49 protein-coding genes and 1 pseudogene (2 of these 50 only partly in view) are annotated in these 56449 nt (G+C 71.9%); 30 read left to right on the forward strand and 20 right to left on the reverse strand.

Annotated features, from left to right (window positions below):
• Both ACZ6KY_RS20630 and ACZ6KY_RS20635 read right to left on the reverse strand, forming a co-directional pair.
• Positions 1 to 202 carry the beginning of a Gfo/Idh/MocA family protein gene (locus ACZ6KY_RS20630; RefSeq protein WP_469311723.1) on the reverse strand. It extends 812 nt beyond the left edge of the window, so 202 of the gene's 1014 nt are visible here — the first part of the coding sequence; it begins with the start codon at positions 200 to 202; its stop codon lies off the left edge, out of view.
• Between the two features lie 109 nt (positions 203 to 311).
• Positions 312 to 1142: a LysR family transcriptional regulator gene (locus ACZ6KY_RS20635; protein ID WP_469311865.1), complete on the reverse strand. Its 831-nt coding sequence runs from the start codon at positions 1140 to 1142 to the stop codon at positions 312 to 314.
• On the opposite strand from ACZ6KY_RS20635, the pseudogene ACZ6KY_RS20640 reads away from it, so the two are divergent.
• A pseudogene (locus tag ACZ6KY_RS20640) lies at positions 1062 to 1666 on the forward strand (zinc-binding dehydrogenase); the annotation flags it as partial. The gene ACZ6KY_RS20635 and the pseudogene ACZ6KY_RS20640 overlap by 81 nt on opposite strands.
• 46 nt (positions 1667 to 1712) lie before the next feature.
• Here ACZ6KY_RS20640 and ACZ6KY_RS20645 read toward each other — a convergent pair.
• Positions 1713 to 3281: an FMN-binding glutamate synthase family protein gene (locus ACZ6KY_RS20645; protein WP_469311724.1), complete on the reverse strand. Its 1569-nt coding sequence runs from the start codon at positions 3279 to 3281 to the stop codon at positions 1713 to 1715.
• Between the two features lie 279 nt (positions 3282 to 3560).
• The gene (locus ACZ6KY_RS20650; protein ID WP_469311725.1) at positions 3561 to 5138 is read right to left on the reverse strand and encodes an alpha/beta hydrolase; all 1578 of its coding nucleotides are present in this window, start codon (positions 5136 to 5138) and stop codon (positions 3561 to 3563) included.
• A 267-nt stretch (positions 5139 to 5405) separates the two neighbouring features.
• On the opposite strand from ACZ6KY_RS20650, the gene ACZ6KY_RS20655 reads away from it, so the two are divergent.
• Positions 5406 to 6128, forward strand: a complete 723-nt coding sequence (locus tag ACZ6KY_RS20655) for a chaplin (RefSeq protein ID WP_469311726.1) — start codon at positions 5406 to 5408, stop codon at positions 6126 to 6128.
• Positions 6129 to 6239: 111 nt separating this feature from the next.
• Here ACZ6KY_RS20655 and ACZ6KY_RS20660 read toward each other — a convergent pair whose 3' ends face one another.
• Positions 6240 to 7751, reverse strand: coding sequence for a glycoside hydrolase family 76 protein (locus tag ACZ6KY_RS20660; protein WP_469311727.1), 1512 nt, complete (start codon positions 7749 to 7751; stop codon positions 6240 to 6242).
• Positions 7752 to 8311: 560 nt separating this feature from the next.
• Here ACZ6KY_RS20660 and ACZ6KY_RS20665 point away from each other — a divergent pair.
• Positions 8312 to 9169, forward strand: a complete 858-nt coding sequence (locus ACZ6KY_RS20665) for a GNAT family N-acetyltransferase (RefSeq protein WP_469311728.1) — start codon at positions 8312 to 8314, stop codon at positions 9167 to 9169.
• A 39-nt stretch (positions 9170 to 9208) separates the two neighbouring features.
• Here the strand turns inward: ACZ6KY_RS20665 and ACZ6KY_RS20670 are convergent, their stop codons facing one another.
• Positions 9209 to 9958 (reverse strand): MBL fold metallo-hydrolase, encoded by a 750-nt coding sequence (locus tag ACZ6KY_RS20670; protein ID WP_469311729.1) that lies wholly within the window; start codon positions 9956 to 9958, stop codon positions 9209 to 9211.
• Positions 9959 to 10331: 373 nt separating this feature from the next.
• Here ACZ6KY_RS20670 and ACZ6KY_RS20675 point away from each other — a divergent pair, with 373 nt between their 5' ends.
• Complete coding sequence (locus ACZ6KY_RS20675; protein ID WP_469311730.1) at positions 10332 to 12338, forward strand: RICIN domain-containing protein; 2007 nt, start codon at positions 10332 to 10334, stop codon at positions 12336 to 12338.
• Positions 12339 to 12756: 418 nt separating this feature from the next.
• Positions 12757 to 14859, forward strand: coding sequence for an elongation factor G (gene fusA / locus ACZ6KY_RS20680; RefSeq protein ID WP_469311731.1), 2103 nt, complete (start codon positions 12757 to 12759; stop codon positions 14857 to 14859).
• Positions 14860 to 15324: 465 nt separating this feature from the next.
• Here fusA and ACZ6KY_RS20685 read toward each other — a convergent pair whose 3' ends face one another.
• Positions 15325 to 15759 (reverse strand): cupin domain-containing protein, encoded by a 435-nt coding sequence (locus ACZ6KY_RS20685; protein WP_469311732.1) that lies wholly within the window; start codon positions 15757 to 15759, stop codon positions 15325 to 15327.
• 443 nt (positions 15760 to 16202) lie between these two features.
• On the opposite strand from ACZ6KY_RS20685, the gene ACZ6KY_RS20690 reads away from it, so the two are divergent.
• From ACZ6KY_RS20690 to ACZ6KY_RS20725, 8 genes are all read left to right on the forward strand, one after another.
• Positions 16203 to 16853, forward strand: a complete 651-nt coding sequence (locus ACZ6KY_RS20690; protein ID WP_469311733.1) for a GntR family transcriptional regulator — start codon at positions 16203 to 16205, stop codon at positions 16851 to 16853.
• Positions 16854 to 16928: 75 nt separating this feature from the next.
• A complete protein-coding gene (locus ACZ6KY_RS20695) occupies positions 16929 to 17717 on the forward strand; it encodes a PIG-L deacetylase family protein (protein ID WP_469311734.1) in 789 nt (262 codons plus the stop codon).
• Positions 17714 to 18424 carry a 4-carboxy-4-hydroxy-2-oxoadipate aldolase/oxaloacetate decarboxylase gene (locus tag ACZ6KY_RS20700; RefSeq protein WP_469311735.1) on the forward strand — a complete coding sequence of 237 codons (711 nt, stop codon included), beginning with the start codon at positions 17714 to 17716 and terminating at the stop codon, positions 18422 to 18424. Before ACZ6KY_RS20695 ends, ACZ6KY_RS20700 begins: the two co-directional genes overlap by 4 nt.
• Complete coding sequence (locus ACZ6KY_RS20705) at positions 18421 to 19506, forward strand: 4-oxalomesaconate tautomerase (RefSeq protein WP_469311736.1); 1086 nt, start codon at positions 18421 to 18423, stop codon at positions 19504 to 19506. Before ACZ6KY_RS20700 ends, ACZ6KY_RS20705 begins: the two co-directional genes overlap by 4 nt.
• A 9-nt stretch (positions 19507 to 19515) precedes the next feature.
• Positions 19516 to 20466, forward strand: a complete 951-nt coding sequence (locus ACZ6KY_RS20710) for a catechol 2,3-dioxygenase (RefSeq protein ID WP_469311737.1) — start codon at positions 19516 to 19518, stop codon at positions 20464 to 20466.
• Between the two features lie 300 nt (positions 20467 to 20766).
• Positions 20767 to 21033, forward strand: a complete 267-nt coding sequence (locus ACZ6KY_RS20715; protein ID WP_469311738.1) for a hypothetical protein — start codon at positions 20767 to 20769, stop codon at positions 21031 to 21033.
• A gap of 243 nt (positions 21034 to 21276) precedes the next feature.
• Complete coding sequence (locus ACZ6KY_RS20720) at positions 21277 to 22053, forward strand: GNAT family N-acetyltransferase (RefSeq protein WP_469311739.1); 777 nt, start codon at positions 21277 to 21279, stop codon at positions 22051 to 22053.
• 73 nt (positions 22054 to 22126) lie between these two features.
• Complete coding sequence (locus ACZ6KY_RS20725) at positions 22127 to 23044, forward strand: NAD-dependent epimerase/dehydratase family protein (protein WP_469311740.1); 918 nt, start codon at positions 22127 to 22129, stop codon at positions 23042 to 23044.
• Positions 23045 to 23063: 19 nt separating this feature from the next.
• Here the strand turns inward: ACZ6KY_RS20725 and ACZ6KY_RS20730 are convergent, their stop codons facing one another.
• Together ACZ6KY_RS20730 and ACZ6KY_RS20735 are read right to left on the reverse strand one after the other, a co-directional pair.
• Complete coding sequence (locus tag ACZ6KY_RS20730) at positions 23064 to 23945, reverse strand: GNAT family N-acetyltransferase (protein WP_469311741.1); 882 nt, start codon at positions 23943 to 23945, stop codon at positions 23064 to 23066.
• Positions 23946 to 24271: 326 nt separating this feature from the next.
• Positions 24272 to 24535, reverse strand: coding sequence for a GlsB/YeaQ/YmgE family stress response membrane protein (locus ACZ6KY_RS20735; RefSeq protein WP_469311742.1), 264 nt, complete (start codon positions 24533 to 24535; stop codon positions 24272 to 24274).
• Positions 24536 to 24766: 231 nt separating this feature from the next.
• Here ACZ6KY_RS20735 and ACZ6KY_RS20740 point away from each other — a divergent pair, with 231 nt between their 5' ends.
• Entirely contained in the window at positions 24767 to 26218 is a 1452-nt protein-coding gene (locus ACZ6KY_RS20740; RefSeq protein ID WP_469311743.1) for a hydrolase, read from the forward strand.
• A gap of 128 nt (positions 26219 to 26346) precedes the next feature.
• Here the strand turns inward: ACZ6KY_RS20740 and ACZ6KY_RS20745 are convergent, their stop codons facing one another.
• Positions 26347 to 29073, reverse strand: coding sequence for a glycoside hydrolase family 2 protein (locus ACZ6KY_RS20745; RefSeq protein WP_469311744.1), 2727 nt, complete (start codon positions 29071 to 29073; stop codon positions 26347 to 26349).
• A gap of 202 nt (positions 29074 to 29275) precedes the next feature.
• Entirely contained in the window at positions 29276 to 30457 is a 1182-nt protein-coding gene (locus ACZ6KY_RS20750) for an ROK family transcriptional regulator (protein WP_469311745.1), read from the reverse strand.
• A 199-nt stretch (positions 30458 to 30656) separates the two neighbouring features.
• Here ACZ6KY_RS20750 and ACZ6KY_RS20755 point away from each other — a divergent pair, with 199 nt between their 5' ends.
• The gene (locus ACZ6KY_RS20755; protein ID WP_469311746.1) at positions 30657 to 32111 is read left to right on the forward strand and encodes an APC family permease; all 1455 of its coding nucleotides are present in this window, start codon (positions 30657 to 30659) and stop codon (positions 32109 to 32111) included.
• A gap of 116 nt (positions 32112 to 32227) precedes the next feature.
• Here ACZ6KY_RS20755 and ACZ6KY_RS20760 read toward each other — a convergent pair whose 3' ends face one another.
• Positions 32228 to 32794: a GNAT family N-acetyltransferase gene (locus ACZ6KY_RS20760; RefSeq protein ID WP_469311747.1), complete on the reverse strand. Its 567-nt coding sequence runs from the start codon at positions 32792 to 32794 to the stop codon at positions 32228 to 32230.
• Positions 32795 to 32965: 171 nt separating this feature from the next.
• Here ACZ6KY_RS20760 and ACZ6KY_RS20765 point away from each other — a divergent pair, with 171 nt between their 5' ends.
• Positions 32966 to 34501, forward strand: a complete 1536-nt coding sequence (locus ACZ6KY_RS20765; protein ID WP_469311748.1) for an AMP-binding protein — start codon at positions 32966 to 32968, stop codon at positions 34499 to 34501.
• Between the two features lie 49 nt (positions 34502 to 34550).
• Here the strand turns inward: ACZ6KY_RS20765 and ACZ6KY_RS20770 are convergent, their stop codons facing one another.
• Positions 34551 to 35153, reverse strand: coding sequence for a TetR/AcrR family transcriptional regulator (locus ACZ6KY_RS20770; RefSeq protein WP_469311749.1), 603 nt, complete (start codon positions 35151 to 35153; stop codon positions 34551 to 34553).
• Between the two features lie 118 nt (positions 35154 to 35271).
• Between ACZ6KY_RS20770 and ACZ6KY_RS20775 the strand changes: the two genes are divergently transcribed.
• The 5 genes from ACZ6KY_RS20775 (at position 35272) to ACZ6KY_RS20795 (ending at position 40396) form a co-directional block, all read left to right on the forward strand.
• Positions 35272 to 36108, forward strand: coding sequence for an MBL fold metallo-hydrolase (locus tag ACZ6KY_RS20775; RefSeq protein ID WP_469311750.1), 837 nt, complete (start codon positions 35272 to 35274; stop codon positions 36106 to 36108).
• Between the two features lie 175 nt (positions 36109 to 36283).
• A complete protein-coding gene (locus ACZ6KY_RS20780; RefSeq protein ID WP_469311751.1) occupies positions 36284 to 37600 on the forward strand; it encodes an NAD(P)/FAD-dependent oxidoreductase in 1317 nt (438 codons plus the stop codon).
• Complete coding sequence (locus ACZ6KY_RS20785; protein WP_469311752.1) at positions 37597 to 38328, forward strand: DUF1365 domain-containing protein; 732 nt, start codon at positions 37597 to 37599, stop codon at positions 38326 to 38328. Before ACZ6KY_RS20780 ends, ACZ6KY_RS20785 begins: the two co-directional genes overlap by 4 nt.
• Positions 38325 to 39593, forward strand: a complete 1269-nt coding sequence (locus tag ACZ6KY_RS20790; protein ID WP_469311753.1) for a class I SAM-dependent methyltransferase — start codon at positions 38325 to 38327, stop codon at positions 39591 to 39593. The genes ACZ6KY_RS20785 and ACZ6KY_RS20790 overlap by 4 nt, the downstream gene beginning before the upstream one ends.
• The gene (locus ACZ6KY_RS20795; protein WP_469311754.1) at positions 39590 to 40396 is read left to right on the forward strand and encodes a DUF1295 domain-containing protein; all 807 of its coding nucleotides are present in this window, start codon (positions 39590 to 39592) and stop codon (positions 40394 to 40396) included. Before ACZ6KY_RS20790 ends, ACZ6KY_RS20795 begins: the two co-directional genes overlap by 4 nt.
• A gap of 127 nt (positions 40397 to 40523) precedes the next feature.
• Here the strand turns inward: ACZ6KY_RS20795 and ACZ6KY_RS20800 are convergent, their stop codons facing one another.
• The 3 genes from ACZ6KY_RS20800 to ACZ6KY_RS20810 form a co-directional block, all read right to left on the reverse strand.
• A complete protein-coding gene (locus ACZ6KY_RS20800; protein ID WP_469311755.1) occupies positions 40524 to 41276 on the reverse strand; it encodes an anti-sigma factor in 753 nt (250 codons plus the stop codon).
• Positions 41273 to 41857: a sigma-70 family RNA polymerase sigma factor gene (locus tag ACZ6KY_RS20805; RefSeq protein WP_469311756.1), complete on the reverse strand. Its 585-nt coding sequence runs from the start codon at positions 41855 to 41857 to the stop codon at positions 41273 to 41275. Before ACZ6KY_RS20805 ends, ACZ6KY_RS20800 begins: the two co-directional genes overlap by 4 nt.
• 158 nt (positions 41858 to 42015) lie before the next feature.
• On the reverse strand, positions 42016 to 42645 hold the full coding sequence (locus ACZ6KY_RS20810) for a sigma-70 family RNA polymerase sigma factor (protein WP_469311757.1): 630 nt from the start codon (positions 42643 to 42645) through the stop codon (positions 42016 to 42018).
• Between the two features lie 151 nt (positions 42646 to 42796).
• Here ACZ6KY_RS20810 and ACZ6KY_RS20815 point away from each other — a divergent pair, with 151 nt between their 5' ends.
• A complete protein-coding gene (locus ACZ6KY_RS20815; protein WP_469311758.1) occupies positions 42797 to 43756 on the forward strand; it encodes a MerR family transcriptional regulator in 960 nt (319 codons plus the stop codon).
• A 125-nt stretch (positions 43757 to 43881) separates the two neighbouring features.
• Here ACZ6KY_RS20815 and ACZ6KY_RS20820 read toward each other — a convergent pair whose 3' ends face one another.
• The 3 genes from ACZ6KY_RS20820 to ACZ6KY_RS20830 form a co-directional block, all read right to left on the reverse strand.
• A complete protein-coding gene (locus ACZ6KY_RS20820) occupies positions 43882 to 44619 on the reverse strand; it encodes a DUF4142 domain-containing protein (RefSeq protein WP_469311759.1) in 738 nt (245 codons plus the stop codon).
• 294 nt (positions 44620 to 44913) lie between these two features.
• A complete protein-coding gene (locus tag ACZ6KY_RS20825; protein ID WP_469311760.1) occupies positions 44914 to 46287 on the reverse strand; it encodes a cryptochrome/photolyase family protein in 1374 nt (457 codons plus the stop codon).
• Positions 46288 to 46504: 217 nt separating this feature from the next.
• Positions 46505 to 48031 carry an SDR family oxidoreductase gene (locus ACZ6KY_RS20830; protein WP_469311761.1) on the reverse strand — a complete coding sequence of 509 codons (1527 nt, stop codon included), beginning with the start codon at positions 48029 to 48031 and terminating at the stop codon, positions 46505 to 46507.
• A gap of 173 nt (positions 48032 to 48204) precedes the next feature.
• Between ACZ6KY_RS20830 and ACZ6KY_RS20835 the strand changes: the two genes are divergently transcribed.
• The 6 genes from ACZ6KY_RS20835 to ACZ6KY_RS20860 all read left to right on the forward strand — a co-directional run bounded on the left by ACZ6KY_RS20835 (position 48205) and on the right by ACZ6KY_RS20860 (position 53881).
• Positions 48205 to 48726, forward strand: coding sequence for a MarR family winged helix-turn-helix transcriptional regulator (locus tag ACZ6KY_RS20835; RefSeq protein WP_469311762.1), 522 nt, complete (start codon positions 48205 to 48207; stop codon positions 48724 to 48726).
• 175 nt (positions 48727 to 48901) lie between these two features.
• Positions 48902 to 51073, forward strand: a complete 2172-nt coding sequence (locus ACZ6KY_RS20840; RefSeq protein ID WP_469311763.1) for an MMPL family transporter — start codon at positions 48902 to 48904, stop codon at positions 51071 to 51073.
• A gap of 186 nt (positions 51074 to 51259) precedes the next feature.
• The gene (locus tag ACZ6KY_RS20845) at positions 51260 to 51427 is read left to right on the forward strand and encodes a hypothetical protein (protein ID WP_261707043.1); all 168 of its coding nucleotides are present in this window, start codon (positions 51260 to 51262) and stop codon (positions 51425 to 51427) included.
• A 252-nt stretch (positions 51428 to 51679) separates the two neighbouring features.
• Positions 51680 to 51757 carry a putative leader peptide gene (locus tag ACZ6KY_RS20850; RefSeq protein WP_353962479.1) on the forward strand — a complete coding sequence of 26 codons (78 nt, stop codon included), beginning with the start codon at positions 51680 to 51682 and terminating at the stop codon, positions 51755 to 51757.
• Positions 51758 to 52075: 318 nt separating this feature from the next.
• A complete protein-coding gene (gene ssuE / locus ACZ6KY_RS20855; protein ID WP_469311764.1) occupies positions 52076 to 52630 on the forward strand; it encodes an NADPH-dependent FMN reductase in 555 nt (184 codons plus the stop codon).
• A gap of 108 nt (positions 52631 to 52738) precedes the next feature.
• Positions 52739 to 53881: an LLM class flavin-dependent oxidoreductase gene (locus ACZ6KY_RS20860; RefSeq protein ID WP_469311765.1), complete on the forward strand. Its 1143-nt coding sequence runs from the start codon at positions 52739 to 52741 to the stop codon at positions 53879 to 53881.
• A 172-nt stretch (positions 53882 to 54053) separates the two neighbouring features.
• Here ACZ6KY_RS20860 and ACZ6KY_RS20865 read toward each other — a convergent pair whose 3' ends face one another.
• Entirely contained in the window at positions 54054 to 55106 is a 1053-nt protein-coding gene (locus ACZ6KY_RS20865) for an acyl-CoA dehydrogenase family protein (RefSeq protein WP_469311766.1), read from the reverse strand.
• A gap of 103 nt (positions 55107 to 55209) precedes the next feature.
• Between ACZ6KY_RS20865 and ACZ6KY_RS20870 the strand changes: the two genes are divergently transcribed.
• Complete coding sequence (locus ACZ6KY_RS20870; RefSeq protein WP_469311767.1) at positions 55210 to 55563, forward strand: YciI family protein; 354 nt, start codon at positions 55210 to 55212, stop codon at positions 55561 to 55563.
• On the forward strand, positions 55563 to 56449 hold the 5' portion of the coding sequence (locus ACZ6KY_RS20875) for an RNA polymerase sigma factor (protein ID WP_469311768.1). Its footprint extends 313 nt past the window's final position; 887 of the gene's 1200 nt are visible here — the first part of the coding sequence; it begins with the start codon at positions 55563 to 55565; its stop codon lies off the right edge, out of view. The genes ACZ6KY_RS20870 and ACZ6KY_RS20875 overlap by 1 nt, the downstream gene beginning before the upstream one ends.

The raw sequence follows: 56449 nt of genomic DNA on the forward strand, positions 1-56449 counted from the left end.
CGCCGGGCGCGTCGAGCGCCGCCTCCGGCTCGGCGTGGACCGACACGCCGTCGACGCCCGCCACCGCCGCCTCGGCGCGAGCGGTGTCGGGATCCGCCACGGCGGCGACCCTCGCGCCGCTCACCACCCGGTCTATACGGCGTACATGGTCGGCTCCCATGTGTCCGGCACCCAGTACCGCCACACCCAACAGCTCACTCACGCGGTGCGCACCTCTCCGACGACTGTCCGGACGCTTCCGTCCCGGTGATCCGATTGTCGGCCGTGGAGATCAATGACGCAGCACCCCGGCCGCTTGCCTTTTCCCGGCTTCAACGGCGGGCCGCTCTGAGCTCGCGGATCAGGGCGCGGACCAAGACGCTGGAGGCCAGCTCCGGCGTGGTGACGTAGCCCACGGAACGGGTCGGGCGCGCGGGTCCGAGATCGGTGATCTCGACGCCGTCCGGTGCTTCGTTCAGCGGGAGCGCGGGCATGATCGCCATGCCGAGACCTCTGCTCACCAGCGAGAGCACCGCTCCGTCGTCCTCGGTCAGGACGGTCGCCTTCGGAATCCAGTCCTGCCCGGCCCACCACCGGCGGGTGCAGGAGCCGCAGTTCTCGTGCCAGTCCACCAGCGGCAGGGAGCGCGGTGCGGGGTGGCCGGCCGGGTGCACCAGCGAGTAGGGCTCCTCGATGAGTACGTCGCCGATGAGCCCGGCGGGCACGGGCGAGGTGGTGCCCATCGTCGCGATGCCCACGTCCGCGCGTCCCTCGGCGACCTCGCCTGCGGTGCCCGCGCCCAGCTCGCGGACGACACGCACCTCCGCTTCGATGCCGGGGTGACGGGCGGTGAGGCGCTCCAGGACGGGCGGCAGCAGGTAGAGGGCGGCGCTACGGAAGGCGGCGATGCGCAGCGGGCCGGCGACCGTGCCCCGCTCGGCGCCGCGGGCCTCCGCGGCCAGGGTGTCCAGGAGCCGCAGGACCCGGCGGGCGTGCGCGGCAGCGGCGGCACCGGCCGCGGTGGGTGTCGCACCCTTGCGGCCCCGCTCGAACAGGACCGCTCCGACCTTGCGTTCCGTCCCGCGCACCTGGGCGTCCTCGGCGGCACCGGCCTGACCGCCTACGTCGGTCTCACCCGCATCGCCGAACTCCGCGAGGGGCAGGACGTGTTCGTCTCGGCGGCGGCCGGCGGTGTGGGCACGGCCACCGGGCGGCGAAGGCCGCCTACCTGACCGAACACGTCGGCTACGACGAGGTCTTCGACTACCACTCGGGCCCGGCGGCCGAACTGCTCGCCAAGGCGGCGCCCGACGGGATCGACCTCTGCATGGACAATGTCGGCGGCGAGCACCTCGAAGCGGCGATCTCCTCGCTGCGCGAGTACGGACGGATCGTGCGGATCGGCACGATCGCCCAGTACAGCAGCACCGGCACGCCCCACGCCCTGCGCAACCTTCCCGACCTGGTCGAGAAGAGCCTGCGCATGGAGGGCTTCCTGGTCCGCGACTACCGTGACGTGCGGGAGGAGTTGTACGAGTTCGTCGTGCCGCACGTGCAGACTGGACGCGTCACGCTCGATGAGACCGTGATCGACGGTTTCGGCGGCATCGTGGACGGGTTCCTGGGGATGCCGCGGCGCGAGAACCAGGGCAAGATCATCGTGCGGGCGGCGGGGGTGGACGTCTGAGGGTGCGGGGCGTCAACAGAAGTCCGCCGCCGAGAAGTTCACCAGCTCAGAAGGAGTCCGGATCGGCGGCTGCCCAGTCCGCCGCCCAGGACGAGGGCGGTTCGGCGAGCAGCACCCCGGGCGCCAGCCACTCGTAGAGCTCCGCGTACGACCGTACGGCCGTGGGATCGACGCGCCGCAGCAGACGGTCGGGCGTGAGGTCGCCCGGATCCCGTACGCCCATCGCGGCCATGATCCGGCTCGCGCCGCGCACGGTGGCCCGCTGGTAGCGGTGTACGCGCTCGGACTTGTCGGCCACGTCCAGCGCGCGGACCCGGCGGGGATCCTGGGTCGCCACGCCCACCGGGCAGGTGTTGGTGTGGCAGCGCTGGGCCTGCAGACAGCCGAGGGCGAACATCATCGCTCGGGCCGCGTTGGTGTAGTCGGCGCCCTGGAGGAGGCGTTTGACGATGTCCGAGCCGGTGGCGACCTTGCCGCTCGCCCCGATCCGGACGCGGTCGCGCAGCCCGGTGCCGACCAGCGCGTTGTGCACCGTGATCAGGCCCTCGGTCAGGGGGGTGCCGATGCCGCCGCCGAACTCCGCGGGCGCCGCGCCGGTGCCGCCCTCCGAACCGTCGACCACGATGAAGTCGGGCGTCACGCCTTCGGCGAGCATCGCCTTGCAGACGGCCAGGAACTGCCGGCGCGAGCCCACGCAGAGCTTGAAGCCGGTCGGCTTGCCGCCCGCCAGCTCCCGCATCCGGGCGATGAACCGCACCAGCTCCCGCGGGGTCGAGAACACCCGGTGGTACGGCGGTGACACCACGGTCCGACCCTCCGGGACATCGCGCGCCCGCGCGATCTCGGCGCTCACCTTCGCCCCCGGCAGGACCCCGCCGACCCCGGGGTCCGCTCCCTGGGAGAGCTTCAGCGACAGGCACTTCACCTCGGGCAGCGCGGCCTTGTCCGCGAACTCCCGCGCCTCGAAGTCCCCTTCGGAGGTGCGGCAGCCGAAGTACCCCGTGCCGATCTCCCAGACCAGGTCGCCGCCGCCCCTCAAGTGGTAGTCCGACAGGCCGCCTTCGCCGGTGTCGTGCGCGAAACCCCCCAGCGCGGCACCCCTGTTGAGCGCCATGATCGCGTTCCCCGAGAGGGCCCCGAAGCTCATCGCGGAGACGTTGAGCAGAGCCATGTCGTACGGCTGGGTGCAGTCGGGGCCGCCGACGCGGACGACAGGCGGCTCGTCCGGCACCTCGACGGGACGCATCGACGGTTCCAGGAACTCGTGGCCCTCCGCGTACACGTCGTGCTCGGTGCCGAACGGCTCCTCGACCTCGACGCCCTTCGCCCGCTCGTACACGAGGGCGCGCACCCGGCGGTCGTAGGGCCGCCCGTCGTGGTTCCGCTCGACGACGTACTGCTGGAGCTTCGGGCGCAGCGCCTCCAGGAGGAAACGGAGATGGCCGGAGAGGGGATGGTTCCGCAGCACGGAGTGACGTCGCTGCCCCAGGTCCCATCCGCCGAGCACGGTCAGCGCCAGCAGGGGGGCCGCCGCGCACCACCACCACGCCGAGACGCCACGGACCAGGAACAGCGCCCCGGCCGCACCGAGGGCGACGAGCAGCAGTGGGAGCATCCGGCGCACACCATGAGTCAATCCCATGGGGACGAAAGCCGCCGATCGGGACGCCCGCGGATCGAGCGCGCCACGGAACGGTCCGCCCGGCGGCCTCCGGCGGGGCCACACCGTCGCGGTCGCCGGGAGGACGCCGGGGACGCGGTCGACGGCGGGCGATGCCTCGGCCGTTCGGGGTACCCCGGGCCCTGTGGGTCAGCCGGCCGGCCGCGTGGCCGGCGGTGCCACCCCGTTGTCCCGCCGCGGTCACCGGGTCCCGCGTGACGCGGTGACCGCCGGTCAGTACGTGTCCGTGTCCTCCGGGCCGCAGGAGCTTCCGCTGGCCGGCAGGGACCCGTACAGCAAGAAGTCGTCGACCTTCTGGTGCACGCACTTCGAGGACGCGTACCCGGTGTGCCCGTCGCCCTTGTTGTCGAGCACCACCGCGGAGGAGCCGAGGCGCCTGGCGGTCTCCAGGGTCCAGCGGTACGGGGTCGCCGGGTCCCCGCGGGTACCCACGAGCAGCATCTTCGACGTGGGTACGTCACGGACCTTGTCGCGTATGTAGTCGGTGCCCTTCGGGCGGCCGTAGCACATCAGCACCTGGGCGAGCCGGTACTGGCCGAAGACGGGCGACGCCTCCTGGTAGGCGGCACGCAGTCCGGCGATCTGCCGGGTGACCTGGTCGGCGCTGGGCCGGTCGGGGTCGTCGGCGCAGTTGATGGCCATCAGGGCGGCGGGGAGATTGTCGAGGGGGACGTCCTCGTCGTCGACGAGTCCGCCGTTCTGCTTCGGCCGCTGCCGGGCGGGCGGGGAGGTACCGGGCAGGGAGGCGCCGCCGTACAGCTGGGTGAGTCCGTGGGTGTCGCCGTCCTGGACCAGGAGGTTGAGGGCCTGTTCGAGGACGGGCCACATCGCCTTGCTGTAGAGCGCCTGGCCGATCGCCCCCACCAGGTCCTGTCCGGTGAACTCCTGGCCGAAGTCCGACGGCACCGGTTCCTCGTCGAGCGACTTGACGAGCTGGACCACCTGCTCGCCGGCGCCGCGCTCATCCTGTCCGAACGGGCAGGCCATGTTCTTCGCGCACCAGGTGATGAAGTCGTCGAGCGCGGTCTGCTGTCCCTCGGCGCCTATGAGGCCCTGCTCGGCCACCGGCTCGGTGAGGGTGTCGACACCGTCGAGCACCATCCGCCCCGTCTTCTTGGGGAACTGGGCCGCGTACACCGCGCCGAGCCGCGTTCCGTACGAGAAGCCGAGATAGTTGAGCTTCTTGTCGCCGAGCGCCTGGCGCATCACGTCCAGGTCGCGGGAGGCGTTGACCGTGCCGATGTGGGGGAGGACGGCACCGGAGTGCCGGGCGCAGGTGTCGGCGGCCTTCTTGACCGCCTTGAGCGCCGCCCGCACGTCGGTGCCGCCGACCGTCGGCCCGAAGATCGCGTCCACACCGTCGCCGCAGCTGACGGGTGAGGACCTGCCGACGCCGCGGGGGTCGAAGGTCACCACGTCGTAGCCGTTCGTCAGGCCCATGAAGTCCTTGCCGCCCGCGGCGAGCCCGGGAATCCCCGCACCGCCCGGACCGCCGAAGTTCAACAGCACCGAACCCCGTGAATGGCCCGTCGCCCGGTAGCGGGCCAGCGCCAGGTCGAGCGTGCCGTGGTCCGGCCGCGCGTAGTCCAGCGGGACGGTGACCTTGCCGCACTGCAGGTCCTCTGGCATGCCGTCGCCCTTGCAGGCCGCCCACGCGACCTTCTGGCCGTAGAAGCGGGACAGGTCCGGCTTGCCGTCGGCGGCCGCCGCCATCGGCAGCCCCGCCGCCAGCAGGGTCAGCGTCGCGGTGGCGGCTCCCGCGACCGCGAAGCGTTGGTGCATGGACAGCATGCCTGCCTCCAGGGTCGCCCTGCGGTGGACCGGCGATACCTCCCGGATCACGATAGGCGCGGCCTCGGGGACACGCCTCTGGGCGAGCGGAACCGGCCGCCGCGCCTTACCCTGCGCGCCGACGTCCTTCGTACGGGGTGCGGCGACAGTTCGAAATAGGTGACGCTCGATGGGGTGAAAGCCCGATAAGCCATAACTCGGATGGATCGCAGGCGTTCTTGGCACTGTGGGCGAGTGCCCGCGAGTTGTCAGGAAGGCAGTGAACGTATGAAACGGGTGACCCGAAATGGTCTGATCGCCGTGGCCGCCGCCTCGGGCGCGCTGGCCGTGGCCATGCCGGCCCACGCCGACTCCGCGGCGAACGGCACGGCGGCAGGCTCGCCCGGCCTGATCTCCGGCAACACCGTCCAGCTCCCCGTGCGTGTTCCCGTGAACCTGTGCGGGAACACGCTGAACGTGGCCGGGCTGTTCAATCCCGCCGCGGGCAACCGCTGCGCCGACGTGAGCGCCGGAGGCGGGGCCGCCGCGTCCGGCGGCGGGACGCACGGCGGAGCCGGTGCGCACGAAGGCGCCGGCACGGGCCGAAACGGCGGTGCGCACGCCGGTGGCGGCGCGGTCGCGCACGGTGGCGGAAAGGATTCACCGGGTGTCCTCTCGGGCAACGGCCTCCAGCTCCCGGTGGATCTCCCGGTCAACGTCAGCGGCAACTCCGTGACGGCGGTCGGCCTGGGCAACGCGTCCGTCGGGAACGAGTCCGCCAACATCTCGGACGGCAAGCCCCGGCAGCCGCACCACCCCGGGAACCCCGCCCCGAGGCCGTCCGCCCCGGACGCCAGGCCGCGGGGGCAGGTCCGGCCGCAGGGCGGGGCTGTGGCCTCCCTCGCCCACACCGGCGCGGACCAGGTGATGCCCGCCATGGCTGCGAGCGCGGCGTTCCTGTTGGGCGGCGCCGTCCTGTACCGCCGGTTCCGGCCCGCCATGGTCCGCTGACACGCGGCGATCACGCACCGGAGGCTCCATCGGACGGGTGACCGGTGGAGCCTCCTCCGCGTCCTCCCTCTATGCGCGCTTCCGCTGCCTCGCTTGCCTCGTCGGAGCGTGTCAGGGCGCGGCGTCGAGGAGGTCGAGTGCGCTCTGCTGCCGGGCCGCGTCGGTGAGGTCCAGGGGACCGGACCAGCGAAGACCGTACTGGTCGAGCGGGTCGCGGTCCCCGGCGTGGGCGGCGTCGGCCTGCCGCCCCAGATAGGCCGAGTACGGATGGCCGGGGAGCGCGGCGTTCAGCCGGCCGAGACCGCGTACATGGGCCCCCTTGAAGGACGGCCCGTCGGCCCCGCAGTCGCCGCTCTCGCACGGGTCCCGCAGGATCCCGCCCGCCGTGTTGAGCGACGGGGACGTGGTGGCCGCGTCGGCGATCTGCCGGGCCGTGTCGAGCGTCCCGCTGTCGCCGGTCGCGCGGTTCAGTTCGGTGAGCGCCCCCAGGAGCACACCCTGGTTGTACGACCACACGGTGCCGCCGTTGTTCCGGCAGGTCGACAGGTCGACACCGTCGTTCACCAGGTGCGAAGAGTTCACCATGCCCGTCGACCGGAACCAGGACCAGCCGGCCAGCGCCCGCGAGAGATAGGCGCTGTCACCGGGGGTCCGGTTGTGCAGGGCCGCGTTGAGCTGGATGTACAGCGAGTTGGCGATGGCGTTCTTGTACGTCCTGGCGGTGCTCCACCACACCCCGCCGCCGCAGGTCGTGTCCCAGTACGCCGCCATGTGATCGGCGTCCACGCGCGCGGTGCTCAGATAGCGGCTGTCGCCGGTCAGGTCGTACGCGGCCACCCAGGCGAGTCCCCACCAGCCGGTGTCGTCGAGGTAGTCGTTGCGGAACTGCCCTCCCTGCGCCCCGAGTTGAAGGTCGTAGGTGCGGGCGATCGCGTACTTGTAGCTGCCCATGCCGGTCACCCGGATGTTGTCGATCAGGGCCGTGAGCGCGTTCGCGGAGTTCCACCATCCGGTCGTGGCGAAGAGTCCGGTGGAGTTGTCGTAGAACATCATCTGGGCCGTCGCGGCGGCCGTACGCCGGTCGCCCGCGTTCCAGGTCGTACGCGCCCAGGGGGTGCACGCGATGTCGGTGCGGTCCCCGGCCTTGCCGCAGGCCCGCAGGGCGCCGACACCGAGGTTGCCCCAGTCGTCGACGTTGTACATCAGCGTGCGCCAGCCGCGCTGACCCGTCGGCACGGAGGTGTCCCCGAGCCGGCTGCCCGAACTCCAGGTGCGGCCACCGTCGAAGGAACGGTCGAGCCACACCTCGTCGCCGGGGCTGCCGTTGTCGAGCGACGCCCAGCCCATCGCGTCCGTGTCGTCGAAGTGCAGGGTGATGGCGCGGGAGAAGACAGTGGCGGACACCGGGGCGCGGTCCTGCGGCGCGAGGGCGGGGTCACGGGTGTCGCAGTACTTGTTGCATATGGACGCGGCGGCCGACGCGGTGGTGGCCGGGGCGACGGTGGCCGAGGCTCCGGAACTGGGTCCGGCTTCGGCGGCGGGTGCGGGGAGCGCCAGCGCTGCGGAGAGCGCCAGGAGAACGGGAACGGCTCGTCGCAGACTGTGGGACAACGTTGTCTTCACGGTCGACCTCTGTTCGGGAGAGGGTCGGTGGGGGACCGGAGGGGGTCCGTGGGGGACCGCAGGGGGTCGGCGGGAGACCAGAGGGGGTTCGGACCGGAGGGTGGTTCGGTGGGGACCGAGAGCGCTCCCGGAAGTTAGTCGCGTGACGGGTGCGCGTCAATAAGGGTGTGGGTGTCGCGTGCACCCCGTCCGGGCGCGCGCGGCCCGGCGCCGGCATCGCGTCGGCCGACCCGCGTGGCGCGATGGCGGAACGCGTCGGCCCGCCCGCATTCACGGTGGCGGCAAGGCGTGGGCCTGCCCGCACAGCGCGGCGCCGGTATGGCGTGGGCCCACCCGCGGCGCTCGGTGCCGGCACGGCGTGGGCCGCTTCGGGCGCGTGGGCCGAAGTGGCCGAATCCCGTCCCGCGGGCGGCGCCCGTCGCTGCGATCGGCACGGAGATCGGGAAGGATGCTGCGCGTGCGACCGGCCGGCGCACCCCGCGATCCGTGATCGGCCGGCGCACCCCGCGACCGGTCGGCGGCCGGCGCGGCTCCCGACCCGTATGCATTGGAGCGCCCCCATGACCTCTCCGGGACCCGACGGCCTCGTCGTCAGCCAGGCCACGCTCGACGAGTGGAAGCTGGTCGGCGGCTGGGCGGCGGACGAGGGATGGAATCCCGGGCTCTCCGACAGCGCGAGCTTCTTCACCCAGGATCCCGGGGGCTTCTTCCTCGGACGCGTCGACGGGGAGCCGGTCTCGGCCATCTCGGTGGTCAACTACGGCGCCGACTACGCCTTCCTGGGCTTCTACCTCGTACGCCCCGATCTGCGCGGGAACGGCTACGGTGTCGCCACCTGGGAGGCGGCCCTCGCCCACGCGGGTGACCGGACCGTCGGCCTCGACGGAGTGGTCGCGCAGCAGGACAACTACCGCAAGTCGGGTTTCGAACTCGCCTACCGCACCGTCCGGTTCACCGGTGTGGCCCCGGTGGGGGAGGAGCCGTCGGGAGTCCGGGCGGCCGAGCGGGCGGATCGCGCGGCCATCACGGCGTACGACAGCGCGTGCTACCCCGCCGACCGGCCGGAGTTCCTGGACTCGTGGCTGGCCGCCCCCGGGCACCGCACCTTCGTCCGGCACACCGGCGACGGGCACCTGAGCGGGTACGCCGTGATCCGTCCGGCGCGTGACTCCCTGCGGATCGGCCCGCTGTTCGCGGACACCGCCGACGACGCCCGCGCCCTGTTCGCCGCGCTGGCCGCCGACGCGGGCGGGAGGGCGCTCGCCATCGACGTGCCCGAGACGAACGCGGCGGCCCTCGCGCTAGTCGAGGAACTCGGCCTGGTTCCCTCCTTCGAGACGGCCCGGATGTACACCGGGCCGGTCAGGGCGTTCGCGGGGGCACGGGTCCACGGGGTCACTTCGCTCGAACTCGGGTAGCTCGGATGCCCGGTCGGTGGTCGCGGCGGCCGGACCCCGTCAGCCGGCCAGTTCCCGGGCGCGCTGAGCCGCCTCACGCACCGAAGCGCGGTGCACGGGTCCGTGTCCGGGAAGCAGTACGTCGGCGGCGAGGGCCTCGATGCGTTCGAGTGAGGCGAGGGCCCCGGCGCGCTCGGTGTCGAACATCCTGGGCAGCAGCTGCGGGCCCTGTATCCGTGAGGTGGGGTGGCCGCTCACCAGGGCGTCACCGGAGATCAGCACTCCGGCGTCCGGCAGGTGGTAGACGCAGTGGCCGGGTGTGTGGCCGGGCGTGTGCACCGGGACCGGCCGGCCGGGCAGATCGAGCGGGCCCTCGTGCGGGAAGGCCTCGGGCTTCGTCATCGTCACGTCCGCCGTGCCGCCGGAGCGGATGGCGTGCACCGCCCAGGGCAGCACACCGGGGCGCCACGCCTGTCGCATGATCTGCCCGATGCTCACCTGGTGGAGGAACTCGCGGCGCGCGTGCGGCACTTCGGTCTCGTGCAGCCGGACCGGGGTCCCGTAGGTGCTGTTCAGGAACTCGGCGGAGCCGAGGTGGTCACTGTGCGCGTGGGTGATGAGCACGGCGGTCACGGCCTCGGGCGCGTGGCCGAGGGTCTTCAGCGAGGCCAGGAGTTCCTCGCGGTCGCCGGGATACCCCGTGTCGATGAGGGTGACGGAGTCGCCCTCGGACAGCACCACCCAGTTCGTGTTGCTGCCGTGCACGAGATGGACTCCGGCGGCTGCCTCGACGATCGCTTCCTCGCTCATGACCATCCTGACGTTGGATATCTGCTGGTGCCCATGGGGCCCTGACAGGGCGAAAGGTATCGCGAGCGTGTGCCCGGCGTCGTACGGCCGCCACTCCCCGCCCGGTTCGCCCTCCCCGCCCTGTTCGTCCTCTTCGGCGTCGTCGGCGTCGTCGGCGTCGTCGGCGCCCGGGTCCCGGCGCGGTTGCTTCAGCGACGTGGTGAACGGGCCGTGCCTTCGCCCCGGACGCCCGTGCCGTCGGTGAAGGAGGCCTCGAAGGTGAACGGCCCTTTAAGGCAAGGGACTTGACGCGGCCCGGCCGAGGCGCTGCCATATGGCGAGCCGCGTTGACTTTTGTTCGACTCTGCGAACAAACCCTTCAAGGGAGAGCCGTATGCCCCCTCTTTCGAACATGCTGTGTCTGGTACGCCTTCTCAGACGCATGGGTGTCCAAGGAGCCGTCCTGCTCCTCGTCGTAGCCGCACTGACCGGACTCGGCCGTCCGGCCGCGCCGTTCGGGGCCGAACCGGCCGCGGTCGCCACCAGCCAGGCCGGAGTCACCCCGGCCCCGATGGGCTGGGCGTCCTGGAACAGCTTCGCCAGCGCCGTCGACTACGCCACCATCAAGGCCCAGGCGGACGCCCTCGTCTCCTCCGGCATGGCCGCCGCCGGATACAAGTACGTCAACATCGACGAGGGCTGGTGGCAGGGCGCCCGCGACAGCGGCGGCAACATCAGCGTCGACACCGCCCAGTGGCCCGGCGGCATGAAGGCCATCGCCGACTACATCCACGGCAAGGGTCTCAAGGCCGGCATCTACACCGACGCCGGGAAGAACGGCTGCGGTTACTACTACCCGACTCCCTCCACGAAGCCGGCCACCCCCGGCACCGGTCTTGAGGGGCACGACCAGCAGGACCTCCAGACCTTCCAGAACTGGGGCTTCGACTTCGTCAAGGTCGACTGGTGCGGCGGGGACGCCGAGGGCCTCGACCAGGAGACGACGTACAAGGCGATCCGCGACGCGAACACGGCCGCCACCGCGGTCACCGGACACGCGCTCGTCCTGTCGTTGTGCGAATGGGGTACGGGCAACCCGTGGAACTGGGCCGCCGGCACCGGTGACATGTGGCGCACCAGTACCGACATCGTCTACTGGCCCGACAACCCCTCGATGACGAGCGTCCTCGCGAACTTCGACAAGTCGCTGCACCCCGCCGCCCAGCACACCGGCTTCTACAACGACCCCGACATGATGACCGTCGGCATGACGGGCCTGAGCGCCGCCCAGAACCGCACCCACATGGGACTGTGGGCCATCTCCGGCGCACCGCTGCTCGCGGGCAACAACCTCGCCACCATGAGCTCGTCGACCGCGTCGATCCTCACCGACTCCGAGGCCGTCGCGATCGACCAGGATCCGCGCGGACTCCAGGGCGTCAAGGTCGCCGAGGACACGACGGGCCTTCAGGTCTACAGCAAGGCCCTCGCCGGCACGGGCAAGCGCGCGGTCCTGCTGCTGAACCGCACCTCCGCCGCCGCCGACATCACCGCCCGCTGGGCGGACATGGGCCTGACCACGGCCTCCGCCACGGTCCGCAACGTGTGGTCGGCCACCAACGCCGGTTCCTACGCGACGAGTTACACCACCAGCGTGCCCGCGGGCGAAGCCGTCCTGCTCACCGTCGGCGGCACCGAGGGCGCCGGGACGACGTACGAGGACACCACCTCGGCCACGACGCCGGCCTTCACCGGCGTCAGCGCGGCCGCCGCCGGCACGGAACTCGTCGACATCAGCTACGCCAACGGCGGTTCCACGGCCCGCAGGGCGACCCTCCAGGTCAACGGCCAGTACGCGCAGACCCTCGCCTTCCCGCCCACCGGGTCGTCGACCACGTACCGCACCGTGTCCGTCCTCGCCTCCCTGGCGAAGGGCTCCAACACGCTGGCCTTCGCGGCCTCGGGCACCGCGCCCGACGTGGACGCCGTCACGGTCCGCGCCCTCCCCGGTACCAACGGCACCGCGATCGTCGGCACCGGCTCCGGGCGCTGCCTCGACTTCCTCAAGAGCGCCATCGCCAACAACACCCAGGCCGAACTGTGGGACTGCGGCGGAGGCCAGAACCAGACGTTCACCGCCACCTCGCGCGGCGAACTCGTCGTCTACGGCAACAAGTGCCTGGACGCCTACGACAGCGGGACCGCGAACGGCACTCGGGTCGTCCTGTGGGACTGCAACGGCGGCACCAACCAGAAGTGGACCGTCAACTCCAGCGGCACCATCACCAACAAGGTCTCGGGCCTCTGTCTCGACGCGTCGGGCAACGGCACGGCGAACGGGACCGCCGTCGTCCTGTGGTCGTGCAACGGGGGAACGAACCAGCAGTGGAGCCGCAACTGACCGAACCAGCTCGCTGCCGAGGCCAGTTGACGCCGATGGGCGAGTGAGCGGGCCGGGGAAAACCCGGTGCGCGCCCCGCGCCCGGTTCCCTACACTCGCCACGGAATCACACGCCGCCCCTTCCGGTGCCGTGTGTGTCGTGACGAACGAGGGGAGCCGGGCCGTGCGTTACCGCACCGCTGTCGTCGTTCCCCGGTCACAGTACGAGGTGATCCTCGTGTCTCCGTGGGCCCGGGACCGGCTGCGCGGCCGGAACCGGATGCCCGCGACGACCTTCTGACCTCCGCCCGCACGGTGGCGACCGTATGCCCGGTCGCCGAGCACCCTGCCCGCCGGAGGCCCGTCACCGCCTGAACTCAGGTGTGTCGTCCGGGAATCGCGCCGACCCGTCTCCGGATCGTCCGAAAGGCCCTGGGCCGTGCGTACCGACCTGCACCGTCACCTCACCGACCCCGTCACCGACCCGCTCGCCGCCGTCCGCAACCTGGGCATCCTCGCCCACGTCGACGCCGGGAAGACCACCGTCACCGAACGGATCCTCTACCTCACCGGGACCACCCACAAACGGGGCGAGGTCCACGACGGCACCACCGTCACCGACTTCGACTCCCAGGAGCGCGACCGTGGCATCACCATCTTCGCCGCGGCCGTCAGCTGCGCCTGGGACGGCCACCGGATCAACCTGATCGACACCCCGGGCCACGTCGACTTCTCCGACGAGGTGGAGCGCTCGCTCCGCGTCCTCGACGGCGCCGTCGCGGTGTTCGACGCCGTGGCGGGCGTGGAACCGCAGAGCGAGTCGGTGTGGCGACGGGCCGACCGGCACGGCGTACCGCGGATCGCCTTCGTGAACAAGCTGGACCGGGCCGGCGCCGACCTCGACACGGCGGTGGCGTCGATCCGGGAACGGCTGCATCCGGCGCCGCTGGTCGTCCAGTTGCCCATCGGCACGGAGGACGCCTTCACGGGCGTGGTCGATCTGCTGCGGATGCGTGCGCTGGTGTGGGCCGACGGCGCCGACTCGGCCGAGGAGATCCAGGTCCCGCGGGACCTGCTGGAGGAGGCCCGACGGCGACGCAGACTGCTGGAGGAGGCGGTGGCGGAGCTCCACCCGGTCGCCCTGGAGGAGTTCTGCGACCGCTCCACGCTCTCGGCACGGACCCTTTCGACGGCGCTCCGCGACCTGACCCGTACCGGCGAGGGCGTGGTGGTGCTGTGCGGCTCGGCCTACCGCAACCGCGGGATCGAACCGCTGCTGGAGGCCGTCGTGGCCTACCTGCCCTCGCCGCTCGACGTGCCCGCGGTCCGTGGGACGTACGGCGGCGCGGAGCAGGAGAGGGCGGCGGACCCCGAAGCGCCTTTCGCGGGGCTGGTGTTCAAGGTGAACGCCACCGCGACCGGACGGATGACGTATCTGCGTGTCTACGCGGGCACGGTCGAGAAGGGACAGGCGGTGCTGGACGTGGGCACGGGACGCACCGAGCGGATCGGACGGATCCTGCGGGTCCGGGCCGACCGCCACGCGGAGCTGGAGCGCGCGGTGGCCGGTGACATCGTCGCCGTGATCGGGCCGAAGTCCGCCCGGGCCGGGGCGACCCTGTGCGCCCCCGCGGCGCCGTTGCTCCTCGAACCGCCGGTCGTCGCCGATCCGGTGGTGTCCGTGGCGGTCGAGGCGCGCAGGAGCACCGAGACCGACCGTCTGGTGTCGGCGCTGGCGCGGCTGGTCGAGGAGGATCCCTCGCTGGTCGTCCGCACCGACCCCGAGACCGGGCAGACGGTGCTCTCGGGCATGGGAGAACTGCATCTGGAGGTGGCGGTGGAGAAGATCCGGCGCGCCCACGGGCTCGACGTCGCCGTCGGGCGGCCGAGGGTGGCCTACCGCGAGACGGTGGCCCGCGGGGTGTCGGGTCTGGTGTACCGGCATGTCAAACAGGACGGTGGCGCTGGGCAGTTCGCCCATGTCGTCCTCGACGTGGAACCGCTGGGGACCGACCCCGGCGGCGTTGAGGGGAGTCCGGCGGGCTTCGAGTTCCGTTCGACGGTCGTCGGCGGCCGGGTGCCGCAGGAGTACGTCCGTGCCGTGGAGGCGGGCTGCCGGGACGCGCTCGCCGAGGGTCCCCTCGGCGGTCACCCGGTGACCGGGCTGCGCGTCACCCTCACGGACGGGGCGACCCATGCGAAGGACTCCTCGGAGATGGCGTTCCGTACGGCGGGCCGGTTCGGGCTGCGTGCGGCGCTGCGCGCCAGTGCCGTGGTCCTGCTGGAACCGGTGGTCGAGGTCACCGTCACCGTGCCCGAGGACGCCGTGGGCGGGGTGCTCGGCGACCTCGCGGCCCGGCGCGGCCGGGTCTCCGGCTCGCTCACCCGGGTGGGTACGTCGGTGATCACCGCCACCGTGCCGCTGGCCGAACTCTTCGGCTACGCGACCCGGTTGCGCAGCCGGACCCAGGGCCGGGGCGTCTTCACCACCCGCCCCACCGGCCTGGCCCCGGCGCCCTCGCAGGGGGCACCGGCCCGGTAACCGCGAACGGTCCCGCTCCTGCGACGGCCCGCCCCGACAAGGGCGGGGCCGTCCTCACTCCCCGCGACCTGAGCGGGGCCGCCCTTCGCCGAGGAAGGGCCGAGGACAGCCGTCCGTGTCCTCAACGGCGGGCGCGGTCCCGGGTCTCGCGGGGCGGGCGGACGAACTGGAGTTCCAGCGCGGCCGGTGGCGCGGCGACGCCGGGCTGTCTGTCAGCACGTGAGCTGGCGGTGGCGGCCCCTCGGGCGGCGGAAACACCGTGGCACGGGCCGGCGCGACCGAGGACGGGATCGTCAACTCCCTTGTGCGGCGCGGGAATTCTGGCAGACGGGCGTGCGAGGGCGGCGGAGCCGCGTCCGGCCGGCCGCCGGTCCGCGCGCACGACGAGACGTTGCGGGGACCTGGCGGCGAGGGAGGCCACCGCCGGACGGGCGAGGAGAGACATACGGGTCCGTTCGTCGGGCGCTACTCGAAGTCGCAGCCGGGGTTGGGGGCGTCCTCGGAGAGGGGCGCGCCGTGCGGCAGTACATAGAGCACGTCCAGGACCAGCGGCTTCCTGCCGAGGTTGCGTCCGATGTGGACGTTCGTGGGTCCGGGCGGCTCGGTGAGGGAGTCGCCGGTCCGGTAGAAGCCGTCCTTCGCGCACGTCGAGTCGAAGTGGCTGAGGGTGCCCTGCTTGACGTATCCGTACAGCGGGCCGTCGTGGTAGTGCCAGCCGGTCGCCTGGCAGGGCGGGACGGTTATCTCCCGGAGGATGTAGTCCGTGCCGCCGACGGTGGTCTGCGCGATGACCTTGCCGCTGACCCCGGGGCCGGGAGGAGTCGCGTGAGCGGGGGCGGCTACGAAGGCCAGGCACAGGGCGGCGATTCCCGCCGACCCGGTACGGAGCGAGGCGCGCATTCGGTAAGTCCCTTCGGACGAGGGTGAGTTGGTGTTCGCGCTGTCGGGCGTGCCGCATCCGGGGCCGGGATCCCGGAGTCCGGGTGGCGCGCGGAGCGGGGCGGGCCGCCGTCGGCCCTTCGGACCGCGGCGGTCGAGGTTCATGGTGAGGCCGTCCCTCACGCACCACAAGCGGTGGCGGCAGACGGTCGGAACGCCTGCCAGGCCGACGCCGGGACCGCTAGGCCGACAGCAGGGTCGCGCGGTCCCGGCGTCGGGTCCACGCCGTCCACTCCGGACCCGCTCGGTCTACTCCGGACCCGTCCGGTCTACTCCGGCCCGGGTGGCCGGCGTAGGTCCCGCGCGACCCGTCGAAGCATGTCGGCAACATACCGAACAAAATTGTTGACAATCTTGTTGGTCTAGATTTACGTTCGACAGGCACTCACTCAGGGAGGGCAGCAATGCAGAAGGAAGCCCGTCCAGGCACCGGCGAGCAGGCCAAGCAGCACGCGTTGGTGCAACTGCGGCAGGCGATTCTGCGCGGAGACATGGCACCGGCCCAGCGGCTGGTGGAGAACGAACTCGCCGAGCAGTTCGGTGTCACCCGGGCCAGCGCGCGGGCGGCACTGATCGAGCTGGAATCGGAGGGGCTGGTCGAGCGGATCCGTAACCGCGGATCACGCGTCCGGGTGGTGACCGTGGAGGAAGCGGTCGCCATCACCGAGTGCCGTATGGCGCTCGAAGGGCTCTGCGCCGCCAAGGCGGCCGCCCTGGCCACCGACGACCAGCTCGCGGAACTGGCGGACCTGGGCGCCGCCATGGTCAAGGCGGTCGCCGACGGCGAACCGGTCACCTACTCCGAGCTCAACCACGAAGTGCACGCCCGGATCAGGGAGTTCTCCGGCCAGCAGACGGCCGTCGGACTCCTGGAACGGCTCAACGCCCAACTGGTGCGCCACCGCTTCCAGTTGGCGCTGCGCCCCGGTCGTGCGCAGCAGTCCCTGAGTGAACACCTGGCCATGATCGAGGCGATCGGGGCCAGGGACCCGCAGGCGGCCGAAGCGGCCGTCCGCGCTCACCTCGGCAGTGTGATCGAAGCGCTGCGCGACTGACGTGCCGCGCGGCGACGCGCGGCAGGACGGACAGCCGAGGCGGGCGCTCACCTGTCCACCAAGGAGATCGCAGCAATGACGCACGGCAACGCGCCCGCCGCCCCCGAGCCCTCGGCCCCGCCCGGGCAGGGGGGACGCCCATCACGATCGACCCTGGTCGTCACCGCGCACGCCGGGGACTTCGTTTGGCGGGCCGGGGGAGCCATCGCCCTGGCCGCCTCCCGGGGGGAGAAGGTCACCATCGCGTGCCTGACCTTCGGCGAGCGCGGCGAGTCCGCGAAGGCCTGGCGTGAGGGCAGGAAGCTCGACGAGATCAAGGCGATACGCCGCGAGGAGGCCGAGAAGGCCGCCGCCAGCCTCGGCGCCGCGGTCCGCTTCTTCGACGCCGGCGACTACCCGCTGACCGCCACCCCCGAGCTCACCGACCGCCTGGTGGCGCTCTACCGCGAGACCCAGCCGGACGTCGTGCTCACCCACCCGGCCGAGGACCCGTACAACGGCGACCACCCGGCCGCCAACCGCATGGCGCTGGAGGCCCGGGTGCTGGCCCAGGCCATCGGCTACCCCGGCGAGGGCGAGATCATCGGCGCCCCGCCGGTCTTCTGCTTCGAGCCCCACCAGCCCGAGATGAGCGGCTTCAGGCCCGAAGTGCTCCTCGACATCACCGAGGTGTGGGAGACCAAGCGCAAGGCGATGGAATGCCTCGGCGCCCAGCAGCACCTGTGGGACTACTACACCGACCTCGCCGTACGCCGCGGGGTCCAGCTCAAGCGCAACGCCGGCCCCAACCTGGGCCTGGCCCACAACACCCGGGCCGAGGCGTACATGCGCCCCTTCCCGCAGATCGCCAGGGAGCTGGCATGAGCGGCGTGATCGTCACCGATCCACCTAAGGCGGACGCGAAGGACGTCGAGGTGATCGCCGGGTACGGCACCGCGACCGTGCACGAGGCGATGGGCCGCACCGGCCTCCTCGGCACCCGTCTGCGCCCCATCCAGCAGGGCGTCCGTGTCGCGGGCACCGCTGTCACCGTGCTGTCCTGGCCCGGAGACAACCTCATGATCCACGCCGCCGTCGAGCAGTGCGGTGCGGGCGACATCCTGGTCGTCACCACCACCTCACCCTCCACCGACGGCATGTTCGGCGAACTGTTCGCCACCGCCCTGCACCGGCGCGGCGTGCGCGGCCTGGTCATCAACGCGGGCATCCGGGACACCGCCGAACTGCGCGACATGGCATTCCCCGCCTGGTCCGCGGCGGTCAGCCCGCAGGGCACCGTGAAGGCGACCGGCGGCTCCGTCAACGTCCCGGTGGCCCTCGGCGGCCAGATCGTCCGGCCCGGCGACGTGATCCTCGCCGACGACGACGGCGTGGTGTGCGTGCCCCGCGAGGACGCCCGCCGTGTCGCCGAGGCGTCCGAGGCCCGTGAACGGAAGGAAGCCCTGGCCCGCGCCGCCTTCCTCGACGGCGAACTCGGCCTGGACCGCTACGGGTTGCGCGACACCCTCGTACGCCTGGGTGTGACCTACAAGTCGTACGACGAGTACGTCCGGGACGGAGCCGCGCCGTGAGCGGGCCCGAAGAGGTGCGCTGCATGCTGCTGCGCGGCGGCACCTCCAAGGGCGCCTACTTCCTGGCCGGGGACCTGCCCGCCGACCCCGTCGAACGCGACGACCTGCTGCTGCGTGTGATGGGCAGTCCCGACCCGCGCCAGATCGACGGTCTGGGCGGCGCGCACCCGCTGACCAGCAAGGTGGCCGTGGTCTCGGTCTCCGTCGACCCCACCGCCGATGTCGACTACCTGTTCCTCCAAGTCGCCGTCGACAAGGCGGAGGTGTCGGACCGTCAGAACTGCGGCAACATCCTCGCCGGGGTCGGCCCGTTCGCCGTCGAACGCGGACTCGTCGAGCCGGGGGAGGGCCGTACGTCGGTACGCGTCCGCATGGCCAACTCGGGGGACCTCGCGCTCGCGAGCTTTCCCACCGAGGGCGGGCGCGTGGTCTACGAGGGCTCCGCCGAGATCTCCGGAGTACCGGGGACCGCGGCCCCCGTGGTGATCGAATTCCCGCGGGGGAGCGCCCCGTTGCTGCCCACCGGCCATGCCCGGGACCTCGTCGCCGACACTCCGGTGACCTGCGTGGACAACGGCATGCCGACCGTGCTGATCGCCGCGACCTCGCTGGGCGTCACCGGGTACGAGACGCCCGAGGACCTGGAGGCGGATCGGGCTCTGGCCGCCCGGCTCCGCGAGATCCGCCTGGAGGCGGGCAAGTCGATGGGCCTCGGAGACGTCGAGAACGCCACCGTGCCCAAGCTGACCCTGCTCGCTCCGCCCCGCTCCGGCGGAGCCGTCATGACCCGCACCTTCATCCCGGTGCGCTGCCACACCTCCATCGGTGTCCTCGGCGCCGCGAGCGTCGCCGCAGGGCTGTGCGTCGAGGGCGGCGTCGGGCACGCCGTGGCCCGCCCGCCCGAACGGGGCGACCGGCTGCGTATCGAACACCCCACCGGATTCCTCGACATCGAGGCCGGTGTCGAGTACGGCCCCGGGGACGCCGCTCCCGTGGCCCGGCGCACCGCCGTCGTCCGCACCGCACGCAAGATCTTCGACGGCACGGTCTTCCCCCGGCCGGCCGGAGCCGCACAACACTGAGGAGGCCCCATGGCCCCGCCGCTCGGCGACATCGCGCACCTCGGACACGTCGAACTGCTCACCCCCGACCTGGACGCCAGCGTCCGGTTCTTCACGGACTACCTCGGCCTGACCGAGAACGGCCGCTCCGGAGACTCCGTCTACCTGCGTACCTGGGACGACTACGAGCACCACAGCCTGACCCTGACCGCCCATACGACCTCGGGCATTCGCCGCACCGCGCTGCGCGCCTCCAGCGAGGAGGCCCTTCACCGCCGGGTCAAGGAGATCGAGAGCGCGGGCCGCGAGGGCCGCTGGGTGAACGACGAGCCCGGCCTCGGCCCGCTCTACGTCACCACCGACCCCGACGGCCACGGACTCGCCCTGTACTGGGAGAGCGAGTGGTATCAGGCACCCGACCATCTGAAGCCCGGTCTCAAGAACCAGCCGCAGGCCAAGCCCGGCCACGGGGTCGGCGTACGGCGCCTGGACCACGTGAACTACCTCGCCTCCGACGTCGCCGCCAACGGAGACTTCGTCCGCGACGCGCTCGGGGCCCGCCCGACCGAGCAGATCCAGCTCGACAGCGGCCGTATCGCCGCCCAGTGGCTGACCTTCAGCAACAAGTCGTACGACGTCGTCTACACGGAGGACTGGACGGGTTCGAGCGGACGCCTGCACCACATCGCGTTCGCCACGGACACCCGTGAGGACATCCTGCGCGCCGCCGATCTCGCCATCGACACCGGTGTGTTCATCGAGACGGGCCCGCACAAGCACGCCATCCAGCAGACGTTCTTCCTGTACGTCTACGAACCCGGCGGCAACCGGGTCGAGTTGTGCAACCCGCTCACCCGCCTCGTCCTGGCCCCCGACTGGCCGCTCATCACCTGGACCGAGGACGAGCGGAAGAAGGGGCAGGCCTGGGGCCTGAAGACCATCGAGTCCTTCCACACCCACGGCACACCGCCCATCGGCTGACCGGCCGCTGGGGCTCCCTGTCGGGCGGTCAACCATGCGACCAATTCCAGCCGGTGCATACGTGCGGCGGCATCGAACGCGTGCCGCCCGTGCGGGCTTTCACCTGCCTCCCAGCCGCCCGTGCCACGGTCACGGAGGGGGCCTGATCGTTTCCTTGATTGTTGACAAAAGCATTGACGTTCTCGGAGCGCACTCCTCAGCGTCTGTCGCACACTCGGGTCAGCCGCACGAGCCGCGTCGACCCGCACCCCCGATCCCCTTCCAGGGCCACGCCTCCTGGACGAGAGGAACAACGATGTCGTGTCGACCGCCGTGTTCTCCCTGGCCTCCGCGGTCTGTGCCTCGGCTTCCAGCCTCGGCGTCTTCAGCCTCGGCCGCTTCCTGGCCGGCCTCGGCCCCTGGCTCGGCGGTCAGCTGCTCGCCACCGGCTCGACCACCGCGGGCTTCACCGCCTTCGCCCTCGCGGGCGTCTTCTCCCTGGTGTTCGTCAGCCTGACCGGCCTGCGCCGCGTCCAGGTGACGCCCCCGGCCTCCGTGCGACACCAGGAGCTGACCGTCACCGGCTGACCGGAGCGGCATGGAAACCGCGTCCGGGCGGGGCCTGACAAAGGGTCCGCCCGGACGCCCTCGTGTCCGGGCCGCGCCGAAGGGGAGGAGCCGATCCGTACCGGGGAGCCGCCCCTACGAGAGCACCCCTCCCTGCCGCCGGGCCCGGGCACCCCCGGCCGCCAGGCCCAGGTGCCCGGCCCGACCACCCATGGAGCACTTATTCCCGTTGCCCCGTTCGTCCCGGGGTGCTGGAGTGACCCCATGGATCACGTTGCGGTACTGGCCCTCTTCGACCGGGATATGAGGGAACGCGCACGGCCCGACGCGCCGGGCGCCCGGGTCGAGCGCGTCGGCAAGGTGGTGCGCCAGTTCGGCGCCGACAAGGGCTGGAACGGGGTGCTCTGGTCCGACCTGGACGAGACGAGCGCCGACGCGGCCATCGCCGCGCAGGTGCGGTTCTTCTCCGGGCCCGGCGGCGGCTTCGAGTGGAAGCTGTACGGGCACGACCGGCCGGAGGACCTGGGGCAGCGGCTGCGGGCGGCGGGCTTCGTCGCCGAGCCCGAGGAGACGCTGATGATCGCCGAACTGGGCGATCTGGCCCTCGACGCCGAACCGCCCGAGGGCGTACGGCTGCTGCCGGTCACCGACAGCGCGGGCGTCGCCCTCGTGGCCGACGTCCATGAGCAGGCCTTCGGCGGCGACAGCACTCTGCTGCGCCACCAACTGCTCGCCCAGCTCACGGGCGACGCGGACACGGTCGTCGCCGTCGTGGCCCTCGTCGGCGACGTCCCCGTCAGCGCGGCCCGCATGGAACTCCTGCCGGGGGCCCGGTTCGCCGGGCTGTGGGGCGGTGGCACCGTCGAGGCCTGGCGGGGCCGCGGTATCTACCGCGCCCTAGTCGCCCACCGCGCCCGGGTCGCGGCGGAGCGCGGCTACCGTTACGTCCAGGTCGACGCCTCCAGCCAGAGCCGCCCCATCCTCGCCCGGCTGGGCTTCCAGCCGCTCACCACGACCACCCCGTACGTCTACCAGGGGTGAGGTGCCGTCCGCGGTTCGCGGGAGCGGCCGGGGCCGATGTCACATCCCCGCGTCCGTGATCCGTCGCATCGGTATGACAACGAACCAGAGCGTTCTCCTGGCCGGCGCGAGCGGTGTCCTCGGCCGGCACATCACCCGGGCCCTGACGGAAGCGGGCCACAAGGTCACCGGTCTCGGCCGCGGCCCCGCCAGCGACGTCCGGGCCGATCTGACGGACCGCGACGCGCTGCTGCGGGCCGTCGACGGACAGCACTACGACACGGTCGTGCTGGCCGCGACCGCCCTGCGCAAGGCACCTGTGCGTCACCGCGACATGCACGCGACCGACGCCCTGCGCGTCGACGGCACCGCCCACCTGATCGAGGCGGCGCGGGCCACCGGCGCACGTCGGCTCGTCGCCGAGTCGATGGTCTTCGGATACGGGTACGGCGATCACGGGGACCATGTCGTCACCGAGTCCGACACGTTCGGCCCGCAGGGGACCACGTTCGAACTGGAACGGCACATCGCGGCCATGCGCATCAAGGAGCGACTCGTCTTCGGGGCTGCCGGTCTGGAGGGGATCGCGCTGCGCTTCGGCCTCTTCTACGGCGCGGGCGGCACCGACGCCCTGCTGCCCATGCTGCGCGGAAGGCGGCTCCCCGTGGCCGACGACCACGGCCGGGTCCTGCCCTGGGTCGACCTCGCGGACGCGGCCCGCGCGGTGGCCGCCGCCGTGGAACTCGGCCGCCCGGGTCAGGCGTACAACGTCGCCGACCGTACGCCGCTGGGTTTCGCGGCCCATGTCCGGGCCGTGGCCGAGGAGTTCGGCCTGCCGAAGCCGATGACCGTACCGCTGTGGATGATGAAGCCCATGGCGTACGCGCATGTCGTGATGCGCACGACTCTCCGGGTCTCGTCGGCGAAGGCGGAGCGGGAACTGGGCTGGACGCCCGCGCACCCGTCCGCCTACGACGGTCTGGCCGCACTCAAGGCAGCCGCCCGACCCTGAAGCGGCCCCTCGTCGGTTCTCAGAGGTCCAGCCGGTACTCCAGTTCCCGATGCGTGGGCCGGTAGCCGAGGGTGTCGTTGATGCCGATCATGGGCGCGTTGCTGTCGGCCGTGTCGGTCAGCAGGCCGGCGAGTTCCGGGTACCGCAGAAGGGTCCGGCGGATCGACTCCGCCTTCATCCACAGCCCGAGGGCGTGGCCGCGGTGCTCGGGCAGGACACCCGTTCCGTAGTGCTGGGCGTCACCCCGGCCGTCGCCCGGTACGACGAGTTCCGAGAATCCGACGACGGAGCCGTCCGAGCGGTCCACCACGGCCACCGTGTGGAGCGCGTCGCCCCGTTCGAGGACGACCTCGGCCACCGCCACGACCCGCTCCACGTCCCAGACGCCGATCCCGTGGTCGCTGTCCTCCATCGGCATGTCGTCCATGGCCCGCCGGGAGTCCGCGTAGGTGTGCGCCAGCTCGGGCGGCACGACGCCGTCCCAGTGCGTCAACTCGTAGCCCGGGTGCGGGCTTTCGGCGATCCGGGTCACGGACCGGAGGTCCGCTTCCGGCAGCGGGAGGCGGGCGAACGTCAGGGCCAGCACCCGGCGGAACCCGCGCGCCGCGAGAAACCCGTCGCCGGGGGAGCCGGCCCCGGCCCGGGACACCAGTGACCGCCGTCCGTCACTCCGCGCGGCGGACACGGCGGCGTCCAGGAGAGCGCCACCGACTCCCGTGCGCCGTTCGGCGGGGTGTACGGCGATCTCCAGCTCGGCGCGATGGTCCTGGCCCTCCCCGGTGAACAGCCGGAGGAACGCCGAGCCCACCGGGACTCCTTCGGCGTCCGAGGCAAGCCAGGCCAGACGCCGGCTCGACGCGGTGGCCTCGGGATCGGTCAACGGCGTGATGCGTGGCGGCAAGGTCTCTCCGTGGCGTCGGGCGTACGGGTGCGAAGCCCGCAGACCGTAGCCGCACGCACCCGCGCCCCGCAACGGAATTCAGCGGCGCCACCACGCGGGTCAACCGGCACTCCGCACCAGGTCGCCCCAGACTTGTCTGCTGAGCCCCGACCGATGAGCCCGGGCTGATCAGCACGGACTGATGAGCCCGGGCTGATGAGCCCGGGCCGATCAGCACCGGCCGATGAGTCCCCTCCGCTCGGCACCGGCTGTTGGAGGGCCGAGCGCTCGGCACCGTCCGCTGGAGGGGGCTGTCCGCTCAGCCCGGTCCGCTGGTGCCCCGCGGTTCAGTGCCGCCCCCTCGTCCGGTCCAGTGCCACGACGCCCAGTGCGGCCAGGCCGATCTGGATGAGCCACTCGATCCAGTCGACGCCCTTGGTGTCGGCTACGCCGAACGCGGCGGCGACCCCCGACCCGATGAAGGCGGCCACGATGCCGACCACGATCGTCCACAGGATGCCGATGCGCTGGCGTCCCGGCACGACGAGCCGGCCCAGTACACCGATGATGATGCCGATGAGGATGGCACTGATGATGCCCGAGATCTCCATCTCCGCCCCTCTTGGTCGGTCCCCCGCAGTTATGTATCTGCCCACAACGGGCGGTGCCAGTCCGCCCCGGCGCGCGTACCCCGTGACGGACCCGTCCGGACTCTGGGCAGCCGCCGTTTGGTCATGTACCGTTCAATAATCTGTTGAGCGGAGGACGGCCGACTTCCGTTCTACGCGCGCAGACTTAGCGCCCGCACCGCCTCTCCCCCACTCCTGACGGAGGTTCGCCGGATGCTCGGATTCAGGAAATCCCGCCACAGACTCACCACGGCACTCGCCGTGTTCGGTCTGCTCATCACGGGGGCCGCCGTTCAGGCGGCGACCGTCATCCCCGCCCACGCGGCCACCCCCCACCGCGTCCTGTTCGACAACGGCCACGCCGAGACCGCGGGCAACGCCGACTGGATCATCTCCACCAGCCAGCCCGACCCGCTCGGCCAGAACTCCAGCCCGACCTCGGAGACTTCCTGGACGGGCGCCCTGTCCTCCTGGGGCGTGGCCCTGCAGAAGACCGGCAACTACAGCCTCAAGACACTGCCTTCGGGCTCCAGTCTGACCTACGGCGGCAGTGCCGCGACCGACCTGGCGAACTTCGACGAGTTGGTGCTTCCCGAGCCCAACACGCTGTTCACCACCGCCGAGAAGACCGCCATCATGACGTTCGTCAAGAACGGCGGCGGCCTCTTCATGATCTCCGACCACACCGGCGCCGACCGCAACAGCGACGGCTACGACGCGGTCGAGATCCTCAACGACCTGATGACCAACAACAGCGTCGACAGCACCGACCCGTTCGGCTTCTCCATCGACACGCTGGACGTCAGCTCCGGCTATCCGGCCGCCATCACTGACAGCACCAACACCATCCTGCACGGCGCGTTCGGCACCGTCACCAAGAGCCTGATCGCGGACGGGACCACGGCCACGCTCAAGCCGGCGGACAACTCGGCCGTCAAGGGCCTGCTCTACCGGTCCGGTTACTCCGGGAACACCGGCGCGTTCTTCGCGACCAGCACCTTCGGCAGCGGCAAGGTCGCCTTCTGGGGCGACAGTTCACCGATCGACGACGGCACCGGCCAGTCCGGCAACACCCTGTACGACGGCTGGAACGACACCGGCGCCACCAACGCCGCGCTCGCCCTCAACGCCACCGACTGGCTCGCCGGCACGACCAGCAGCGGTGGTGGCGGTGGCGGCGGAACCGGCACCTGCACGGCCGCGCAGCTGCTCGCCAACCCCGGCTTCGAGTCCGGCAGCACGTCCTGGACCGGCACCAGCGGTGTGATCACCAACAGCTCCAGCGAGGCGGCGCGCACCGGCTCGTACAAGGCTTGGCTCAACGGGTACGGCTCGGCCAACACCGACACGCTCTCCCAGGCCGTGACCATCCCCTCGGGCTGCTCGGCCACCCTGAGCTTCTATCTGCACGTGGACACGGCCGAGACGAGCACGACCACGGCGTACGACACCCTCAAGGCGCAGGTCGTCGACAGCAGCGGCACCGTGCTGTCGACCCTGGCCACGTACTCGAACCTGAACGCCGCGTCCGGGTACACGCAGCGCTCGTTCAGCCTCGGCAGCACCTACGCCGGGCAGACCGTCACGATCAAGTTCACCGGCGTCGAGGGCTCCACGCTCCAGACGTCGTTCGTCCTCGACGACACCGCGCTCAACGTGAGCTGAGCACGGGCCGGACGAGGGGCGGGCCCGAACCGGGTCCGCCCCTCGCGCCGTTCCACCGGGCCCGGACGGCTCAGCCAGGACCGGGCCGTTCCACCAGGCCCGGACGGTTCTACCGGGCCCGGACGGTTCTACCGGGCCCGGACCGTCCGCTCCGGCGTGTTCCACCCGGAGATCCGCACCGCCGGCCCGGTCCCGTGCAGATCGGCCGTCCGGCAGGTCGCCGTCAGCGTCACCGACTCACCCGGCCACAGACTCACCTCGTTGTCGGACCACCGCACCGGCAGCACCGGCCTGCCCTTGCCGTCGATGAGATGCGCGTCGGTGAACAGAGCGGGCGTCTTCCCGCTCCCGTCGTCGCGCAGGACGACCTTCGTCGTGGAGGTCCCGCCAGGACCCGACGAGGTCGACACCGAGGCCGAAACCGGCACCCGCGCCATGGAGTTGAGCCCCTTGAGGTCCGCGTAGCTCGTCGTCGGCGTGTAGTACCAGTCGGTGTGCGCCCAGTCGATGGTGTCCGGCCGGGTCGACAGCCAGTAGACGTTGCGGCTGACCTCCCTGCCCCCGGCGTCGCGCAGCACCAGCCGCGCCAGATACGTCGTCGACAGCCCCCTCACCGAGGACGGCACCGTGAGCGCGGTGCCGCGTGCCCCGTCGCCGCGCACAGCGACACCGGTCGCCGTCCTGTCGTACCTCTGTGTGCCGTCGGTGTCGAAGAGCGTGACGCGCGCCGTGAGGCCGGACACGGGCGCGTGCCGGTTGTTCACGACGACGACGGAGCGGTCGTCGTACGAGTACTGGATGTGCAGGGGCTCGTTGGCCTTCTTCGCCCCGAAGTAGGCTCCGCCCTGGTCGAGGTAACGGTCCATCAACTGCCAGTGCAGCGAGGTCCATCCACTGTTGAGCATCCAGTGGACGACCCCGGTCGAGGGCTTCGAGGCGTCGGTGGCGTTGCGCCCGTACGCCTCGAACTGCGCCCGCACGTTCTCGTACTGGGCGAGCTGCGCCTTGCGTACGTAGTCGGTGAGACCGGTCGGCGCGCCGTAGCGGCCGGCGAGGGCGGCGTCGTAGATCTTGAGGGTGCCGAAGACCGGGGACGGTGAGCGGTGGTACTGCTTGGCGTCGGGGTTCTTCCAGAGGGTGTCCAGTTCGGCGGGCGACATCATGCGGCGCAGGGTGTCGAGGGTGGGGATGTCGGGGCCCGCGCCGGTCTCGGAGTTGAAGCCGGTGGCGCCGCCCTCGCGCTTGGCGTACCAGTAGCCCGGCGGGATCCAGTCGTAGGGCCCGGTCATCTTCATGCCCGAACTGCCTGACACGGGGGAGGACTTGTCGGACGCGGCGGCGACCACGGGGGTCGTCCAGTCGGCCGCCTTCAGTGCGTCGAGGTACGTCTTCTCGATCCTGGCGTCCGGTGCGAAGTCGCTGCCGATGAGGAAGGAGATGACGCTCGGGTGGTCGCGCAGCCGGGCGGCCTCGGCGGCCATCGACGCCTTGGCGACCGGGTAGTCGGCGGCGGTCCACTTGTCGCCGGTCTCCGTGCCGTTGACCTGTCCCTCCCACTTGTCGCAGCATTCCCAGCCGGGCAGGGTGAGAATGCCGTAGCGGTCGGCGAGGTCGAAGAACTCGTCCGGCTCGATGTGGCCTTCGAGGCGGATCGTGTTGAGACCCAGATCGCGCACGTACTTCAGCCGGTCCTCGACGTACCCGCGGTCCCAGCGCAGGAACTCGTCCGGGGACCAGCCGCCGCCCTTGATGAGCAGCCTGCGGCCGTTGACGCTGTACTGCCGGGCGCCGTCGGAGTTCAGGGGTGCCTTGACGTCGCGGACACCGAAGTCCTCGTGCGCGGTGTCGGAGACGGTACCGGCGACGGAGGCGGTCAGATCGAGGCCGTACAGCGGCTGCCCGCCCATGCCCGCGGGCCACCACACCTTCGGTGACGTCAGACGCAGCCCGCGGACCTCGGACGGTGAGAAGGTGACCGCTCTCGTCTGGTGAGCCGCGAGCGGGACGCTCTTCGAGAAGGAGACCGGGCCGATGCGGCCGGACACCGTGGCGGTGACGGCCGAGCCGGTCTCGTTGCGTGCCCGCGCCTTGACCGTGAGGTCCGCGGAGCGGAGCGAGGGGACGTCGAGACGGGTCAGCACATGCGCGTCGCGCAGCGCGACCGGGCCGCCGCGGCGGACGAGGACGTCACGGACGATGCCCATGTTCTGGTCGGGCGGCGGCTGGAGCCAGTCGATCCAGCCCATGGTCAGGTTCTTGTCCGGGTCGTCGGGGCGGATACGGAAGGCGACCGTGTTGGTGCCGGCGCGCACCAGCGAGGTGATGTCCAGCTCGTGGTGCGTGTAGGCGCCGGCCACCTCGGCGGCGTCGGCGACGCGGCGGCCGTTGACGTAGACGTCCGCCGCCGAGATCACCCCGCTGAAGTCCAGATGGCTGCGCTCGGAGGTGTCGGTGACCGTGAAGTCCGAGCGGTACCACCAGGGCACGGTGAAGTCGGCCTTCGGGATCTTCCGCAGGTTGTCCGAGTAGAACGGATCCGCGTACGTCCCGTTCGCGAGCAGGGCCGCGAGGACCGTGGAACGGGAGCCGGCCGGGTACCAGCCGTTCACCCGGTAGCCGGGGCTGGAGACGGCGGACGCCGGGTCGGCGACCTTGGCGCTGGACTGGATCGCGTACCCCGAGAGCGCCGTGGCGCTGCCCGGCGCGGAGGCCACCGGCGTGACACGGACGTGCGGCACGGCGGTCGTTCGGGGGTCGGGCCCGTCGGCCCAGGCGCTCGCGGAGAGGGTGCACAGCAGGCCCAGTGCGACGGCGGCCGTGGCGAGGCGCCGCCGGGAGGCAGGGCGGTGGAACACGGTGATCTCCTTGGGAGGTGGGGGAGCATCCGCGCTTCGGCACTGCAAGTTAGGAAACTTTACTAACTCGGGTCCACAAGCTAGGCCGGTGAGTAGGTCATGTCAATCACCGGCGGGGCGGACGGCCCTGTTCGGCTCGTGGGATCCGAGCCGGCCGGCGAGGTACGACACCGACGCGTGCCGACGGTCGCGGTCCCCGGTTTCAGGAAGCCGACCTGCGCTCGAACACCACATCGCGTGCCGTGCCCAGTGCGGTGGCCACCGCGCCGAGCAGTACCGCGTCCTCGCCCAGACGGCCGGGTGCGATCCGCGGGCGCAGCGGCGTGAGAGCGCGCAGGGTCTCGCGGACGGGCCGCAGCAGCAGATCGACGCTGTGACCGACCCCGCCCCCCAGAACGACCAGATCGGGATCGAGCACCGCCGTCGCGGCGGCCACCGTGTGCGCGATCCGCTCGCCCTCCAGCCGGACCGCCTCGACCGCGGGTCCGTGGCCCTCCCGGGCGGCGTCGAAGACGGCCTTCGCGGTCAGCTGCCCGGTCATGCCGAAGTGCCGGGCGGCCTCGACGACCGCCTCGCCGGACACCGCGTCCTCCAGGGTCTCGGGCTTGTGCCGGCCGGGCCACGGCAGGAATCCGATCTCACCGGCCCCGCCGTGCGCCCCCGTGAACAGCCGTCCCTCGCTGACGACGCCCATGCCCAGACCGGTGCCGATCATGATGTACGCGAACAGCCGGCTGCCGGCGCCGACGCCGTACGTGTACTCGCCGAGCGCCGCGAGGTTCGCGTCGTTGTGCACCTCCAGCGGGATGCCCAGTTCCTCCCGCATCCGGTCGAACAGGCCCGCCCGCCCCCACCCGGGCAGATGCATCGCGTACCGCACCCGGCGCTGCTTCTCGTCGTAGACGCCCGGCGTGCCCACCACCGCGTGGGCCACCTCGTGGGCGCCCACACCGGAGTTGGCGACGACCTGGTGGGCGGTGGAGACCACGAGGTCGGCCATCGCCCCGGAGGTACGGGCGCGGTTGCGCACGTCGGCGCGCGCGACCACCGCGCCGTCGAGGTCGGCGACCGCGACGCGCAGCCAGCTCCGGCCGATGTCTATGCCGAGCGCGTACCCGGCCGCGGGGTCGGGGGCGTACAGGACGGCGACCCGGCCGCGCTCGGGAGCCCGCGTTCCGACCTCGTGGACCAGTCCCGCCTCCTCCAGCGCGGCGAGCGCGCTGGAGACCGTCGGCTTGGACAGACCCGTCTCGCGGGCGAGTTGCGCGCGCGAGGCGGCACCGCCGGCGCGCAGCCGGTCGAGGAGCAGCCGCTCGTTGGTGCTGCGCAGCCGCCGGCGGTTCCAGGGCTGTTCGGGCTGCTCTGCGGCGTCGCTGGCGGGCATCGGACCATTCTCACTCATTCATGACACCCCCTTGACGCATCTAGTAAGGCTCCTTAACTTTATCGCCCAGTCAGCCTCGCCGGGCGAGCCAAGGGGAGCCCAGCGCCGGCCGGTCACCCGCCGCCCTTGATCCGTCGGCCGCCGTCGAGGCCGGCCGTCACCCCGTACCTCTCCCCGCGTCCTGTCCTGAGGAGGACCCGTGTCCGGTACCCCGCCACCCACCGGCGGTTTCGTCCGCCGCGTCGGCCTGTTCCAGGCCATCGCCATCAACATGAGCCAGATGTGCGGCATCGGGCCGTTCGTGACGATCCCGCTGATGGTCGCCGCGTTCGGCGGCCCGCAAGCGGTCATCGGCTTCGTCGCGGGCGCTCTGCTGGCGCTCGCCGACGGGCTCATCTGGGCCGAGCTCGGCGCCGCCATGCCCGGTTCCGGCGGCAGTTACGTGTATCTGCGCCAGGCCTTCCAGTACCGCACCGGGCGCCTGATGCCGTTCCTGTTCGTGTGGACGGCGATGCTCTTCATCCCGCTGATCATGTCCACGGGCGTGGTCGGCTTCGTGCAGTACCTGGGCTATCTGGCCCCCGACATGGGCAAGACCACCGGCGACCTCGTCGGACTCGGCATGGTCGCCCTCGTCGTCCTCCTGCTGTGGCGGGGGATCGAGCACATCGCGCGGATCACCGCCGTCATGTGGGCCGTGATGATCGTCTCGGTCCTGCTGGTGATCGTCGCCGCGGCCACCGACTTCAGCGCCGACCTCGCCTTCACCTACCCGGCGCACGCCTTCGAACTCTCCGGCAGCCACTTCTGGATCGGCTTCGCGGCGGGCCTGACCATCGGCATCTACGACTACCTCGGCTACAACACCACCGCGTACATGGGCGCCGAGATCAAGGACCCCGGCCGTATCCTGCCCCGCTCCATCATCTTCTCGATCCTCGGCATCATGGCGATCTACCTGCTGCTCCAGATCGGCACCCTCGGTGTCATCGACTGGCACCGGATGACGGACCCCGGCGACATCGCCTCCACCTCGGTGGCCTCGGCGGTCATGGAGGAGACCTGGGGCAAGGGCGCCGCCGACACGGTCACCGTCCTCATCCTGATCACGGCGTTCGCCTCGGTCTTCACCGGTCTGCTCGGCGGCTCGCGGGTGCCCTACGACGCGGCCCGCGAGCGCGTCTTCTTCCGTCCGTACGCCAAGCTGCACCCCAAGCACCGCTTCCCGATGCTGGGTCTGGCCACCATGGGCGTCATCACGGCGATCGGCTTCCTGATCGGCCGCCACACCGACCTCGCCACCCTCATCCAGCTGCTGACCACGGTCATGGTGATCGTCCAGGCGCTGGCCCAGGTCGTCGCCCTGTCGGTGCTGCGCAAACGGCAGCCAGGTCTGCGCCGCCCGTACAAGATGTGGCTCTACCCCGTGCCGAGTTTCCTGGCCCTCGCCGGCTGGCTCACCATCTACGGCTACGCGGACAAGAACTCCCCGGGCCGCCACCCCATCGAGTGGTCACTGGCCTGGCTCGCCCTCGGCCTCGTCGCCTTCGTCGTCTGGTCGCGCAGGGAGAAGGTGTGGCCGTTCGGCCCGAAGGAGGTCACCGAGGAGTACCTGACAGCGCCGGTTCCGCAGACGGAGCCCGCCGGGGCGTGACGGCCCGGGGCGCCCCCGGACGCGCGATGTCCGGGGGCGCCCACCGCAATCCGACGGCCTGGGCAGACCTGGGCACCCGGACCCGCGGGGCAGCGTGTCGCCGCCGGTCACGGAGCTCAGCCATGGCCGTCGCCGTCCAGATGGCTCCAGGTCCGCAGGACGATGTCCCGGCCCTTCGCCGTACGGAGGACGGGCTCGTCGTCGGCGAGGACGAAACCCGCCGCCTTGGCGACCCCCTCGCTCGCGGTGTTGCCGTCCTCGATGCACAGGACGATGCGCCGGCCGCCGACGCGGCGGCGCGCGAAGTCCACGACGAGCCGGACCGCGCGGGTCGCGAGCCCCCGGCCCCGGTACGCGGCACCCACGCCGTAGGCCAGCTCGACGTCCCGCTCGTCGCCCGTGCCGGGGAACAGCAGGATCTCGCCCCGGGGCCGCTCACCGTCCGTGGTGATGGCCAGCTGTACGCCCCGCCCCTCGGCGCTCTTCTGCTCGGCCGCCGCGAGGTAGGCGAGCGCCGCCTCCGTGTCGAACGGCGAGGCGACCGGCGTCCACCGGTCGATCTCGGGATCGTCGTAGAGCGCGACGAGATCCGCGGCATCGTCGTCGGACCACTCGCGCAGTCGCAGCCCCAGCCCGTCGATACGCAGCGGCCCGGGGAAGTCGAACGTCGGTCGGCTGTCCATCGGACGATCGTGACGCGCCGGGCGGCCGACGGCCAAGGAGGCCGGGGCACGCACATGGATACGGACGGGGGCACGGACCCCACGGGCCGAGGACCACTTGGGGGGTGTCGGGGTGCGCCAGGGCCTGGCCGGGATAGAACTTGGACATCGTCCGATCGTCGGGAGGCCGTGATGCTCGTCCCCTTCGGGGCCCGTGATTTCCTGGACCGCGCTGTCACCGTGTACGGCGACCGTGTCGGCGTCGTCGACGAACCGGACCAGCCGGCCGAGTCCTGGGAGGGGCTGACGTACCGGCGCGTCGGGGAACTGGCCAGGGCCCAGGCCGCCGGGCTCGACGCGCTGGATGTCCCGCACGGCGCGCGCGTGGCCGTCGTCTCGCCCAACAGCGCCAGGCTGCTCACCTCGTTCTTCGGCGTCAGCGGCCACGGCCGGGTCCTCGTACCGGTCAACTTCCGTCTGACGGCCGACGAGGTGAGTTACATCGTCGAGCACTCGGGCGCGAGCGTCCTGCTCGTCGACCCCGAACTGACCGACCGCTTCGCCGGGGTCGGCTGCAAACACCGCTTCACCCTCGGCGCCGCCGCGGACGCGGAGCTGTACCGCTTCGGCACCGAACCCCGCCCCTGGGAGGCGGACGAGAACGCCACCGCGACGATCAACTACACCAGCGGGACGACCGCCCGGCCCAAGGGCGTACAGATCACCCACCGCAACGTCTGGGTCAACGCCACGACCTTCGCCCTGCACGCGGGTGTCACCGACCGTGATGTGTACCTGCACACCCTGCCCATGTTTCACGCGAACGGGTGGGGGATGCCTTTTGCGATGGCGGGCCTCGGCGTCCGGCAGATCGCGCTGCGCAAGGTCGACGGGGCGGAGATCCTGCGCCGGGTGGCCGAGCACGGGGTGACGGTGATGTGCGCGGCCCCTGCCGTCGTCAACGCGGTGCTGGCCGCCGCCGAGTCCTGGGACGGCGAGATCCCCGGCCGCGACCGGGTCCGCATCATCGTCGCCGGAGCGCCGCCGCCCACCAAGACCGTCGCACGGGTCGAGTCCCTGCTGGGCTGGGAGTTCATCCAGATCTACGGTCTCACCGAGACCTCGCCCCTGCTCACCGTCAACCGCACCCGTTCCGAGTGGGACGACCTCGCCCCGCAGGCCCGCGCAGAGAAACTGGTGCGCGCCGGCGCCCCCGCGCTGGGCGTGACCCTGCGCACCGCCGCCGACGGCGAGATCCTCGCGCGCTCCAACGTCGTCCTGGAGGGGTACTGGGAGCAGCCCGCGGAGACCGAACGGGCGCTGGCCGACGGCTGGTTCCACACCGGCGACGGCGGATCGATCGGCGAGGACGGCTATCTGACGATCAGCGACCGCAAGAAGGACGTGATCATCACGGGCGGTGAGAACGTTTCCTCGATCGAGGTGGAGGACGCGCTCTTCAGCCATCCCGCGGTCGCCGAGGTGGCGGTGATCGGCGTGCCGCACGAGAAGTGGGGCGAGACGGTCAAGGCCCTGGTGGTCCTCGCGCCGGGCGCGGAGGCGACGGAGAGTGAGCTGATCCAGTACTGCAAGGAGCGCCTCGCCGGGTACAAGGCCCCGACCTCGGTCGAGTTCCGGAGCGAGCTGGCCCGGACGGCCACCGGCAAACTCCAGAAGTACAAGCTGCGCGAGCCGTACTGGGAGGGACGCGACCGGGACGTCAACTGACCCTGTCCCCTGTCCCCTGTCCCCTGCCTCCTGACGCCGCGTGGCCGTGTCAGGGGGCGATGAGCAGGCGGGCGATGGCGCGGCGCGCGCGGGTCGGCGCCTGTGGGTCGCGGTGCAGTTTGATCGACTGGCCGACCGCGAGGATGACGCCGCCCAGCTCGAAGGCCAGCTGGTCCACATCCGTGCGTTCGGGGAGCCGGCCGGTCTCGACCGCCGTGTTCAGTTCCGCGAGGACGTACGCCGTCCACGCGCCCAGCGCGGCCCGGACCGCGTCCCGGACCGGGCCGGGGCGGCCGTCGAACTCGCTCGCCACCGAGGTGAGGAAGCAGCCTCCGTGCCCCTCGCCCTCGGCCATGTAGGCGATCCATTCGTCGTAGGCGCGGGTCAGCCGCTCCGTGCCGGGCCTGGCCCCGACGGCCCGCGCCGGCACACGCAGCCTGAATCGCTCGACCGCGGCTTCCAGGACGGCGAGCTGGAGTGCTTCCTTGCTGCCGAAATGGCCGATCACGCCGGCCTTGCTCATCGCCAGGCCGGTGGCCAGGCGTCCGATGGTGAGGCCTTCGAGGCCCTCCGCGGAGGCCAGTGTGAGGGCGCTGTCGATGATCCGTTCGCGGGTGTCGGCGGTTTCGGCGACGGACTTGCGCGGGCTCATAGGGCCAGCTTAACCTAACGACCGTTCGCCATTAGCGTACGAACGTTCGTTATCTATTTGGCGATGCGGCTCCGTGCCGGTGCCAAAGGGCATCCACGGGCACCTGAAGGGACTCATCGTGAAGATCCACCACCTGAACTGCGGTTCCCTGCGGACGATCGACAGTGAGGAGGGAAGCCTGCCCGCCGTGTGCCACTGCCTGCTCGTCGAAACCGACCGCGACGGCCTGGTCCTGGTCGAGAGCGGCATCGGTACGGCCGATGTGGCGCGGCCCGAGGAGAGCCTCGGGGCGGACTTCCTCGGCCGCGCCCAGCCGGTCCTGGACCTCGCCGAGACCGCGCTGCACCAGGTCACCGCCCTCGGCTTCCGGCCCGAGGACGTACGGCACATCGTGCTCAGCCATCTCGACCTCGACCACGCCGGCGGCCTTCCCGACTTCCCCTGGGCCAAGGTCCATCTGAGCGAGGCGGAGCACCGCGCGGCCATGGCGGCACCCGGAACCCACCCCGAGGACCGTGTCCGCTACCGCCCGGCCCAGTGGGCGCACCGCCCCCACTGGGTCACTTACGCGGAGCCGACGGGGGACCCCTGGTTCGGCTTCGACGCGGTCAGGCCGCTGGACGGCCTGGACGCGGAGATCCTGCTCGTCCCGCTCGGCGGGCACACCCGCGGCCACAGCGCGATAGCCGTCGAGGACTCCGGACGATGGCTCCTGCACTGCGGTGACGCCTACTACTTCCACCGCGAGATCGACCCCGACCACCCGGTGGGCCACCCCGGTCTGGACCTCCTCCAGCAGATCGCCGAGGTGGACAGGCCCCTGCGGCTCGCCAACCACGCCCGGCTGCGGGAACTGGTCCGTCTGCACGGCGACGAGGTCGACGTCCTCAGCGCCCACGACCCCTGGGAACTGGCCCGGTACACGGGCAAAGCCGATAGCGAGGGCGTCCGGTAGTCCAGTGACCCAGTAGTCCGGCAGGACGGCCCGGCGCCCTCGACGCCCGCCCGCGGCGTCGGCCGGCGCTCTCCCCGACCGATCGGAGGAAGATCGCGCCCCGGCCAATCCGTTTGGGCCTCAGCTTCGGAATACCTCCGAGAGCTCCGATCAGGAGCCGGGCGGGAGGAAACCGATGAGGCACAGGTCCGCAGGCCCTCTGGACAGCGGCGCGGGACGGGAACGGCAGGGGGCGCGCCGACGTACGGCCGTGATCGGCGGGGGAGTGGCCGGGCTCACCGCCGCCTACGTGCTGAGCCGTGAGCGGCCCGTGGCCCTCTACGAGGCGGACGACCGGCTCGGCGGGCACGCGCACACCCACGACCTGACCTCGTCCGACGGACGCCTGCACCGCGTCGACTCGGGCTTCATCGTGCACAACCACCGCACCTATCCGAACCTGTTGCGGCTGTTCGCCGAACTCGGCGTCGCCACCCAGGAGTCGGAGATGAGCATGTCGGTGCGGTGCGAGGGATGCGGACTCGAGTACGCGGGCGCGCGGGGCTCCGCCGGCCTGTTCGCCCAGCCGCGCAACGCGCTGCGCGGCTCCTACCTGCGGATGCTCGGCGAAGTGCCCGCCTTCCACCGCGCCGCCCGCCGCCTGCTGGCCCAGGACGGCGAGGACACTCTCACCCTGGGCGAGTTCCTGGCCCGGCAGCGCTTCTCGCCCTATTTCACCGGGCACTTCATGACCCCGCTCGTCTCCGCGGTGTGGTCCTGCGACGCGGCCACGGCCCGCCGCTACCCGGCCTCCTATCTGTTCCGCTTCATGGACCACCACGGCATGCTCTCGGTCGGCGACTCGCCCGTCTGGCGCACCGTGACCGGCGGCTCCCGGTCCTACGTCGACCGGCTGGCCAAACAGCTCGACGCGGTCCACACCTCCACCCCGGTCAGGGCCGTGCGCCGCCACGCCGACGGGGTGGACATCACCACCGAGGACGGCACCACCGCCTCGTACGGCTCCGTGGTCATCGCGGTCCATCCCGACCAGGCGCTGCGACTGCTCGCGGACCCCACCCACCTGGAGCGCGAAGTGCTCGGAGCGTTCCGCTACTCGCGCAACAGCACCCTTCTGCACACCGACACGGCGCTGCTGCCGCGCGCCCAAGGGGCGCGGGCCTCCTGGAACTACCTGATGCCCACCTGCGAGTCCGACGCGGACCGGGTCCGGGTGAGCTACGACATGAACCGCCTCCAGCGGCTGGACGCGCCCGAGACCTATGTCGTCACCCTCGGCGGCGAGGACCGCGTCGACCCGGCCCGGGTGCTGGCCCGCATGGAGTACGAACACCCCGTCTACACCCCCGAGTCCGTCGCCGCCCAACGTCAACTCCCCGCCCTGAACAGCCCGGTGACCGCCTACGCCGGCGCCTACCACGGCTGGGGCTTCCACGAGGACGGCTGCCGGTCCGGCGTCGGGGCGGCCGAGGCGCTGGGGGTGACCTGGTGACCGGCACCCCGGCCCTCTACCCCTGCACGGTCGCGCACATACGGACGAAGCCCACCCGGTACGCGCTCCGGCACCGGACGTACATGTGGCTGACCGACCCCGACCACCCGCCCGAACTGCCCTACCCACTGCGCCCGTTGGCCCGCTTCGACCCCCGCGACCACTTCGACGGCGACCAGCCGACCATCCGGGCGGGCCTGGACCGCTTCCTCGCCTCGCACGGCGTCGACCTGCGCGGCGGGCCGGTGCTGATGCTCGCCCACGCCCGGGTCCTCGGCCACGTCTTCAACCCGCTGACGCTGTACTGGTGTCACGACCGGGACGGCACCGCGCGCTGCGTCGTCGCCGAGGTGCACAACACGTACGGCGAACGGCATTCCTATCTGCTGCGCCCCGACGACAGCGGCACCGCGCGGACCCGCAAGGAGTTCTACGTCTCGCCGTTCTTCCCCGTCGACGGCGCCTACCGGATGCGACTGCCCGAGCCCGGCAGCCGCCTCGACCTGACGGTGCATCTGGAACGCGAGGGCGCCCGGCCCTTCACCGCCACCGTACGCGGAACACGCCGGGCCGCCACCGTCGGAGCGCTGCTGCGGCAGGCGCTTCGCCACCCGTGGTCCACCGCCGCCGTGTCCGCCGCCATCCGGCTGCACGGCATCCGCCTCTACCTGCGCGGACTGCCCGTCCAGCCCCGCACCCCGCAACGAGCCCAGGAGAACGTGAAATGAGGACAGCCGAGTCCTGCCCCGCCGAGGCACCCCGGCAGGACACCGACCCGCTCCGCTGGCCGGACGTGGTGACCCGGCCGGAATCCTCGCGAGCCCGCGCCGCCGTCACCCGCGCCGTGCTGCGCCGGGCGCTGGAACGCCTGCCCCTCCAGGCGCGGTTCGCCGACGGAACCCGTCTCGGCCTCGGCGGCCCGGTCATCGAGATCCACGACCCGTCAGCCTTCCACCGCCGCATCGGAGCCCAGGGCCTCGTCGGCTTCGGCGAGTCCTACATGGCGGGGGAGTGGGACGCGCCGGACCTGGTCGCCGCGCTCACCGTGCTCGCCGGGAACGCGGCCCGGCTGGTCCCGGCCTCGTTGCAGAAGCTGCGGGGACTCTGGGCGACGCGCCGGCCGGACGTCCAGCGCAACACCCCCACCGGCGCCCGCGACAACATCAGCCGCCACTACGACCTCTCGAACGACCTGTTCGCGCTCTTCCTCGACGACACCCTCAGCTATTCGTCGGCGCTCTTCCGGGGATTCCCCGCCTCCTGGCCGCTGCTGGCCGGCGCCCAACACCGCAAGATCGACCGGCTGCTGGACCTCGCCGAGGTCGGACCAGGCACCCGGCTCCTCGAAATCGGCACGGGCTGGGGCGAGTTGGCGATCCGTGCCGCCGCACGCGGTGCCCACGTCACCTCGCTCACCCTCTCCCGCGAACAACAGGCTCTGGCCCGTGAGCGGGTACGCGAGGCGGGACTCGACGACCGGGTGAGCATCGAGCTGTGCGACTACCGCGAGGCCGCGGGGACGTACGACGCCGTGGTCAGCGTCGAGATGGTCGAGGCGGTGGGCGAGGAGTTCTGGCCCGTCTACTTCGCCACCCTCGACGCGCGGCTCGCCCCCGGCGGCCGGGTCGCGCTCCAGGCGATCACCATGCCGCACGACCGCCTGCTCGCCTCCCGCGACACCTTCACCTGGATCCAGAAGTACGTGTTCCCCGGCGGACTGCTGCCCTCCGTGGAGGCGGTCGAAGAGGTGACCCGGGCTCACACCGGCCTGCGCACCACCCGCAGGGACGCCTTCGGAGCGCACTACGCGGAGACCCTGCGCCTGTGGCGCGAACGCTTCACCGAGCGGGCCGACGAGGTCGCCGCGCTCGGCTTCGACGAGACCTTCCGCCGGATGTGGACCTTCTATCTCGCGTACTCCGAAGCCGGGTTCCGCTCCGGCTATCTGGACGTCCAGCAGTACCTGTTCACGAAGGAGGACACTGCCCGATGAGCGGTTTCCCCTGGGGAGCGTTCGAGCGGAACCTCGCGCTCGCGGCCGTCGCGGCGTTCGCCGTCATGCTCGCCACCTTCGCCGTCGCCGTACGCAAGGGCCTGCACCGGATCGTGGACGTCGCCTGGGGGATCGGCTTCACCGCGGTGGCCCTCGTCACCTTCCTGGCGTCCGCCGGTGAGGGCGACGGGGCCCGGCGCGTGCTCGTCACCGTCCTCACCTCGGTGTGGGGACTGCGGCTGGCCGCGCACATCGCGCGGCGCGGCCGGGGCCACGGCGAGGACCCGCGCTACGAAGCCCTGCTGGCCAAGGCCCCCGGCAGCCGCGACCTCTACGCGCTGCGCATGGTGTACCTCCTGCAAGGGGCGCTGGTGTGGCTGGTGTCGCTGCCCGTCCAGGCCGCGCAGTACATTCCGGGGCCCCTGACGGCCTTCGCGTGGGCGGGCACCGCGCTGTGGGCGCTCGGCCTGTTCTTCGAGGCCGTGGGCGACGCCCAACTGGCCCGCTTCAAGGCCGATCCGGCCCACCGCGGACGCGTCATGGACCGCGGCCTGTGGAGCTGGACCCGCCACCCCAACTACTTCGGAGACTTCTGCGTGTGGTGGGGCCTGTTCCTGCTCGCCTGCGACAGCCCACAGTCGGCCGCCGTGGCGGCGGTGTCGCCGCTGGTGATGAGCTACCTCCTGATCAACGGCAGCGGAAAGCCGATGCTGGAGCGCCACATGGCGCAGCGCCCGGGTTTCACCGAGTACGCGGCGCGCACCAGCGGCTTCTTTCCGCGGCCACCGAAGCGTCGCGGCTGACCGGTCCGGAGTTCCCTCTTCGGCACCGCGGCGTCGCCTGTGGGTCCCCTCCCGCCGGAGGGGACCCACAGGCGGTACGGCGAGCACTTCGTGCCCTCACCGGTGCAGTGGGTGAGGGCACGAACGCTCAGGCGGGGAAACCCAGCAGAGCCAGCGGATCGGAGGTGGGTTCGGCCGAACCACCGGCCGGCTCCACGGTGATCCCCATACCGGACGCGCCGTCGACGGAACCCTCCATCAGCACCGCCTCGGTGGTGCGGCCCGGGTCCATCAGCCCGGCGGACCGCATGGTGCCCGCGTCGTCGAACCACAGCTGGTAGACCTTGCCGCTCGGCGGCTTCGCCATTCGCGCGGCGATGAACACCGCCTGGTCCCGGCCCTTGGACACCACGACCGTGCCGCTCGCCCCGCCCGCCAGCTTCGCCGTACGCGCCTTGGCGTCCGGGGCGGCGAGGACCGCGGCCACCTGGTCCGCACGCCGGTCGGCCTGCCGGGCCTGCTCCTGGGCGTCCTGGGCGCGCTCGTGCTGCCACACCGCCGTACCGCCCAACGAGGCGGCGGCGGCCAGCGCGGCGGCGAGCGCCCAGCGCGCGGGCCGCCGCCGGCGGATGCCGACGGCCCGGGGCGCCGTGAGGGCGATCGTGCGCGGCGACTCCTGCCGGACCGTGGTGATCCGGCGCATGACCTGGTCCTTGAGGGCAGGCCCCGGCGAGGCGGTGACGGCCAGGCCGAGGCGCGCGGCCGCGGCGGTCAGCTCACGGACCTCCTGCGCGCAGTCGGCGCAGTCCGCGGCGTGCCGCTCGAAACGCTCGCGTTCGTCGTCGCCCAGCGCGTGCAGCGCGTACGCGCCCGTCAGCGTATGCAGGTCCACTGTGGTCACGCCGTCACCCCCAGGCAGTCACGAAGCCGGATCAGACCGTCACGCAGGCGGGTCTTGACCGTACCGAGGGGAAGCGCCAGCAACTCCGCCACCTCCCGGTAGGTCAGCCCGCGGTAGTACGCCAGCGTCACGGACTGGCGCTGGAGCTCCGTCAGCGTGCGCAGACAGCGCCGTACCTGCTCACGTTCCAGGCGCGCCTCGACCTGCTCGGTCACGTCGTCGAACTCGGGTGTCCGGTCGAGGAGAGCGGCCTTGTGCTCGCGCGCCGCCGAGGCCTCGACCGAGCGCACCCGGTCCACGGCCCGCTGATGGGTGAGGGTGAGGACCCAGTTCATCACCGACCCGCGCTCTGGCCGGTAGCGGGCGGCGGTCCGCCACACCTCGACCAGCACCTCCTGCGCGACCTCCTCCGACTGCGCCCGGTCGCGCAGCACTCTGAGCACGATGCCGAGGACGGGGCCCGCCACGACGTCGTAGAGCGAGGCGAACGCCTCCTGGTCGCCCCGGGCGACCCGGTCCATGAGATCCGGCAGGTCCGGCTCCGCAGCCGGGTTCCTCCCGATCTCCACGGCTTCCTTCACAGTGTGGTCCTCCAGGACGCTTCGACGGTTCGGATGTGATCCGAAGCCGGTCGGGCCGCGGATTGGCCCGCGGGCCGGAAAAGTCCGGACGTGCCGGGAGACATCCCGGCAGGTCCGGCCGTACGGGCGCCCCGCGGACCGCGGCGAGCCCTCGGCGCTCAGACCTCCGCCGCCGACCGCAGACCGTCGCGCAACTGGTGCATACCGCGTCGGGAATGGCTCTTGACCGTGCCCAGCGGCCAGCCGGTGCGCTGGGCGATCTGGGTCTGCGTGAGGTCCTCGTAGAACGCGAGATGCAGCACCCGGCGCTGCGGTGTGGGGAGTTTGGCCAGCTCGTGCCGGACGAGGACACGGTCGAGCGTCGCCTCGGGGCGGGTCCGGGTGTCGTCGGCGAGGACGAGCAGGGCGCCGGCCGCGCCGACCAGCTCGGTGCGCCGGGTCCGCGCGGACAGCGCGTCGGCGATCTTGCGCCGGGTGATGCCGACGAGCCAGCCGACGACCGGGCCGCGCTCCGGGCGATAACCCCGCCCGCCCCGCCACACGGCGAGGAACACCTGCTGGGTGACGTCCTCGGCCTCGCGCGGGTCCCCCAGCGAACGCCGGGCGAGGGCCTGGACGAGGGGCGCCCAGCGCCGGTACGCGGTGGCCAGTGAGGCTTCGTCCCCGTCGATGATGCCCCGCGCGACGTCCGCGTCCGTGACCGCGCCCCTGACCGCGCCCGCGGCCGAGTCGGTGACCGTGTCCGCAGGCTCGACGGGCCGCTGTCCGGCGGTCGGATCTGCGTTCATGGCCACGGCTCCTCGCTCCGGGCCCCTCCTGCGACGGGCCCCGTGCACCCATCGTGTGAACAAGGGGACAGAGGCGACAACTCGCATCGTTTCTGCGTCGTATAGTCGCCGTATGGGTGAGAGCCGGTCGGATCAGGGGCGGGAACCGGGCATGGGATCCGCCGAAGCCGGTGTCACCACAGGTGCGCTGGCCCGTCGCCTCGGAGTGTCACCGACCACGCTGCGTTCCTGGGACCGCAGGTACGGAGTGGGGCCCGCGGTCCGTTCCGACGGGCGGCACCGCCGCTGGACGCCCCAGGACGTGGCGATGCTGGAGGAGATGTGCCGGCTGACCTCGGCCGGAGTGCCGCCCGCCGAGGCGGCCAGGGCCGCCAAGGGCGCGTCCGACCCGGTCGCGCCCGAGGCCAGGACACCGGCAGACGAGCTCGATCCCCCTGCGCTCGGGGCCGGAGCGGAAGCCCTCGGGGACCCCCGGCAGGAGTGCAAGGGCCTCGCGCGCGCCGCCGTACGCCTCGACGCGCCGTCCGTGGAAGACCAGTTGACCTCACTCGTCACGCGCCACGGTGTGGTCGTCGGCTGGGAGGAGGTGATGGTGCCGACCCTGCACGCGGTGGGCCGCAAGTGGGAGTCCGCCGGGGACCGTTACGTGGAGGTGGAGCACCTGCTGTCCTGGCACATCTCCCGGGTGCTGCACCGCGCCCCCGGGCCGGCCGGGCCCGAAGTACCGGCCACCGGCGCGGGCCCCGTCGTACTGGCCTGCGTGCCGGGCGAACAGCACTGCCTGCCGCTGGAGGCGCTGCACGCGGGGCTCGTCGAACAGGGCCTGCCCACCCGGATGTTCGGCCCCGCTGTGCCACCGGAGGCGCTGACCGCGGCGGTACGGCGGCTGGGGCCGTCCGCCGTCGTGCTGTGGTCCCAGACCCGTTCCACCGCCGACCGTCCGCTGGCCCGGCACATCGCCGCCACCGCCTGGGGGGTCAAGGGTGCCCGCGGTCATCCCGCCGTGCTCCTCGGCGGTCCAGGCTGGGCCGGACGCCCGGAACCGGGCATGCTCCGGCCGCCGGGACTGCGGGACGCGCTGACCGCGTTGGCGGGCCTGGCCGGCGGTTGAACGGGCCGACACTCATCGCGCGGCGGGTGTACGGGGGCAGCGACTCCGCGTGCCCAGGCCCGTGGACCTCGTAGGCGGCCGCCGTCCCTCCGTACGCGACCGCCGTACGCCGTTGTCCGCGCCGGTCAGCCCACCGTCGGCGTCGGAGAGGGCTGCGCGGGGAGCGAGGCCCCGGTCGCGGGGGGCGTCAGGACGACCTGCGGTTCGCCGGGCTGCGGCGGCGGAGGCGTCAGATTGATCGCGGGCACCTTCGGGAGGGTCGTCTCCTGGATCACGATCTGGTTGAAGTTGACCAGTCCGGTCTTCTCCATCACGGTGATGTGGTCCAGCACGGTGTCGTTGGCCTGGTCGGCGAGCTGACGTACGAGGGTGTTCTCGGTCGTGGCGCGGATCTTCGCGACGGTCGAGAAGATCTGCCCGTGCGTCAGGCGCAGGATGTTGGCGAAGTCGGTGTCGAACTTCTTGCCGGTGTCCGCGCTCAACGTCGCCACGAAGCCCTGCTGTTGCGGGGACGGCTTGTTCGGCAGCGTGACGCCGAGCTGCTGGGCGATCTTGCGGTCCGTGGCGTCGAGCCCGGCATGGCCCGAGATCAGGTGCTGCCCCGCCGTACGGACCGCCGGTATGGTCCCCTTCTGCAGGGCCAGTTGCCCCACCGGGTACTCCCACAGTCCCGCCGCGCGCACCTTGACGAGGAAGTCGCGGTCGGCCTCCGTCAGCGGCCCCGACGGGGGATTGGCGATGATGCGGACCGGGGCGGTGGACGTGGTCTGAATTCCCAGCATGGCCGGATAGGCGAGCGCGGCCAGAGTCATCGTCAACGCGCCGCACACGAAGAGTGTTCCCGCGTTCCGTGCAATGCGCATCGAGCAGCCTCCTGGGGGCGGGGGCGGCGGTCCCGGAGCCATTGGCTCAGGTCGGCCGCGCGGTGGATCCGGTACGGACGGATCCGGTACGAGTGGTTCGGACGACCACCTATACGGCGGCACACCGGTGAAGAATCTCTACAACAGGTAAAATCCCAGGCAGTTTATATTCGGTCCGTGCCTCTCGGCCACGGGGTCTCCGTATCGCGTCGGTCTCCGTACCGCGTCGGTCATGGCGCCGCGTCGTTCACCGCACCGCGTCGTTCACGGCATCGAGTCGTTCACGGCCCCGGATCAGTCACGGCCCCGGGCCCTCTTGAACCGGGCCAGGCCCTCGGACAGATCGACGATCGGGTCCGGGTAGTCGCAGGCCGCGCGGTCCGGGCCCCGGAGCTTCCACGGCTCGTGCACCGCACGCCCCGCGACTCCCGCCAACTCGGGCACCCAACGCCGGACATATGCCCCGTCCGGGTCGTAACGCTTGGCCTGGATCACCGGATTCAGGACACGGTTGGGCCGGCTGTCCGTGCCCGTTCCCGCCATCCACTGCCAGTTGAGCTGGTTGTTGGCGACATCGCCGTCCACCAGCAGGTCCAGGAAGTACCGGGCCCCGACCCGCCAGTCCACGTACAGCGTCTTGGTCAGGAAGCTCGCGGTGAGCAGGCGCCCCCGGTTGTGCATCCAGCCCTCGTGGCGCAGCTGCCGCATCGCCGCGTCCACCACGGGGTAGCCGGTACGCCCCTCCCGCCACGCCTCGATGTCGTCCCGCGCCTCGACGGGCGAGCGCCAACGGTCGTGCTTGGTCCGGTAGTCGGCGGCGGAGGCGTCCGGCCGGGCGGCCAGCACCTGGTGGTGGAAGTCCCGCCACGCCAGCTGCCGTACGAACGCCTCGGCGCCCGGACCGCCCGCGCCGCGCGCCCGGTGGACCAGCTCGACCGGCGACAGCGAGCCGAAGTGCAGATGGGGGGAGAGCCGGGAGGTCGCGTCGCCCGGCAGGTCGTCATGACGGTCCTCGTACGACCCGATCCCGCCGCGCAGCCAGGCCGCGAGCCGTTTCCTGGCTTCCCTCTCGCCACCCCGGGCCAGCCCCTCGGACACGTGGGGCACGTCCGAACGGGACGGGATCTCCTCCGAGCCGACGCCGTCCGGCACCCGGACGACCCGGGGAGCGGCGACGGCGTCCCGCAACGGCTGCCGCGCCCACTGGCGGTGGTACGGCGTGAAGACGGCGAAGTGGTCGGAGGAGGCGGGGGTGACCGCGCCGGGAGCGAGCGCGGTCACGACGGTCTCATGGACGTGCAGGCGGCACCCCTCCGCCTCCAGCGCGGTGCGCAGCCGCTCCTCCCTGCGGTGCGCGTAGGCGCTGACACCCGCCGCCATGTGCACCTCGTCGGCGTCGGCCTCGGCGACGATCCTGGCCACCTCGGTCACCACGTCACCGGAGCGCACCACCAGACGACCGCCGCGTTCCCGGAGCCCGGCGTCCAGATCCGCCAGACAGTCCGCGAGGAACGCCATCCGGTTCGGGACGGTGAATCCGGCCTCGGCGACGGCCTCGTCGCGGACGAAGAGCGGCACCACGGCGTCCGATCCGTCGAGGGCGGCCCGCAGCGGCGGGTGGTCGTGCAGGCGCAGGTCCGAGGTGAACAGGACGATCGAGACGGTCATGGGGTGGCTCCGGGGCGGGGCTGCGAGGGGGGTACGGCGTCGGACTGCTTCGGCTCGGACGGCTGGTGCGGATGCGTGATCCGGCCGGTTCGTGCGGATCGTGAGCTGGCTGGCTGGCTGGCTGGTGCGGATGCGTGGTCGGGCCGACTCCTGTGGATCCCTGGTCAGGGCCGGTTCCCGCGGATGTGTGATCAAGACGGCCCGCGCGCATGCCCGGTCATCGGGTGAGGGCGGGCTGTTCCCGGCCGGCGGGAGTGTTCTTGGCGGCCCGGGCGATGTTGCGGGCCATGCCGCCGAACACGACGGAGTGGAACGGCGAGACGCTCCACCAGTACAGGTGGCCCAGCAGCCCGTGCGGATGGAACAGGGCCCGCTGCCGGTAGCGCGTCCGCCCGTCGTCCGTCACCTCGGCGTACATCTCCAGCCAGGCCAGGCCCGGGAGTCTCATCTCGGCGCGCAGCCGCAGCAGGTGACCCGGCTCGATCTCCTCGACGCGCCAGAAGTCGAGCGAGTCGCCGACGCGCAGCCGGGCCGCGTCCCGGCGCCCGCGCCGCAGCCCCACCCCGCCCACCAGGCGGTCGAGCCAACCGCGCACCGCCCAGGCCAGCGGGAAGGAGTACCAGCCGTTGTCGCCGCCGATGCCCTCGATCACCCGCCACAGCGCCTCGGGCGACGCGTCCACGGTCAGTTCGCGGCGGTCGGTGTAGAGGCTGCCGCCGGCCCAGTCGGGGTCGGTGGGCAGTGGATCACTGGGCGTGCCGGGATACGAGGCCGACGACCAACGGGTGGTCACCTGGGCGTCGCGCACCCGCTGGAGCGCCAGGGTCACCGCCACGTCGAAGCCGATCGGCCGTCCCGGGGGATCGGGAACGTACTGGACGATGTCGTGTTCGTGGCACACGACCTCATGGCGCAGTGACTCGGTGAGCGGGCGCGCGATGGACGCGGGCACCGGCGTGACCAGTCCGACCCAGTGACTGGACAGCCGGGGAGTGAGCACCGGCACCGGGAAGATGAGCCTGCGGGGCAGCCCGGCGATGACCGCGTACCGCCGCATCATCTCCAGGTAGGTGAGGACCTCGGGGCCGCCGATGTCGAAGGCGCGGTTGACCTCCGCGGGCATCCGGGCGCTGCCGACGAGGGTGCGCAGCACATCGCGTACGCCCATCGGCTGGATCCGGGTGTGCACCCAGCTCGGCGTCACCATCACCGGCAGCCGCTCGGTGAGATAACGCAGCATCTCGAAGGAGGCCGAGCCGGAGCCGATGATCACCGCGGCGCGCAGCACGGTGGTCGGTACGCCCGACTCCAGCAGGATGCGCCCCACCTCGGCCCGGGACCTGAGGTGTGGTGACAGCTCGCTCTCGGGTACGCCCGCGGGGGTGAGTCCGCCCAGATAGACGATGCGCCGCACGCCGGCCGCGCGGGCCTGCTCGCCGAAGATCCGGGCGGCCCTGCGGTCGGTCTCCTCGAAGTCGTGGCCCGTGCCGAGGGCGTGCACGAGGTAGTACGCCACCTCGCACCCGCGCATCGCGTCGGCGACGGAGGCGTCGTCCAGGACGTCCCCGCGGACCACCTCCGCCTCGCCCGCCCAGGGGTAGTCGCGCAGCTTGGCCGGGGAGCGCGCCAGACAGCGCACCCGATACCCCTCGGCCAGCAGCTCGGGGACCAGCCGTCCACCGATGTAGCCGGTGGCACCGGTCACCAGACACCTCGGGCCGGTGCGGGCGTCGTCGTCGCTCATGGGTCCTCCGTCGTTGCCGCCGTCACCCCCAGTGGATCCGCTCCCCTCCCTGATCCCTTCCACGCGGGCGCCACCCACGGATGCGCCGGACGGGCCCATGGGCGCGTCCGGCGGGACGGCCTCACGCGAGACGCCCGAACGGGGACGCGCCCGGACTTCTATAGGCTGATCACGTGGCCAGACGAGATGACCGTGACGACCGGACGGGTGACCCGGACCCCGACGCGGGCCCCGAGCGGGAGCAGACCGCGGCCACGGATCTCCAGGCCTTCGCCGTTCAGCTACGCCGTATGAACGGCGAGATCAACCGGCTGGTCCACGGCTTCGCGGGCGAGCACGGTCTGCACGCCACGGACGTGCAGGCGCTCGCCGCGATCCTCGACGCACCCGAGCCGCTCACCCCCGGCCGGCTGCGCGAGCATCTCGGACTCACCTCGGGCGCGGTCACCGCGTGCCTGGACCGGCTCGAACGCGCCGGCCACATACGGCGTGTCCGGGAGAGCCCCGACCGCAGGGTGGTCCACCTCCACTACGTCCCCGACGCCAGGTCGGCCGCGCGTGCCCACTTCCGGCCGCTCGCCGAGGCCACCGCGAACGTACGGTCCGGTTTCAGCGAGGACGAGCTGTCGGTGGTCCTCCGCTTCCTGACGACGATGAACGAACAGCTCTCGGCCGTGCGGTCTCCCGGGCGCTGAACCCGCCGGCGGGCCGTCGTGCCCCGCGCCTCCGTGTGCGGCTGGTCGCCGTGCGGTGCGTCCGGGCCGGCGCCGGGGCCGGAAGTCCGGGCGTGGTCTACGATCTGGGCGCGAGATATCTCAATGATTGAGATTGTCGTTCGTTGAGATACCTGTCCGTGCAATCTGGAGAGCGATGTCCCTCACCCCGCGACGAGCCCTGTGGCTGATCCCCGTCGTCCTGCTCGTCGCCTGGCTCGGCATCGGAGGCACCCTCGGCCCCTATGCCGGCAGACTCGGCGAGGTCTCGACCAACGACCAGGCCGCCTTCCTGCCGCGCAGCGCCGAATCCACGAAGGTGGTGGCCCAGCAGCGTGCCTTCCGGCAGGCCGGGACGCTGCCCGCGATCGTCGTCTGGACGACGGACGGCGACGGATCCACGGCCGCGGCCCGGCGGTCCGCCGCGACCGGCGCGCTCGCCTCGCTCACCGGCGCCCCCGGAGTGGTCGGCCAGGCGTCACCCGCCCTGCCGTCACAGGACGGCAAGGCCCTGGAGGGGGTCGTCCAGCTCAGGCCCGACCTCGGCAAACAGCTCCCCGACGCCGTCGCGCGCATTCGTACGGCCGCCGAGCGCGTCCCCGGAACGACCGTGCGGATCGCCGGACCGGCGGCCAGTCAGGCCGACCTGGCCGACGCCTTCGCCGGGATCGACGGACTGCTCCTCGGGGTGGCCCTGGCGACCGTCCTGGTGATCCTGCTGCTCGTCTACCGCAGCGTGCTGCTGCCCTTCCTCATCATCCTCGGGGCGGTGTTCGCGCTCGGCCTGGCGTGCGCCGTCGTCTACGTCCTCGCCGGCCACGGCGTCGTACGCGTGGACGGCCAGGTGCAGGGCATCCTCTCGATCCTCGTGATCGGCGCCGCGACCGACTACGCCCTCCTGCTGACCGCCCGCTTCCGCGAGGAACTAGCCCTGAGCGCCGACCGGTTCACGGCGGTCCGGGCGGCGCTGCGGCAGTCCTGGGGCGCGATCGTCGCGAGCGCCGGAACCGTCGTCCTCGGACTGCTGGCGCTGCTGCTGAGCGACCTGACGAACAACCGGTCACTGGGGCCCGTGGGCGCCATCGGCGTGGTCTGCGCCGTGCTGAGTTCGCTCACCTTCCTGCCCGCCGTCCTGGTGCTGCTCGGCCGCGCCGCGTACTGGCCGGCCAGGCCCCACGTGGCGGGCGAGGCACGGTCCGGCGACGCGCGGTCCGGCGACCTGCGGACTAGCAGGGGCATCTGGAACCGGGTCGCGGACCTGGTGGACCGGGCGCCGCGCAAGGTCTGGGCGATCGCCCTGGCCGGACTCCTCGCCTGTGCCGCCTTCGCGCCCACCCTCACCGCGAAGGGCGTTCCGCTCAACGAGCTCTTCGTCAACGACGCGCCGTCCGTCGCCGCGCAGGAGACCCTCGGGCGGCACTTCCCCGGCGGCTCCGGCAACCCCGCCGTGATCATCGCGAACGCCGACCGCGTCGCACAGGTCACGGCCGCCGCCCGCGCGACGGACGGTGTCGCGTCGGCCGCCGCGGTGACCGGGGCCGGGCGGCCCGGCGGGGGAGCGCCCCAGGTCGTCGACGGCCGGGCGCGTGTCGACGTCACCCTGCGGTCCGGCGCGGACAGCGACGCGGCCAAGGACACCGTCGCGCGACTGCGTAAGGCGGTGCACGCCGTACCGGGCGCCGACGCGCTCGTCGGGGGCTACACGGCTCAGCAGTACGACACCCGGCAGACCGCCGAACGCGACCGTACGCTCATCGTGCCGGTGGTCCTCGCCATCATCCTGGTCATACTGGCCGGCCTGCTCCGCTCGCTGCTCATGCCGGTGCTCCTGGTAGCCACGGTGGCCCTCAACTTCCTTGCCACTCTGGGCATTTCGTCGCTCGTGTTCCGGCACGGGTTCGGCTTCACGGGCACCGACGCGTCCGTACCGCTGTACGGCTTCGTGTTCCTGGTGGCCCTCGGCGTCGACTACAACATCTTCCTGATGTCCCGGGTCCGCGAGGAGTCGCTGCGCCACGGGGTGCGCCAGGGTGTGCTGCGCGGACTCGTCGCCACCGGCGGGGTGATCACCTCGGCGGGCGTGGTGCTCGCCGCGACCTTCGCCGCCCTCGGCGTGATCCCGCTGGCCTTCATGGTGCAGATCGCCTTCATCGTCGCCTTCGGTGTCCTGCTCGACACCCTGGTGGTCCGCTCCCTGCTGGTGCCCGCCCTGGTCCGCGACATCGGCCGCCGCGCCTGGTGGCCGGGGGCCCTGAGCCGCGAGCCCGAAGCCGTGCCCGAGCCGGCGCCCGAGCCCGAGGCCCTCGGGGGCGAGCGCGTGGAGGTGTGAGAGGGCCGGGTACGAAAATGGTCCGCCCGCGTGTTCGCGCGGGCGGATCGTCCGTCGTCCGTTGGCCGACGTTCGTCGCCGTCGGGCAGCGAACGGGCCTGACATGTCTCGGTGAAACCCGGGCAAGCGCATTCCACGGGACTCGTCGCTCCGGGTCCGCCGTCCGAGCTGGAGGTGTCTGCCGCCATGGGCACAAAGGTGCTGGAACGATTTCCCGCCGGCGCTCCGCGCGGATCCTGGACCGCGGAGGAGTACGCGGCACGACGCCGTACCGAGGGGCTGGCGGCGACGGTCGTGATGGACCTGAAGTCGGACGCCTTCCTCGTGGTCGTTCCGCTCGGCGACGAGGACTGATCCGGGACGAGCGGAAGCAAGGGGTTGGCGGGTTGACGTGGCTGAACCTGCCATGGTCTACGGTCCCGTCAGCCGCCGATGCCACCAGCCGGCCCCGGCCCCCATCGGCGCACCCGGATCGGGGAGCGTCCGCCGCTCGAATTAGCAAGGGCCCACGCCGAGCCCTCAGGCGAGACGGCGGTCCGGGATGCGAGACCCGTCTTTCATTCCTTGACTGTCCGGACCGGGGGCTGCGACGATCGCGCCATGAAGATGCGACTGGACCTCACGCGGCGACGCCATGTCGACCTTGCGCGTGTCTCCAGTTCCTTCTGTTGCCGCGAAGTCTGACGATCCCGACGGCGGGGTCCCCTTCGCGCGGGACGGTTCGCCCGCGGTGATTTCCCTCCCGTCGCGATCCAGCGCGTTCCCCCGCCTGTCGCCCGTGTTTCGACGCCCGGATTCCGGCTGAATTCACGGACCTCGAAGCGTCCTCCAACAGTCGGCTCCCCTCAGGTGTCGTGCTGCTGCCGGTAGCGGGTGCGCAAGGGGCCAACTGCCCTACAGGGGACCGGAGTCCGTGGCGACGTATGGGGCGTGTGCGCGGAGCCCGACGGTCCGTCCCGGTACCCCCTCCACCTCTCCGCCCCCGTTTCCGAAAGAGGACTCATGGCCACCGTCCTGTCCGTATCCGGCAGTCCCTCGGTCTCCTCCCGTACTGCCAAGCTCCTGCGCCATCTCGACGCCCGGCTCGCCGCGCAGGGGCACGAGGTGATTCCGCTCGACGTCCGTACGATCCCGGCCGAGGCGTTGCTCGGCGCGGACTTCCAGCATCCGGCCATCGTCGAGGCGACCGCGCTGTTCGCCCGCGCCGACGGGGTGGTCATCGGCACCCCCGTCTACAAGGCCGCCTACTCCGGTGTCCTCAAGGCCCTGCTCGATCTGCTCCCGCAGTACGCCCTTGCCGGGAAGACGGTGCTGCCGCTGGTGACGGGAGGCAGTACCGCCCATGTGCTGGCCCTGGACTACGCACTCCGTCCGGTTCTCAACTCCATGGGAGCGGCTCACATAGTCCAGGGCTGGTTCACCCTCGACAAGGACATCATCACGGGACAGGACGGGAGCGTCACCGTGGCTCCGGGCACCGCCGAGGCCCTGGCGCAGGTCGTCGACCAGTTCTCGGCCGCCCTGGGGCGTACCCCTCTGCTGGCGGTGGCCGGTTGACGTCACTGAGCCCCAAGTGACGGTCTTGGAAGTCGAGTTACCAGCCCCTGGCCCATGCCGCCGTCGCCGACCCACGCCTGCCCGGCCCCCCGATCGGAGAAAGCCGCCGTGTCCCTCACCTTTCACTGGTTCCTGCCCACCAACGGCGACAGCCGGCACGTCGTCGGCGGTGGCCACGGCACGCCCGCCACCGCCTCCGGACGGGACCGGCCGCCGACGGTCGCCTACTTGAGCCAGATCGCCCGCGCCGCCGAGGACCTGGGATTCGTCGGTGCCCTCACCCCGACGGGTGCCTGGTGCGAGGACGCGTGGCTGACGACCGCGATGGTCAGCCAGCACACCGAGCGCCTGAAGTTCCTCGTCGCCTTCCGGCCCGGCTTCGTGTCGCCCACGCTCGCCGCGCAGATGGCCTCCACCTTCCAGCGCCAGAGCGGCGGACGGCTGCTCCTCAACGTGGTGACCGGCGGTGAGAGCCACGAGCAGCGCGCCTACGGCGACTTCCTCGACAAGGACGCCCGGTACCGCCGTACCGGCGAATTCCTGCGGATCGTCCGGGACTTGTGGGACGGCAAGACCGTCGACCTGTCCGGCGAACACCTCCGGGTCGAGGACGCCCGGCTCACCCGGGTCCCCGACCCGGTCCCGGAGGTCTACTTCGGTGGCTCCTCACCCGTCGCCGGTGAGGTCGCCGCCCGCCACGCCGACGTGTACCTCACCTGGGGCGAACCCCCCGCCCAGGTCGCCGAGAAGATCGCCTGGATCCGCGGGCTCGCGGCCGAGGAGGGGCGCACCCTCCGGTTCGGCATCCGGCTGCACGTCATCACCCGCGACACCTCGGAGCAGGCGTGGGCCGAGGCGCACCGGCTCCTCGACGGCTTCGACCCGGAGACGGTGCGGTCCGTGCAGGCGGGACTCGCCCGCAGCGAGTCGCAGGGCCAGCAACGGATGCTCGCGCTGCACGGCGGCGGCCGGGACGGACTGGAGATCCACCCCAACCTGTGGGCCGGTATCGGTCTGGTGCGCGGCGGCGCGGGCACCGCCCTGGTCGGCAGTCACGACGAGGTCGCCGAGCGGATCCGCGAGTACCACGCCCTCGGGATCGACGAGTTCGTGCTCTCCGGCTACCCGCACCTGGAGGAGGCCTACTGGTTCGGTGAGGGCGTCCTGCCCCGCCTCGCCGCGCGGGGCCTGTGGCAGCACCCGTTCGCGACCCCGCCCGTCCCCGCCGCCCAGGTGCCCTTCACCGGCTGAACGGACCGGTCCACGCGAGTGGACCCATCGGCCCGCGTGGACGGATGGACGCGGCGCACCGACAGAGACCGAGGAACCGGGCGATCCGGGTGCGCCCGGGCGGCCCGTTTCGACCAGACGCCTCCAGGCGACCCGTTCGACCAGACGCACCCGGGTGACCGGTTCAACCGGGTCACCCGGGCGAACCCAGCGACCCCAGGTGCGCGGCGCGCACCTCGGCCGTCTGCCCCTGCACCAGCAGGAACATCCCCTCCCGCGCCAGCCGCTGCGCCGGGCTGCGCAGATCCATCGCCCGCCCGCCGCCGGCCACGACCGCCGCGGTCGTGGCCGCCCGCATCACGTCGTACGCCCGTGTCTTGCACGCGAGCCGCTCGTCGATCCGCTCGGTCGGCACAGGGTGGTCGGCGAGTTCGTACGCCTGCCGCCTGACCTCGTCGAGACGTGCCCGCAGAGTCTCCGCCGTCTCCGCCGCGGAGGGATCCTCCTCCAGCAGGCCGATCGCCGTAGCCGTCACCCCGAAGACGGCCGGTGAGGCATTGGTGTTCTTGGGCCGGTCGGTGACCGCCCAGGACGCGTACGGGGTGCGCAGCGCCACCGCGTCCTCGGACAGCCACAGCCCGTTCAGCTCCAGCGAGACCGTCCGGGACGCGGTGAGCGCGGCGAGCCGCATCGGCGGGGACGGACGCAGCCCCGGCTGCTCGCGCGCCTCGGTGAACGCGAACAGCGCCTCGTCCGCGTCCGTCACCCCCGCCAGCAGCATGATGTCGTTCAGCCCCCAGCCCGTGTACCAGGGGACCGTCCCGTCGAAGCGCCAGCCGCCGCGCTCGCGCGTGACCCGCACCGGGATCCGCGGATAGGCGCGCAACTGGGCGTACGCGACACCGGACAGCAGTTCGCCGCCCGCGAGCGGACCCAGCAGGCGCTCCCGCAGCGGGAGGCCGCTGTTCGCCAGGGTCGTCACCGGCGTGTGGTGCTGGGTCTGCACGAACCAGGTCGAGCAGCACGCCCCGGCCAGGATCTCCGCGGTCTCCCTGACCACCGCGGCGGGCGCCGCCGATCCGCCGTACGCCACCGGGGCGACCGCCCCGAGCAGCCCCGACCCCTTGATCGCCTCGACGCTGCTCGCGGGGACGCCTTCCTGGTCCACGCGCTCCGCCAGGGGCGCCAGCACCTCCGCCGCCAGTTTCCGGGCCGCGGTGACGAGCGGATGCGGTGGGACGGTCATCGAGGGAATCTCCCGCTGTCGTCGTGGCGTGTGTCGATCCGGCGCGTTCTCGTTCGTGTAGTCAGTGAGACGCCGAGTGAGAGACATCCGAGGAGGACACATCATGAAGTACTACCTGCTGAGCGTGATGCAGCCGCAGGGCGAGCGGCCCGCGCCCGAGGTCCTGGAAGAGATCATGCACAACCTGGACGTGTTCCACGCGGAGCTGCGCGAGGCCGGTGCCTGGGTGTTCGCCGGCGGACTGCACGGGCCGGACACGGCCACCGTGCTGCGGGCCCGCGACGGCGACGTCCTGGTCACCGACGGGCCGTACACGGAGAGCAAGGAGCATCTGGGCGGGATCTGTCTGATCAAGGCGCCCGACCTCGACGCGGCGCTGATGTGGGGGCGCAAGGCGACGCTGGCGACCACGCTTCCCATCGAGGTACGCCCGTTCATGCACGAGACCGAGGACTGATGGCCGTCGGCGGCGCCGAGACCGAGGCCGTCTTCCGCGCGGAGTACGGCCGGGCCGTCGCCGTCCTGATCCGCTACCTGGGCGACATCGACCTCGCGGAGGAAGCGGTCCAGGACGCGTTCGCCACGGCCGTGGCGAAGTGGCCGGAGTCCGGCGTGCCGCCGAGCCCGGCGGGCTGGATCATCACCACCGCCCGCAACCGCGCCGTCGACCGGCTGCGCCGCGAGTCCACCCGGGTGGCCCGGCACGCCGAGGCGGCCCGGCTGAACGTCCCGGACGAACCCGTGGAGGAGGGCCCCGTGCGCGACGACCGGCTCCGTCTGATCTTCACCTGCTGCCACCCGGCGCTCGCCCCCCAGGCGCAGGTCGCCCTCACGCTACGGCTCCTCGGAGGCCTGACCACCCCGCAGATCGCGCGCGCCTTCCTCGTCCCCGAACCGACCATGGCCCAGCGGATCGTCCGCGCCAAGGCCAAGATCCGCGACGCGGGCATCCCGTACCGCATCCCGCGCGACGCGGACCTGCCGGACCGCGTCAAGGGTGTGCTGGCCGTCGTCTACCTCGTGTTCAACGAGGGGTACGGCGGCCGTGAGGACCTCTGCGCCGAGGCCCTGCGCCTCGGGCGCCTCCTCGTCGAGCTGATGCCGGACGAGCCCGAGGCGGTCGGCCTGCTCGCGCTGATGCTGCTGATCGAGGCCCGCCGGCCGGCCCGCGCGACGGCGGACGGCGACCTGGTCCTCCTCGCCGACCAGGACCGTACGCGGTGGGACCGGGACCTGATCACCGAGGGCCAGGCCCTCGTACGCCGCTGCCTGCGCCGCAACCGGCCGGGGCCGTACCAGATCCAGGCCGCGGTCAACGCCGTCCACAGCGACGCGCCGACCGC

The sequence above is a fragment of the Streptomyces sp. NPDC042002 genome, assembly GCF_055588305.1.

Excerpts from the sequence above, each read along its gene's own strand:
- ACZ6KY_RS20645 (WP_469311724.1), bottom strand. The coding sequence starts at position 3,281 with ATGCTCCCACTGCTGCTCGTCGCCCTCGGTGCGGCCGGGGCGCTGTTC.
- ACZ6KY_RS20650 (WP_469311725.1), bottom strand. The coding sequence starts at position 5,138 with ATGCTGTCCATGCACCAACGCTTCGCGGTCGCGGGAGCCGCCACCGCG.
- ACZ6KY_RS20655 (WP_469311726.1), top strand. The coding sequence starts at position 5,406 with ATGAAACGGGTGACCCGAAATGGTCTGATCGCCGTGGCCGCCGCCTCG.
- ACZ6KY_RS20665 (WP_469311728.1), top strand. The coding sequence starts at position 8,312 with ATGACCTCTCCGGGACCCGACGGCCTCGTCGTCAGCCAGGCCACGCTC.
- ACZ6KY_RS20670 (WP_469311729.1), bottom strand. The coding sequence starts at position 9,958 with ATGAGCGAGGAAGCGATCGTCGAGGCAGCCGCCGGAGTCCATCTCGTG.
- ACZ6KY_RS20675 (WP_469311730.1), top strand. The coding sequence starts at position 10,332 with ATGCCCCCTCTTTCGAACATGCTGTGTCTGGTACGCCTTCTCAGACGC.
- ACZ6KY_RS20685 (WP_469311732.1), bottom strand. The coding sequence starts at position 15,759 with ATGCGCGCCTCGCTCCGTACCGGGTCGGCGGGAATCGCCGCCCTGTGC.
- ACZ6KY_RS20690 (WP_469311733.1), top strand. The coding sequence starts at position 16,203 with ATGCAGAAGGAAGCCCGTCCAGGCACCGGCGAGCAGGCCAAGCAGCAC.
- ACZ6KY_RS20695 (WP_469311734.1), top strand. The coding sequence starts at position 16,929 with ATGACGCACGGCAACGCGCCCGCCGCCCCCGAGCCCTCGGCCCCGCCC.
- ACZ6KY_RS20700 (WP_469311735.1), top strand. The coding sequence starts at position 17,714 with ATGAGCGGCGTGATCGTCACCGATCCACCTAAGGCGGACGCGAAGGAC.
- ACZ6KY_RS20710 (WP_469311737.1), top strand. The coding sequence starts at position 19,516 with ATGGCCCCGCCGCTCGGCGACATCGCGCACCTCGGACACGTCGAACTG.
- ACZ6KY_RS20720 (WP_469311739.1), top strand. The coding sequence starts at position 21,277 with ATGGATCACGTTGCGGTACTGGCCCTCTTCGACCGGGATATGAGGGAA.
- ACZ6KY_RS20725 (WP_469311740.1), top strand. The coding sequence starts at position 22,127 with ATGACAACGAACCAGAGCGTTCTCCTGGCCGGCGCGAGCGGTGTCCTC.
- ACZ6KY_RS20735 (WP_469311742.1), bottom strand. The coding sequence starts at position 24,535 with ATGGAGATCTCGGGCATCATCAGTGCCATCCTCATCGGCATCATCATC.
- ACZ6KY_RS20740 (WP_469311743.1), top strand. The coding sequence starts at position 24,767 with ATGCTCGGATTCAGGAAATCCCGCCACAGACTCACCACGGCACTCGCC.
- ACZ6KY_RS20750 (WP_469311745.1), bottom strand. The coding sequence starts at position 30,457 with ATGCCCGCCAGCGACGCCGCAGAGCAGCCCGAACAGCCCTGGAACCGC.
- ACZ6KY_RS20760 (WP_469311747.1), bottom strand. The coding sequence starts at position 32,794 with ATGGACAGCCGACCGACGTTCGACTTCCCCGGGCCGCTGCGTATCGAC.
- ACZ6KY_RS20765 (WP_469311748.1), top strand. The coding sequence starts at position 32,966 with ATGCTCGTCCCCTTCGGGGCCCGTGATTTCCTGGACCGCGCTGTCACC.
- ACZ6KY_RS20770 (WP_469311749.1), bottom strand. The coding sequence starts at position 35,153 with ATGAGCCCGCGCAAGTCCGTCGCCGAAACCGCCGACACCCGCGAACGG.
- ACZ6KY_RS20780 (WP_469311751.1), top strand. The coding sequence starts at position 36,284 with ATGAGGCACAGGTCCGCAGGCCCTCTGGACAGCGGCGCGGGACGGGAA.
- ACZ6KY_RS20790 (WP_469311753.1), top strand. The coding sequence starts at position 38,325 with ATGAGGACAGCCGAGTCCTGCCCCGCCGAGGCACCCCGGCAGGACACC.
- ACZ6KY_RS20795 (WP_469311754.1), top strand. The coding sequence starts at position 39,590 with ATGAGCGGTTTCCCCTGGGGAGCGTTCGAGCGGAACCTCGCGCTCGCG.
- ACZ6KY_RS20810 (WP_469311757.1), bottom strand. The coding sequence starts at position 42,645 with ATGAACGCAGATCCGACCGCCGGACAGCGGCCCGTCGAGCCTGCGGAC.
- ACZ6KY_RS20815 (WP_469311758.1), top strand. The coding sequence starts at position 42,797 with ATGGGATCCGCCGAAGCCGGTGTCACCACAGGTGCGCTGGCCCGTCGC.
- ACZ6KY_RS20820 (WP_469311759.1), bottom strand. The coding sequence starts at position 44,619 with ATGCGCATTGCACGGAACGCGGGAACACTCTTCGTGTGCGGCGCGTTG.
- ACZ6KY_RS20825 (WP_469311760.1), bottom strand. The coding sequence starts at position 46,287 with ATGACCGTCTCGATCGTCCTGTTCACCTCGGACCTGCGCCTGCACGAC.
- ACZ6KY_RS20830 (WP_469311761.1), bottom strand. The coding sequence starts at position 48,031 with ATGAGCGACGACGACGCCCGCACCGGCCCGAGGTGTCTGGTGACCGGT.
- ACZ6KY_RS20840 (WP_469311763.1), top strand. The coding sequence starts at position 48,902 with ATGTCCCTCACCCCGCGACGAGCCCTGTGGCTGATCCCCGTCGTCCTG.
- ACZ6KY_RS20845 (WP_261707043.1), top strand. The coding sequence starts at position 51,260 with ATGGGCACAAAGGTGCTGGAACGATTTCCCGCCGGCGCTCCGCGCGGA.
- ACZ6KY_RS20850 (WP_353962479.1), top strand. The coding sequence starts at position 51,680 with ATGCGACTGGACCTCACGCGGCGACGCCATGTCGACCTTGCGCGTGTC.
- ssuE (WP_469311764.1), top strand. The coding sequence starts at position 52,076 with ATGGCCACCGTCCTGTCCGTATCCGGCAGTCCCTCGGTCTCCTCCCGT.
- ACZ6KY_RS20865 (WP_469311766.1), bottom strand. The coding sequence starts at position 55,106 with ATGACCGTCCCACCGCATCCGCTCGTCACCGCGGCCCGGAAACTGGCG.
- ACZ6KY_RS20870 (WP_469311767.1), top strand. The coding sequence starts at position 55,210 with ATGAAGTACTACCTGCTGAGCGTGATGCAGCCGCAGGGCGAGCGGCCC.